The following is a 56,254-nucleotide window of genomic DNA, read 5'->3' as shown; positions in this document are numbered from 1 at the left end:
CAGTGCGTCAAGCTCGACCATTGAGCGCCCTGATATCAATGCCAATGCACCATCACTTGCGGTTGCCAGTAGCTGAAGTCCTTGCAGAATATTGTCAGGCACGACGACCTGATCGGGATGCGGTTTAATTTCCGCCAGCGTTCCATCGAGATCAAAAAACCAGGCATATTTCGCGGATAGTTCAGGGGGTTCGGTTAACGGTTCTGTCACCCGGTACTCCTCCTTATCTTTTTATAGTTCGCGCAGAACGCGCTTTACAGACATGTAAGTATAGACAGTGTGACGTAGCTCGCCATTTGCAAAAAAGAACAGCCAGCCGTTGTGGCGGCTGGCTGTGATGGAAAAAAGAGCTAAATTGTTGCGAAAAAAAGCATCAGACAGTGCGTTTCGCTTTTTGCTTGTAACGGTCGAAGATCACCGCCGCCAGCAGGATTAAGCCACGAACCACGTACTGCGCGAAAGGAGAAATATTGAGCAGGTTCATAGCATTTTCTACAGTCCCTAAAATTAAGATACCCGCCACCACATATGAGATTTTTCCGATGCCACCTTTCAGAGAAACGCCACCTAAAACGCAGGCTGAGATAACAATCAACTCATAGCCAATCGAGGTCATCGGCTGACCGCTGGTCATGCGCGAAGCCAGAACAATCCCGGCAATCGCCGATACCAGACCAGAGAGAACGAAGATAATGATTTTGGTGCGGACAACAGGTACACCCGCCAGACGCGCGGCCTCTTCGTTACCGCCAATCGCCAGCGTATTACGACCAAAGGTAGTTTTGTTCAGCAGCAAGCCAAAGATTATCAGGCAAGCGACAGTGAGCCAGATTGGCGCAGGCAGGCCGAACCAGTTGGCATAACCGAGAGCAAAGAAACTTTCATCTTCGATACCGACCGCTTTACCGTCAGAGATGATATACGCCAGACCACGGACAATCTGCATCGTCGCCAGCGTGGTAATCAAGGCGTTAATTTTAAGTTTAGCGATAACAAAGCCATTCACCAGACCGCAGAGGACGCCCAGCAGCAAACCTGCCGCCACGCCTATCCACAGGCTTTCGGTCAGATTGATAACCACCGCCGTAGTGACGCCTGCACAGGCAATGACCGAAGCAACAGAAAGGTCAAAGTCACCCGACGCGAGACAGAACAACATACCGCACGCCACCATCCCCGACATGGAGATTGCCAGCCCCAGCCCTTTCATATTAATGAAGGTGGCAAAGTTCGGGACAAAAATGGCACAGGCAATAAACAGCACCGCAAACACCACCAGCATACCGTACTGATCCCAGATACGGCCGAAGCTGAATGACGACTTAGGTGCGCCAGAACCCGATGTAGAAACAGAAGACATCATACTCTCCTTACTCAGGCAACTGCCTGACTGACTTTAGGCATAGCAAGGCTTAGTGCCTGACGCTCATCTGCCTGCTCGTGTAGCAATTCACCAGCGATTTCACCTTCACGCATGACGACAATACGGTCGGCGACGCCGAGGACTTCGGGCAGATCGCTGGAGGCAAACAGCACCGCCACCCCCTGCGCCGCCAGCGCATAAATCACGTTATATATTTCGTGCTTGGCTCCCACATCAATACCGCGCGTAGGTTCATCCAGCAAAATGACTTTCATATCTTCCGATAACCAGCGTCCCAGAATGGCTTTTTGCTGATTACCACCGGAGAGATTCATGATTAATTGCTCTGCTCCTGGCGTTTTGATATTGAGCGAACGAATATGGTGATCAGCATTATTTGCTTCCCAGCCGTTATTGATCACGCAACCGCCGAGAACATGCTTGCGACGGGCGCTGATGTTGATATTGTCACGGACGGAATGCACCGGAATAATGCCTTCCGCTTTACGATCTTCTGGACAGAGCATCATGCCAGCAGCAATGGCGTGGCCTGGTTTACGGATATCGATCGGCTTTTGGTCGATATAAACCTGACCGGCGGTGATTTGCGTCCCACCAAACATGCCTTTCATTAATTCGCTGCGTCCTGCCCCCACCAGACCAAACAGACCAACGATTTCACCACTGCGAACGGTCAGGCTTATTGGCGTACGCACACCAGGCGCCTTCACGGCATCCAGACGCAATCGCTCCTCACCATAGCTACGCGGTTGCCAGCCGTAGATATCGCCGATATCGCGACCAACCATCGCCTGTACCAGTGCGTCGTGGTCAACCTGCTGCATATCGGTAAAGGTTTTGACATAACGCCCATCTTTAAAGACGGTGATGGCATCGCTGAGGGCAAATATTTCTTCCATACGGTGAGAAACGTATAAGATCACCCGCCCCTCTTTTCGCAGTTCACGAATAACGCGGAAAAGATTGTCGATTTCACGGGCAGACAGGGAGCTGGTTGGCTCATCAAAGGCGATAATTTTGGCGTTACGCGCCAGAGCTTTGGCAATTTCAACCATCTGCCACTGACCAATGGAGAGATATTTCAGCGGCGTAGCCGGGTCAATATCCATACCCAGATGTTTGAGTTGTAAACCTGCTTCATAATTCAGCAGTGAACGATTCACAATGCCGCCTTTATGGGGAAGCTGGCCGAGATAAATATTTTCCGCGACGGTCATTTCCGGCACGAGATGCAGTTCCTGGTAAATAATCGCCACACCCGCGTTAAGCGCAGCGGTCGTGTCGGAAAAGGACATTTCTTGTCCATTAATTACTACAGAACCCGTGGTTGGCGCATAGTTTCCACTAAGGATTTTTAAGAGTGTTGATTTTCCTGCGCCATTTTCACCCATCAACGCATGAACCTGACCGGCATAGCAGTCAAAACTGATATCCGTCAACGCCTTAACGCCGGGGAAAGTTTTACCAATGCCGCGAAATGAGAGATACGGGGTAGACTGTTGCATAACGTCTCCGTGAATCACTGGTCTTTCACACCCCCTCTGCACAATAAAGGCAGAGGGGAATTTTTACGGCAGATTACTTACCGCCTAAACCTTTTTTCTCCAGTTCTTCTTTAAAGTTGTCGCGCGTAATCAGAACTACATCGGTAACTTCAGTGAATTTTGGTGGTTCTACGTCTTTCGCTACCCAGTTGTAGAGCATTTCGCTGGATTTATAGCCATGTACGTCTGGACTTGGCAGGAGTGAACCGTAGAAACCGGTAGCCTGCGCTTTTGACAGCTCGCTCACCGCATCCACCCCATTGATACCAATACCAATGATGTCCGCCGCTTTAAAGCCCTGACCTTCCGTTGCACGTACACCGCCCAGCACGGTGCTGTCATTCATCCCGACAATCAACCAGTGTTTAACTTCAGGATGCTGAACCAGCATGGAGTTGGCGGCGTCAAATGCCCCTGGGATGTCGTTAGATTTGGTGGGAACCTGATAAATTTGTTTTTCCGGGAATCCGGCGGCTTTCAGCGCGTCCATAGACCCCGTGGTACGGCGACGAGCGGTATCCAGTTCGTTGGCAGTAATCGCCATTACGGCACTTTCTTTTACGTCCCAACCACGTTTCTGCATCTCTTTATACAGTTCCTGGCCCTGACGCTCACCAATTTTGGTCGCCGCCATCATCACCAGCGGCACGGTATCCATCGGCTTACCTTTGGCATTTACAAACTGGTCATCCACGGCAATCACTTTCATACCATAGCCACGTGCTTTCGCCACAATTGCGGAACCCAGTTTCGGGTCTGGCGTACAAATGACAAACCCTTTCGCACCGCTGGCAGCCAGACTGTCGATGGCGTTCAGCGTCTTTTCGCCATCCGGCACGGCAATCTTAATAACGTCAAACCCTAAATCTTTCCCGGCTTTATCGGCAAACTTCCATTCGGTCTGGAACCACGGCTCTTCTGGTTGCTTTACCAGGAAACCGAGTTTCAGGTTTTCCGCCATAGCGGATTGTGACATAACGGCAGCCAGACCAATGGCTGCAAGAGCTTTAGTAAATTTGTGCATGGTTATCTCCAGCTTTAGCGTCATTTTGTGTAGGGCAAAAACTAAGAACTTTTGTTAATTCAATCGGAAAACAAAGCATTACCTTTATCGAAAAGATAATTGACTGTGTTGGCATAGTTTTAGCGAGAAATTAATTCTCCATAGGAGAGCAATATCACATAGCAGAATTACAGTGAGAACGTGCATAAATTCAGCGAGAAATGACATACTGGAATCGTTAATTGTCTGACAAATCAAAAAAGCATTAGCAGAATAATCCATGACATTAGCCTGGAAATCCTTGTGGTCTGCTTTGAGAGGCAGGGAGTATCTTTTTTAATCTAATTATTACCGGGCAAGAGGTTGTTCATTTGCGCTGAATAGTGAAAGGAGGAAGAAGTCTCTAAACCTTGCACCAATCAATTTCTACATTAATTATCACCTCATTTATTAATTAAGGATAACGCTATAATGAGAGCATCATCGCATAACTGAAAAAACTTCTTAAAATATCAAAGCATCATCATGCTATTAATGATTTATTTTAATATCAATGAAATACATCAATATGACGCATTAGGAATTATTGCAAACTAATTGCTCTCATCAATGAAATGTAAAAAAATATAAATCTGGTGATTTAAGGATTTTCTTATATTCGTTCAGACGTTATGCTTATTTCAGATCATCGTCAGAATTGACTCCACGATCACATTTTGGATATGCAGAAAGGAATTATTCTGCAAGCAGTAATTACGGTGTTTTGATTCATCTTGCACCTCACGTCTTCTGGATATAAGGATATTAGGTATGGCAACCACTGGAATGCTTCTCAAACTCAACACCCAAATGAACCGCGAGTTTTACGCATCCAATCTCTACCTTCACCTGAGCAAATGGTGTTCTGAACAAAGTCTGAATGGCACCGCTACTTTCCTTCGCGCCCAGGCTCAAAGTAACGTGACGCAAATGATGCGCATGTTTAACTTTATGAAAAGTATCGGAGCAACTCCCATCGTTAAAGCTATCGATGTACCAAGAGAAAAGCTTAACTCTCTGGAAGAACTCTTCCAAAAAACGATGGAAGAATATGAGCAGCGTTCAAGCAAGCTGTCACAATTAGCCGATGAAGCTAAAGAATTGAATGATGATTCTACCGTCGATTTCCTGCGCGATCTGGAAAAAGAACAGCAGCACGATGGCCTGTTGTTGCAAACCATTCTTGATGAAGTGCGCAGCGCGAAACTTGCCGGTATGTGCCCTGTCCAGACCGACCAGCATGTTCTTAATGTCGTGTCGCATCAGATACATTAATCATGTTCGGCGCTTTAAAACATGCGCCGGATACAAATAATTTTGAGAAAACCGCTGCTTCATACTTTGAAGCAGCGGTTTTTTTAATGGGATTCACCTTGCGGAGTAAATTTCAGTTCAATCAGCGCGATGGCTTTTTGGATAGCGCGCATCGTTACCGGATCGGCTGCGGCGGGATGGTTAGTAAAATCGATATTCTTCAACTGGCTGGACATTTTTTCACGCAACTCAACAGGAGCGATCACATCGAGTACGTCGAGAATTTGTTTGATTACCAACTGGCAAGCGACAACATCAGAGACCAGTTCCTGATCGGCATTCAGCGGCTGGGACATTGTAAACTCCTGATAGCATTTTGAAAGCCGCTATAGTAGCGGCTTCCCCTCCACAGCGATAGTCACATCCGACATCACCAGGGCACAAAAAAACCTGCCGAAGCAGGTTTTTTGTTATCTGAACATATTGCCTGGCGGTACGTCTTTGAACGTCTTGCAATAGTTATCGAACATGCTTTTCAGGATTTTGCGCAGTTTCATTGAGGTACTCCGACTATTTGTTATGCAGGTGTTATCGTCTTTGCGCTTATAATATGACATCCATCACAAAAATCAATCTTTATGTGATTTATATCACACAAATATCCCTTTAATGTTATGAAATTGATAACCCACAAAGTCGCCATAAAGCATCTGACTTCTGGGAAAAGCAAGGAATAGCGCCGATCCGTCGTCTTTTCTGTCCATAACCTGATCCTGCACGCAGGTACAATACCTGTTTCTTCTCCCTTTTCAGGCCGTGACATGAAACATTTGATAATTGTTTTTTCGCTTTTAACATTAGCGGGCTGCACCGTAACTCGTCAGGCTCAATTGAGCGAGGTTAATGTCACGAGCGGTATTGTACGCCTCGTTTATGACCAGGCGTTTTTACAACACGCCCGTACTGACAGCTATCTTAATCAAAGAATAGCGGAACGCGCATGTCAGCACGCAGGGTTTACCCGCGCCATTGCGTTTGGGCAACCTGTAAGTAACTGTAGTCTGTTTGCGGGGGCGTTATGTCTGAATACGGAATTTACGTTGTCGTATCAGTGCCAAAATTTAATGCCCTCGACTTATCAATAAAGCCTTAATCAGCGAGGGATGCTTCGCTGGTTAATTAATCCCACGAATAGCGTTAATGCGTTTTATTCCCATTCGTATTTTTAATAATTGAATTTAATATTTTACCTTTTGCAAATAATAAAATAACAAATTATAGTGGCGCCACAGCAACAAAAATAACCTTTGTGGAGCACTATCATGCTGAAACCAGAAATGATTGAAAAACTCAATGAGCAGATGAACCTGGAACTGTACTCTTCACTGCTTTATCAGCAAATGAGCGCCTGGTGCAGCTATCATACCTTTGAAGGTGCGGCTGCGTTTCTGCGCCGCCACGCCCAGGAAGAGATGACGCATATGCAGCGTCTGTTTGATTATCTGACCGATACCGGAAACTTACCGCGTATTAATACCGTTGAATCCCCGTTTGCTGAATATTCTTCACTTGATGAATTATTCCAGGAAACCTATAAGCATGAACAATTAATCACGCAGAAAATTAATGAACTGGCTCACGCCGCCATGACCAACCAGGATTACCCAACGTTTAATTTCCTGCAATGGTATGTTTCTGAGCAGCATGAAGAAGAGAAATTGTTCAAATCGATTATTGATAAATTAAGTCTGGCCGGTAAAAGCGGCGAAGGTCTTTATTTCATCGATAAAGAACTTTCTACCCTCGACGCGCAAAACTAATCTATTCTGGCGGCAGATTTACTGCCGCCGTTTCATATCAGTGGCGACAAATTTTACTTGTATCGGTTGAGAACCCTTCTTCGCCGGGAATAAATTTACCTTTCGCCGCCAGAAACGCCACCAGCTCTCCCGCTGTCATCCCTTCCGCCGAGCAGGTATGAAAACGCGCCTGTTCACCAAAACGCGCTTTGATCGCCGCTTCCAGACTGGCGTGCGTATATTGCTCGCCTGATTCAATCATCATATTTAACACTTCATGACCGTGAATAGAGTCCATCGTTCCTCCTCAAAAAGGGCATAGCGTAGCGATATCCGCTCATCAAGGCTTTGCGCCAGCGCAGTTCCGAATGCATTTTATTGTACATTTTTGTTTACAGTAAATGTAACGTCGATTTGACGAGAAATGTAGAATGCCTTAACCTGCGCCGCAGATATCTCTCATAAAGATCGTCAGGACAGAAGAAAGCGTGAAAAACAGAACTCTGGGAAGTGTTTTTATCGTGGCAGGAACCACAATTGGCGCGGGTATGTTGGCAATGCCACTGGCGGCAGCAGGCGTCGGTTTTAGTGTCACATTGACATTGTTAGTTGGTCTGTGGGCATTGATGTGTTACACCGCACTGCTATTGCTGGAGGTGTACCAGCATGTCCCCGCAGATACCGGTCTGGGCACGCTGGCAAAACGCTATCTGGGGCGTTATGGGCAGTGGCTCACTGGCTTCAGTATGATGTTTTTAATGTACGCCCTGACAGCGGCGTACATTAGCGGTGCCGGTGAATTACTTGCCTCCAGCATCAGTGACTGGACCGGTATTCCAGTGTCGGCAACCGCTGGCGTGTTGTTGTTCACTTTTGTTGCCGGTGGTGTGGTTTGTGTCGGGACGTCGCTGGTCGATTTATTTAACCGCTTTCTGTTTAGCGCCAAAATTATTTTTCTGGTGGTGATGCTGGTACTGCTGCTACCGCATATTCATAAAGTGAATCTTTTAACTCTACCGCTGCAACAAGGACTCGCGTTGTCTGCGATCCCGGTAATTTTTACGTCATTTGGCTTCCACGGTAGTGTACCTAGCATCGTCAGTTATATGGATGGCAACATTCGCAAGCTGCGCTGGGTATTTATTACAGGTAGTGCGATCCCTCTGGTGGCGTATATCTTCTGGCAACTGGCGACGCTGGGCAGCATTGATTCAACAACTTTTATGGGACTGCTGGCTAATCATGCCGGGCTCAACGGGCTGTTACAGGCATTACGCGAAGTGGTGGCCTCACCGCATGTCGAACTGGCGGTGCATTTATTTGCGGACTTAGCCCTCGCAACGTCCTTCCTCGGCGTAGCATTAGGCTTATTTGATTATCTTGCGGATCTGTTTCAGCGTTCAAATAGCGTTGGCGGGAGAATGCAAACCGGGGCAATTACTTTTCTGCCACCGCTGGCATTTGCTCTGTTTTACCCACGTGGCTTTGTGATGGCGCTGGGTTACGCCGGTGTGGCGCTTGCTGTACTGGCGTTGATTATCCCTTCCCTGCTGACCTGGCAAAGCAGAAAGCATAATCCACAAGCAGGTTATCGGGTTAAAGGCGGCCGTCCGGCGCTGGTACTGGTGTTTCTCTGTGGTATTGGCGTGATTGGAGTGCAATTTTTGATTGCAGCAGGATGGTTACCAGAAGTGGGGTGATTAAATAGCCTCACATATCCTTGTTGGGTGCCAGAATTAACTCTGGCACCCAATGTGACCTCTTAATGCAGGCAGCACTGCTTAAATTTCTTACCACTACCGCACGGACAAGGATCGTTACGACCCGGTTTTTCTTCTGCTTTGATCGGTTGCTGAACAGGCTTTTCCTGCTGATGAGCCATCCAGTAAGCGTGCAAATCAAGTGCCGCCAGTCGAATGGCATCCACACTCTCATCAAACGCTTCCGGTGACAGCTTCTCTACCCGCTCGAAGTTTTCTTCCGTACCGTGCAGCGCAATCGCCTCAAGCGCCGGTTTTAAGGATTCCGGCAATGCCGACCAGTCAGAGAGGGCAACGCCACGCATATAGCCAAAGCACCACTCCTCAACGATCGTCAGCTCACGACCATCAACCTCTCGCAGACCAAATAACGGCTCAAACTGATCAGGAAATTCGTTCAGACGCTCTGCGGTATCGGCCATATGTTGAAAAGCCAGGTTCATAAAGCGCGTCATCTCTTTTTCTGACGCCCAGCGCGGTACATAGTCCGCCCCACCCCAGACGGCCACCAACCACTGTTCTGGTTCAATTTCTTGCGGAGAACTCAACACCGCCGTCAATAAACCGTCCAGCTCAGCTACATCAAGGATGGCGTGGTCTGTGTTGTATTTGGTCAGGATATCATCCAGCCATTCCAACTCACTTTCGTTCAACGGTCCCGTTTTCATACGCTTTTCCTTGTGGATCTCGACTCGCCAGCGTCTATCTTACATGTCGCTCTGGCATAGAGATACTTTTTGAGTGGATTACCTGGTGATTAAAAATAAGAGGGGTATAACGATAAGTGGCAGACACAAAAAAACCACCCGAAGGTGGTTTCACGACACTGCTTATTGCTTTGATTTTATTCTTATCTTTCCCATGGTACCCGGAGCGGGACTTGAACCCGCACAGCGCGAACGCCGAGGGATTTTAAATCCCTTGTGTCTACCGATTCCACCATCCGGGCTCGGGAAAAAATTGGAGGCGCGTTCCGGAGTCGAACCGGACTAGACGGATTTGCAATCCGCTACATAACCGCTTTGTTAACGCGCCAAATTCTTTAGGCTTTTCAGCCAGACACCCGCTTAAGCCGATGTCTTTTAACTGGAGCGGGAAACGAGACTCGAACTCGCGACCCCGACCTTGGCAAGGTCGTGCTCTACCAACTGAGCTATTCCCGCATTCATCAAGCAATCATCTAATCACTTGATTTTATTATCGTCTGGCAATCAGTGCCGCCGTTCGATGCGTTGCATTCTACTTACCTGACGCGATGAGTCAACGATATTTTTCACCACTTTTGATCGTTTGCTGAATTTTGCGCCGAAACGATCACTGATCAAGCAAATCTGCGCGAGCTGCGCTCAAATATTGCAACATAGACCACAGAGTCAGTACCGCAGCCACAAAGAAAAGTGCAATACCAGCATACTCAACCCAAATGTTCGGACGCCATAACAGCCAGGCCAGCGCCACCATTTGGGCGGTCGTTTTTACTTTACCAATCCAGGAGACAGCCACACTGCTGCGTTTACCGAGTTCAGCCATCCACTCGCGTAGAGCAGAAATGATAATTTCACGGGCGATCATCGTTGCCGCTGGCAAAGTGACCCACCAGCTATGGTAATGCTCAGTTACCAGCACCATGGCAATGGCAACCAGCACTTTATCAGCTACTGGATCAAGGAAAGCGCCAAAACGGGTACTCTGATTCCAGCGACGCGCCAGAAAACCATCGAACCAGTCAGTCACCGCCGCAACGCAGAAAATGAGTGCGGCAGCAAACGGCGACCAGGTGACAGGCAGATAAAAGACCAATACAAAGAATGGGATAAGGATGACACGGAACAGTGTGAGCAACGTAGGGATATTAAATTGCATAATGACGGGTAACTATCTGTTGTCAGTAAGATTACCCCTATGTTGCTACAGAGACATCAATGTTTCAACGACCAGAAGATCTTTTCTGCCAGACCTTGCGAAATACCCGGCACTTTTGCAATTTCCTCAACGCTGGCGTTACGTAAACCTTGCAAACCGCCCATATATTTCAACAACATTTGCCGACGTTTTGGTCCAACGCCTTCGATGGTTTCCAGCGTGCTGGTATTTTTGACTTTTGCGCGTTTTTTGCGATGCCCACCAATCGCGTGATCGTGTGATTCATCTCGGATATGCTGAATGACATGCAGCGCCGGTGAATCTGGCGGCAAACTGAAGCCCTCACCTTCAGGTTCGAAGAACAACGTTTCCAGCCCAGCCTTACGATCGGCTCCTTTCGCCACACCAAGCAACAGCGGATGGTTTTTATCCCATGAGACATCCAGCTCGGCAAAAACATTTTTCGCCTGCGCAAGCTGGCCTTTGCCGCCATCAATCAGGATCACGTCCGGAATCTTACTGTCGTCGATGGCTTTACCGTAACGCCGACGCAGCACCTGATTCATTGCCGCATAATCATCACCAGGCGTAATGCCGGTAATGTTATAGCGCCGATACTCTGCACGCAGCGGGCCGTTAGCATCGAACACCACACACGAAGCGACCGTTTGTTCACCCATGGTATGGCTGATGTCAAAACACTCCATCCGCTTCACTTCCGGCAATTTCAACACGCTGGCAAGCGCGGTCAGACGCTGGTGAACGGTAGATTGTTGCGAAAGTTTGGTGGTTAACGCTGTCGCCGCATTGGTGCGCGCCAGCTTCAGGTAACGTGCCCGATCGCCACGCGGTTTAGTCTGAACGTTAATCTTGCGCCCTGCCAGTTCTGAAAGGGAATCGGCGAGCAGCGTTTTATCGCTAAGATTAAAGTCGAGCAGGATCTCACCCGGCAGGGTGCGCATCTGGCTGCCCTGTAAATAGAACTGACCGACAAAGGTTTCCACCACTTCGCCCAGCTCCGTACCGCCAGGTACTTTAGGGAAATAACTACGGCTACCAAGCACCTTGCCCTGACGAATAAACAAGACGTGGACACAAGCCATGCCCGCATCGAAAGCGACGCCAATAACGTCAAGGTCATCACCTGTATTGGAGACAAACTGTTTTTCGGTTACACGTCGCACCGCCTGGATTTGGTCGCGAATACGTGCCGCTTCTTCAAACTCCAGATTCTGGCTGGCTGTTTCCATGCGACTAATCAGTTGAGTAAGTACCTGATCGTCCTTGCCGGATAAAAACAGGCGCACATACTCTACCTGCTGGGCGTACTCTTCTTCACTCACCAGTCCTTCAACGCACGGCCCCAGACAGCGCCCTATCTGATATTGCAGACACGGACGTGAGCGGTTGCGATAAACGCTATTTTCACACTGGCGAATCGGGAAAATCTTTTGTAGCAGCGCCAGGGTTTCACGCACCGCATAGCCATTTGGGAACGGGCCGAAATATTCACCTTTGGCGTGTTTTGCGCCGCGATGCATAGCCAGACGCGGATGGGTATCGCCGCTAAGAAAAATAAAAGGATAAGATTTATCATCGCGTAACAGAACGTTGTAACGCGGCTGATAAAGTTTGATGTAGTTGTGTTCCAGCAACAGAGCTTCGGTTTCGGTATGGGTAACCGTCACATCAATTTGCTGGATCTGGGCAACCAACGCTTCGGTTTTGCGCGAAGCGAGGTTGCTACGGAAATAGCTGGAAAGCCGTTTTTTCAGGTCTTTCGCTTTGCCGACATAGATAACCGTACCACCAGCATCATACATGCGATAAACGCCCGGTTGGCTGGTTACGGTTTTTAAAAACGCTTTTGCGTCAAACTGAACACTCACTGACTTGTTAATGTCTCCGCATTACACAGACCATGGCGAATTGCCAGGTGAGTCAGCTCCACATCGCCATGAATGTTTAATTTACTGAACATACGGTAGCGATAGCTGTTCACCGTTTTCGGGCTGAGATTAAGCTGTTCTGAGATCTCATTGACCTTTTGGCCTTTGGTAATCATCAGCATAATCTGCAATTCACGTTCAGACAAACTGGCAAATGGGCTTTCTGTTTTTTCTGGTTCGATCTGGCTTAATGCCATTTGTTGAGCAATGTCAGAAGCAATATAACGCTGCCCTGAATAGACAGAGCGAATCGCACTCACAACTTCCTGCGGAGCCGCACCTTTGCTGAGATAGCCCGCAGCACCGGCCTGCATTACTTTCGCTGGTAAAGGGTTTTCAGTATGAACCGTAAGCATGATGATTTTGACATCTGCTGTCGAGCGAGCGATTTTACGCGTCGCCTCAAGACCGCCAATGCCAGGCATACTCATGTCCATTAGCACGACGTCAACGGTGTTTGCCCGGCACCACTTAACGGCGTCTTCACCGCAGGATGCCTCACCGACGACTTTAATACCCTTTATATCTTCCAGAATGCGTCGTATCCCTGCGCGCACCAGTTCGTGGTCATCAACAAGTAGAACGTTGATCAAAGGAATATCTCCAGAAATAGGGATAACGCTACTGATAGTTAGTCATTCGTATATTAGCGGGTTTTATTGCAACTTTGAAACGTTAAAAATGGTGGGTATTCGATTTTTCTCTCGTTTTTGTAAATTCGATTGTCCAGAGTTATCGTCACGTCCGTCATCAAAGGTTTGCCAGCTCGTTTCGCAGTAAGGCTAACGCCGAAATGTGACAAAAATTGACTTTATTCAGCATAAATGAAAAATCAGCGGCATGAATATGTAACATGAATTAACCCGAACAATACGTGCGAAAAACATTCATGATAAAAATATTTATTACGCGTTATATTCCCTGTTTTATTACTATTGCTGATATCGTGAGCAAAAAACAACCACTGCTATTTTTAGCAAAGCTTATGGTATACTCCGCCGCCTTAACATTTTTCACCGCAAATTTTCATTGCAACATGACGAGGAAAATAAATGAGTACGCCTGATTTTTCTACTGCCGAGAATAATCAAGAACTGGCAAATGAAGTCTCCTGCCTGAAAGCGATGCTGACGCTGATGCTGCAGGCGATGGGACAAGCTGACGCGGGCCGCGTGATGTTAAAGATGGAAAAACAGCTTGCGCTGATCGAAGACGAAACCCAGGCTGCGGTATTTTCCAAAACGGTTAAGCAAATTAAACAAGCCTACCGTCAGTAATATAAAACCGGCTGAAAGCTCACCTTTCAGCCGGTTTGGCATCTTGCACGCCCAATGTAATAGATATCATATTAAGCCAGTTGCGGCTGCGTAGCAGGCAACCTGCGTCTTATTCGGTGCATTGATTTTTTTCTGCATATTTTTCTGATGGAAATTGACAGTATTCTCAGAGATTGACAGGATCATCGCTATCTCTGCTGACGTTTTACCTTCTGCGGTCCATTTCAGTATTTCTTTTTCCCGCTTGCTGAAATTCATCTCTGGCGTCATCACTATTTCATCATTTAAACGTATCAACGCCATCAGACTTTCACGCACCAATAGCTGCATTTTTAATTGCAATTCATCACTAAGAATGGGTATTTCACGCGTACTGCTACGGGAAAAAGACAAAAAACCCAGCGCACGATTCGGCAGCATTAAATACTGAGTGACGCCACGGCGTAAACCATGCGCACGTGCGGCTTCCCATAGCGGCTGTGCTTCGTTGAATAAATCATCATTCCACAATAAATGCCCCTGACTGAAGTTTTCAGGGTTAAGTACCGGATCAATCGCGAGAAAGTTGTTGGTTTGATAATAACTGACCCATGACTCCGGATAATTGGTGTAGAAAGCCACTTTCGGTCGCGTGAATGGCACCGGGTGACGCACACATAATGAATAAAAATCGTACTCCAGTTGGTAAGTCTGATGCTCTATTTCATGGTAGACCTCTTCTGCGGCCTCCATCCTCTGAAAACGCAACAACATTGTGCGACGCCAGCTGAAAAAATCCGTATCCTGCATAGTTAACCGCTACGCCCCTGAGAGTGAGTATCATTTATACTGATAACTCAAACTATCACATAAATAAGATTTATATATAATTTATATTATTCAGACAATGAATTACTTTTGCAAGACATAGCATTCTCTTATGTTATTAATAAGTTATGCTGATTTATTAAGCGATTTATGCAGTCAGGAATACATTTTCGCCCCGACTAAAAAGCTGCCGGGGCTGATTTTTTCTTATTTTATTGCAACAGAAACTTCTCAAGGAACTGGCGTGTGCGGGGATGCTGAGGATCGGCAAATAAGGTTTTTGCAGGGCCCTGCTCCACTATCCGCCCTTGATCCATAAAGATCGCGCGGTCAGCAACGTCACGAGCAAAGCTCATTTCGTGCGTCACAATCACCATGGTACGCTTTTCCTGTGCCAACTGGCGTATGGTATTCAGGACTTCACCCACCAGCTCCGGGTCCAGCGCCGAAGTAGGTTCGTCAAACAGAATGACTTCAGGTCGCATCGCCAGCGCACGCGCAATCGCCACACGTTGCTGTTGACCGCCGGACAAACGACGCGGATAGCTGGTCTCTTTCCCTTCCAGTCCAACTTTTGCCAGCAGCTCGCGAGCGCGCGCCGTGGCCTCTTCCTTCGGCTCGCCTTTAACGATCACCGGCCCTTCAATAATGTTTTCCAGCACTGTGCGATGCGGAAACAGATTAAAATTCTGAAAGACAAATCCGACATGCTGGCGCAACTGGCGAATCAGCGATTTTTGCTGGCTTAACGAACGCGCAGTATCAATAGTGATATCGCCAACGGTGATGCTCCCCGCCTCCGGTTGTTCCAGCAAATTTATGCTGCGTAGCAACGTGGTTTTGCCGGAGCCACTCGGGCCGATAATCGCTACCACTTCGCCGGTTTTGACCTCCAGATCGATACCGTGCAGTACCGTCTGACCGTGGAATTTTTTCACCAGGTTTTTAACTTCTATGGCACTCATTTTGGCTCCCTCTCCTGGCGGTTAAGTTGATTCTCAAAATGGTTCTGTAGCGTCGATAACACTGTCGCCATAATCCAGTAGATGAGCGAAGCCGCCAGATACATAGTGAAAACTTCCAGCGTGCGCGAGGTAATCAACTGCGCCTGACGAAACAACTCCGGCACCTGAATCGTCGCTGCCAGCGAGGTATCTTTTACCAGGCTGATAAAGCTGTTCGACAGCGGCGGCAGCGCCACCCGCGCCGCCTGCGGCAAAATAGCGCGACGCATGGTCTGCCATGGCGTCATGCCAATACTGGCGGCTGCTTCCCACTGACCTTTATCAATAGATGAAATGGCGGCGCGCAGCGTTTCGGCAGCATAGGCAGCGGTGTTCAGTGACAGGCCAATCATCGCCGACGGAATCGGATCTAATTCAATGCCAAACTGCGGTAGGCCGTAGTAGATCATAAACAGTTGCGCGATGAGCGGCGTACCGCGAAAAATGGAAATGTAAAAACGCGCCAGCCAGCGCACGGGCCAGAGCGGCGACAGGCGCATCAGCGCGAGAATAAATCCCAGCAGTAAGCCAAAAAACATGCCGCCGATACTGAGTTGCAGCGTATACCCAGCCCCTTTAAGCAGGAACGGCAAAGAATCAATAACCAGTTGTATACTTTCTTGCATGAGCGTTTCCGGGGCTAGACGTGAGGATGATAGGCGAACAGCGCAGGCGCGCCGCCAGTATGAATAAACAGAATCGGCCCTTCGTCTTTGAAGCGTTTCTGACTGATGCCATCAATCAGCCCCGCCATCGCTTTTCCGGTATACACAGGATCAAGCAGAATGCCTTCCAGCCGCGCCAACAGTTTCACCGCTTCCATGCCTTCGTCGTTCGGCACGCCGTAGCCAGGCGCAAAATAGTCATCCCAGAGTAAAATTTCCGCTGATGCGCTCAGTTCCAGTTCTTTCGCGATTGCCTGTTGTAGGTTAACCACTTTTGGCAACTGGTCAGCAACGGAACGTGACACGGTCACGCCAATCAGTTCGCTTTCTGGCATTAGATGTTCCAGTCCTACTGCCAGTCCAGCGTGAGTTCCGGCGCTGCCCGACGCCACCACCACCGAAGAAATATTAACCGCCCCTTCACACTGTTGCGCGATTTCCAGCGCGCTCTCCACATAGCCCAGCGCGCCTAAAGCATTAGAACCTCCAACCGGAATGACGTACGGACGGAACCCTTGCGCTTCGACTCGCGTTGCCAGCTCTTCCAGTTGGGCATTGGGATCGGTCAGCGCATCGCACATTTCAATCTGGGTATTGAAGAGATCCAACAACAAGCGATTGCCGTTGGTTAAATAGTTTTCTGCGGCTGTTCCGATAGGATTCTCCAGCAGCGCCACACAATGCAGCCCAAGTTTTGCGGCGACGGCGGCCGTCTGGCGCACGTGGTTAGACTGAATCGCTCCGGCGGTAATCAGAGTGTCGGCACCTTCACGCAGGGCATCTGCCGCAAGAAACTCCAGTTTGCGTAATTTATTGCCACCCATCGCCATCGGTGTGACGTCATCCCTTTTAATGAAAATTTCCCGCCCAAGATAATCAGAAAGACGCGGCAGATATTCGAGCGGCGTTGGTGCGCCGATAAACTCCAGCCGTGGGAAACGAGTTAAATTATGCAGTGGCATAAAAGCCTCCGGTGTGTGTTGTTGTGATATTGTTATTATGCACGCAAAAAACGCTTAAATAAAAAAGGCGCTAATTAAAGCACCTTTTTTGTCATTATGCCCCGTCCAGAACAGCGTTGACACGTTTCTGGCTGTGATTTCACCCGATGGATGCAACACACTGGTTGAACCGCTCTGCGGGTGATTCATACTCTGGCGTTTTATCGGTCTTTCGTTGAGCGTCTGGCAACTGTAGTAGTCACGGATTCCGGGTGATGGCATGTAGTGCATTAATAGAATCAGGTTTGTGGTCCCGTGATACTGTTGAATGTCCGATGGATCATCAGGAACGTAACGGTGTAAAGGCTGCTTATATCCATAAAGCAGAACATCTGATGTCCCCTGGTTACGGGGATAACTTCTCCTGGCATCTTAGGTTGATCAAGCATGGTTATCCATACCCGTTCATTAATATGGTAATCATTATCTCTGCATTAATTATTATTTATACCTAAGTCTATTTTTAGGAAAAGAATATTATATTCTCCGAGAATATTTTTAGACACTTTTCCTATAAAAGAAGCAGAGAAACACTCACTATCTAAAATTACACTAATCAATAAACAAACTAACATCCAGAAAACATTACAATTTCAAATTACTCATCAAAAAAAATCAACCTGATTGCTTGAGATAGATTTTTTCTGTTTATTTGCAATAATGCTCGCATCGAGCATTTGTATGATGATTAGATAATACATATTATTCCCCAATGACATTTACACAGTCAAAAAATTTAACCCACCATTCTTAAAGAAAAAATTGGAGCTTTTGTGAAAATCAAAATTAATAAAAAAGAAAGGTTTAATGTATATATATACAACAGAAAAACATTCGGCATAACGCAAGAGGGAATGAAGACAACGTTACTATGCAGCCTTATATCTGCCACTCTGGCCATTCAGCCTGCTTTGGCAGCTAAAAAGGAAGTTACTCTTTCTGAAGGAAACCCTGCTGAAATATCTGAAAATATCATTGGTGCTGATGGCTCGCAGGACAGGCCGGATAATGATGATGGGGAGGCCGGTGAAGATGCTCTCATTGTTAATGTTGTACCCGGTTCGTTACAGAATGAAAATATCCTGACAATTAACAGCGGTACTAGCATTAGTGGCGGTGAAGGCGGATGGGCTGGTGATGATGATCATACTAAGATGGGCTCTGCAGGGGGCCAGGGCGGTACAGCCATTACTGGAAATAATTTTACTCTTGTTAATTCTGGTTATATTTCCGGTGGTAAGGGTGGTTGGGGAGGTTATGGTAATGGCGGAGGCGATGGAGGTGAAGCGGGTACCGCTATTTCCGGAGATGATCTTACCATTACAAACAACGGAAGCATTACGGGTGGCAATGGCGGAATGCCTGGAGCCAGTGGTTATGGCGATGAAAGCGGTGGTTTAACTGGGACTCCTGCTGTTGGTGGGACTGCCATATCTGGCAATAATCTTCAAATAAGCAATAACGGAAATATCACTGCCGGGCAAGGTAGTAGTGGTGCCTGGTGGGCGGTATGGGGATCTTCTGCCGGCAACGGAGGGAATGGAGGCAAGGCCATATCCGGAAATAATATGGAGATAACAAATAATAATCACATTACAGGTGGCCAGGGGGGGGATGGTGCTCGCGGTGGCGAAGGTAGTGTCGAATTTACTACCGATCAGAATATTAATGGAAGTAGCGGTGGTAATGGTGGTATTGGGGGGACTGCTATATATGGTAATAATATTAAGATAAATAATACGGGAAATATAACTGGCGGACAGGGGGGCACTGGTGGTGAAGGTGGTAGAGGTGGTACAGATGAATATGAACACGCTGGTTCAACTACCCTTGGTACTGGTGGTACTGGTGGAATTGGAGGTACCGGTGGGATTGCCATATCTGGAAATAATATTGAAATAAATAATTATGGAAATATTATTGGCGGAAATGGCGGTACTGGTGGTGATGGAGGTAATCCCGGTGAAAGTTACGATACTGGAAATACTGGTGACGGAGGTGATGGTGGCAACGGAGGTAATGGTGGCACTGCTATATCCGGGAGTAATATTACGATAAATAATCATGGCGGAATTTTTCCTGGTAATGGAGGACAGGAAGGTAACGCTAACTTCTCCGGGGCTGGAGGGATATCTGGTAACAGAGGGCAAGATTGTGACACCGCAATATCTTTGAATGGTGGAACTAACTCGTTGAATCTCTACGCCGGTTCTACCATTCAAGGTGATATTATTTTGAATAGTGCTGTAAATAATGCTGATGGTAATTCTCTGTCCATTACAAATAAAGACTCCGCCAGCTCTGAGATAAAAGGCAATCTGAGTGCGGGTACAGGTACACATGTTTCCGTTTCGGGAGCTGATGTCACTTTTAGCGGAAGTTCGGTATTTGACACAGATTCATCGCTGAATATGAGCACAGGTTCCAGTCATTTAACTGCCAACAGTATTCAGTTCAATAACGGTGCAGTGCTTAATGTTGATACTGCCATGACAATATGGAAGCAAAATGAGTACGGCTTGTTGACGACCTCCGACGGCATAACAGGGCTCTCTGAAAATAATATTTATCAGCATAATAATCTACTGAGTGATGGTGCTGAAGACTATGTTTTAACATCACTTAGTGGTAATGGGCAGACAGTAAAAGAGGTCAGTTCTTCCCTGAAGTGGAATGACCCCTCAGGAAATGGATATGGCACGTTTGATCTGAGAAATGGCGCGGTGTTAGAGCTGAAGGTACGACTTGCAGATAACAATGCTGTTCAGTTATCTCATGGCTGGGATGGAAAAACGCTGACCAAAGCCGGCGAAGGAACACTGATTCTGTCCTCCCAAAACACTTACACGGGTGTAACAGACATCCGTGGCGGCAATGTCCGCATGAACAGCAACAGTGCTCTGGGACAGACCAGCGAGATTCGCCTGGCAGCTGACACCATGCTGGATATGAACGGTCACAGCCAGACCGCAGGTAAACTGAACAGCGCAGCAGGTTCCATACTGAACATTAATGGCGGTAATCTGACCCTCGCAGGTGGAGGCCTGTCTGCAGGTACCCTCATCGGCTCTGGCTCCCTGAACATCAGTGGTGGCGTGTTCGATATTACTGGTGCCACCCGCGCCCTGAATGCCACCACCACTATCGCAGAAAAGGCAATGGTGAAGGTGCTTAATACTGACGGACTGGGAGCAGGCTCGGTTAACACTGCCGGCACACTGATTCTGGGCAAGGCTGATGCACCTGTCATGCTTGCCAACAGCCAGGTCACCATCTCTCAGCAGGGGACACTCTCCGGCTCTGGTGGTGTCGCCGGGAACGTAACCAACAGCGGTACTCTTGACCTGAGAGCCGATGCTCCGGGTAATGTACTGACGATCGGGGGTAACTATACCGGTAATAATGGCATACTGCTCATGAACACCGCTCTGGGAAATGACAGCTCTGCAACAGACAAACTTGTAATCAGAGGCGATGCCTCCAGTCAGACACGTGTGATTATTATAAATGCAGGTGGTACCGGAGCACAGACACTAAACGGTATTGAGTTGATTCATGTCGACGGAAATGCTGACAGTGCTGAATTTATTCAGGCCGGGCGTATCGCTGCCGGGGCTTATGACTACACGCTGGGACGTGGTCAGGGAAGCAACCGTGATAACTGGTATCTGACCAGTGGTAAAAACACTCCGTTCCTGCTGCGCGCTCTGAAAGCAATGCAACCCCCTGCCCCTGAACCTGCTCCGGGTGGTCATGACAACGACCTGCGTCCGGAAGCTGGCTCCTACACAGCGAACATTGCTGCAGCAAACACCATGTTCGTATCCCGTCTTTATGAACGCCAGGGGCCGATGCATTACACTGATGTGATTACCGGTGAGCAGAAAGAAACCAGCATGTGGATGCACCATGAAGGGGGACACAACCGCTGGCGTGACGGTACAGGCCAACTGAAAACACAGGGTAACCGTTACGTCCTGCAGATGGGCGGTGACCTGGCTCAGTGGAGCCGGAACAGCTCTGACCGCTGGCATCTGGGGGTTATGGCTGGTTACGGTAATGACCATAACAATACAGATTCTGTACGTACCGGATACAGTTCAAAAGGCAGTGTGAAAGGATACAATACAGGTCTGTATGCCACCTGGTATGCTAATGATGAGACACATAGCGGGGCTTATCTGGATAGCTGGGCACAGTACAGTTGGTTCGATAACGATATGAAAGGTGACGGCCTGCCGGGGGAATCCTGGAAATCAAAAGGTCTGACAGCCTCACTGGAAACCGGTTATGCCTGGAAAGCCGGTGAGTTTACCGGTAGCCATGGCAGTCTGAACGAATGGTATGTCCAGCCTCAGGCTCAGGTTATCTGGATGGGCGTAAAAGCTGATGAGCACCGCGAACGCAATGGTACCCATGTTGAAAGCACCGGTGATGGCAACGTCCGTACCCGTCTGGGTGTGAAAACCTGGATTAAGGGGCACAACAGAATGAACGGCGGCAAATCCCATGAGTTCCGTCCGTTCGTTGAGGTGAACTGGCTGCACAACACCCGTGATTTTGGCATCCGCATGAACGGTGTGACGGTACATCAGGACGGCGCCAGCAATATCGGAGAAGTAAAAACCGGTGTTGAGGGACAGATAAATGACCATCTGAACCTGTGGGGCAATGTGGGTGTACAGATCGGTGACGAGGGATACAGCGACGCCTCTGCCATGCTGGGTGTGAAGTATACATTCTGAACCGGGTAGTTTAGTGGCCAGTTCTTTATCAGTCAGTGCATGAGAGAAACGGGATAACCTGTTCAATGACCGTTGGTTATGACTGCGACCAGAATGCACTGGCTGAACGAATAAATGAGATCCTGAAAAATGAGTTTTACTCTCGAGTCCTACAAACCTGACGTAGCCCCAGGAAATGGTAAAAAAATCCGTGGCAATTTATAACCATGAGCGACCACACCTGGCACTGAAATACAAAACGCCCGATGGAGTTCATCAGGCGTTTTACAGACAGAAAACTGTCAACTTAAAGCAGGTGATTATTTGGTCACATCAGCACCAAACCATTTTTCGGAAAGGGCTTGTAGGGTGCCGTCTTTTTGCATTTCTGCAATGGCATCGTTAACCGCTTTCAGCAGGTCTTCGTTACCTTTGCGCAGCGCCACACCTGACTCCTGGCGGGAGAAGGCTTCGCCGGTTACTGCCAGCGTATCATTGGTTTTTTTCACCAGATCCAGCGCAGCCAGACGATCAACCAGGATGGCATCAATACGACCTACACGCAGATCCTGATATTTGGTCGGATCATCATCATAGGTACGCACATCAACACCCTGAACATTCTGCCGCAGCCACTCTTCGTAGTTAGTCCCCAGACCAACGCCAACTTTTTTACCTTTCAAATCGTCGGCGGTTTTAATGGTGCCTTCATTGCCTTTTTTCACCAGCGCCTGAATACCGGAAATGGTGTACGGGGTAGAGAAATCGTATTTTTTCTTACGTTCATCAGAGATGGTGACCTGATTAATCACCACATCAATGCGCTTAGAATCCAGTGACGCCAGCATACCGTCCCACTTTGTCGGTTTTAATGCGGCTTCCACGCCCAGATGTTTTGCCAGTTGTTGCGCAAATTCCACTTCAAAACCGGTCAATTTACCGTCATCGCCCTGAAAGCTAAACGGCGGGTAAGTCCCTTCCAGTCCCACCAGCAAAGTGCCCCGCTCTTTCACTTTATTGAGCAGACCTTCATCGGCAAAACTTTTCACGCTCATACCCGCAACCAGCGCCACAGCCATAACCCCCATCAGCGCCTGACGTCCCAGATGTACTAATTTCATATTCACCCCGAATGTTGTTATGTTGGTTTGCAGTGTAGAGCCATTGTTCGAAGACACAAAAACAACTCTGCTACATCTTATTCTTATTTAATATATATCAGAAGCTGACAGGCTGGGGGATTTCTGCGTAAGGTCACCACGGGTTTGCATCTGGTAGCACTGGTACTTACGTAATGCGATGCGATAATTATTGGTGCTGGTGGTGGGCAGCCAGGGAGCCAGGTTTTCATCAAGAAAACCATCCTGAAGCAGGTCGGAGGAAATATCGTGTTCGCTTAAATAATTTCCCAAACGACGTAGGCGTACCACATATTCGCGCACGGTGCCGGGGCTCATTTCAGTATGATCAAAGAGAAACTGTTTAAAGCCGATAATATCAAAAAAATCACTCTGGGTTTTGCAATGTAAATCGCCGCAGAAACGGCATAATGCCGCCCATGATTTTTGTTCTTCATACCAGCCATTTTCATCAAGCAGTGTATCAAGGCGAGATATCGCGATTTTATTCACTATCTTGCCATCGCGAACGAGAGTAATGCGATCGAGTAATTTACGGCAATATGCGCAATGAGTCTGGCTATGTTTAAAGTCTTTAAGATAGCGACTCAATGGCCGCCTTTTCTGGTGCTGCACCATTATTAAGAACTCCTGGTATTCAAAATTAATGTGCGGCATTTACCTAAGTTATAACTTACCCAGTTTGGTGCGTAACCGTTTAATAGCCTGGCTATGTAACTGACTGACCCGAGATTCACCGACTTCCAGCACTGCGCCAATCTCTTTGAGATTAAGCTCTTCCTGGTAATAGAGCGTTAATACCAACTGTTCGCGCTCCGGTAACATTTCGATGGCTTCCATCACCCGCTGACGCAAATTACCGTCCAGTAATTGCTGTAATGGGTTATCCCGCTGATGATCGTCAGTAACCAGTTCAATGCTATCACCGTGCTCTTCGCGCCACTCATCATAAGAGAAAAGTTGGCTGTTATTCGTATCAAGCAACATTTGTCGATAGTCGGCGATTTCAATCCCTAAACGTTCTGCCACTTCAGTTTCTGTGGCATTGCGGCCAAGTTCCTGCTCCAGTTGCCCTATTGCCTGTGCCACTTCACGTGCATTGCGTCGCACGCTGCGCGGCACCCAGTCACGGCTGCGAAGTTCATCCAGCATAGCACCACGGATACGCTGCACTGCGTAAGTTGTAAATGCCGTTCCTTGCAGGGCATCATAACGTTCAACAGCATTAAGTAATCCAATGCCGCCTGCCTGTAGCAGATCGTCAAGTTCTACACTCGCGGGCAGTCGAACCTGCAGGCGCAATGCTTCGTGACGCACCAGCGGGATATAACGCTGCCACAGCGAATGTTTATCCATTACACCTTCAGCGGTATAGAGTGATTTCACGATAAACAGCCCTGCGTTATATAAATAATCGGCATAATTATCCGTTTCTGCAGGTTTTTTAATCGGACGATTAATGGGTGAAATAAGGGGTTATTTGGGGTAATCGGTAAATAACGAGCAGAATAACCCCGCCGGAGCGGGGTTAAGATAGCTGACAAGGTCCGCCTCATCTTGCCGGATGCGGCGTGAACGCCTTATTCGGCCTACGCGAATATGCAAATTTATTAATTGCGATTCACCTTGTAGGCAGATAAGCGCAGCGCATCAGGCAATTTGGCGTTTGCTGTCATTATATTACGACGATTAGCCCTGCAGCAGAGACAGAACTTGTTGCGGCACCTGGTTAGCTTTAGACAACACGGAGTTACCCGCCTGTTGGATGATCTGCGCTTTCGACATGTTAGACACTTCGGTCGCATAGTCGGCGTCCTGAATACGGGACTGCGCTTCAGACAGGTTGGTTGTGGTGTTGTTCAGGTTAGTGACCGCAGAATCCAGACGGTTTTGAACGGCACCGAGGGAGGAGCGGAATTTGTCGACAGAAGCAATCGCTTTGTCCAGCAGCGCCAGCGGATCAGCAGAAGAAGCCCCTGAGAACTGTGCGGTCGGAGTTGCTGTAGATAATTCAACAACAACCTTGTTCCCTGTGGCTGTTGCTGCAGTGTCGTCATCAAGCGCCGTTGCAACCGTTGTAGCGTAGTTTTTACCCTGGAATGTTACATATCCCGCAGCCGCGCCTTCAGAGTCAGCGGCAACTTTAATCAGTTGATCTTTCTGAGTAGCAGCAGTCGTTAGTCCATTATCGGTGTCTTTGTATTCGACATCGGCTTTATTCAACGTGACTTTACCGTTTGCATGGTTAATCGACGCGGAGTAGAAATCACTGCCGGATTGAACGACGAACTGTGCAGTGGCAGCCCCTTTCGCATCCAGTGTATTGTGTAACGTCAGGCTAGAAACATCGACTGTTTTACCTGTCGCAGTAGTCAGATCTTTCGCAACAGCAGTGAAATCAACACCAACGGGTTCCGTTCCTGCATCACCCGTAATTTGAGTAATAGAACTGCTAACATTCAGCGACTGACCCGAAACGGAGAAACCATTCAACCCTAATGTTGAAGAATCAATTTTCTGCAAATCGATAGAGATGGTCTGCCCATCATTCGCGCCAACCTGAATCTTCATCGAACCGTCTTTCGCCAGCACGTTCACGCCGTTGAACTGGGTCTGACCGGAAACGCGGTCAATCTCATCCAGACGGGATTTGATTTCGTCCTGAATAGAAGACAGGTCAGAATCAGAGTTAGTGCCGGTCGTCGCCTGAACGGTCAACTCACGCACACGTTGCAGGTTGTTGTTGATTTCAGACAGTGCGCCTTCTGCGGTCTGCGCCAGAGAAATACCATCGTTGGCGTTACGCGCGGCCTGAGTCAGACCTTTAATGTTAGAGGTGAAGCGGTTAGCAATCGCCTGACCTGCGGCGTCATCTTTCGCGCTGTTAATACGCAGACCAGAAGAGAGGCGCTCGATAGAAGTCGACAACGCAGACTGATTTTTGTTGATGTTGTTCTGAGTGATCAGCGAGAGGCTGTTGGTGTTAATGACTTGTGCCATAATTTTTATTCCTGTTTTTTAGCTCTACGGTTTAAGTATCGGGCTTCCACCCTTCGGCTTCGTCGCCGTCAACCCTGTTATCGTCTGGTCTCTCACAACCTTTAGAATTTTTTTCTAGCGGTCGAAATACTCCCCTTCCTCGTTGCTGTTCGTGTCATTAAGCCAAAAAATAAATCGTAAACTTTGCCCCGCTTACGCCGATAACCCCGGTATTCGTTCTACATGTCGCATGATTAAGGAATCAATATGGCTAGTATTTCAACGCTTGGGGTTGGGTCGGGGCTGGACTTAAGCAACATCCTCGACAGTCTGGAGGCGGCAGAAAAATCTACCCTGACGCCGATATCAAAACAGCAAAGCTCTTACACCGCGAAACTGAGCGCCTACGGGACGCTGAAAAGCGCACTGGAGAGTTTCCAGACCGCCAACACAGCACTGAATAAAGCCGATTTATTTACCGCCACCTCAACCACCAGCAGTTCATCGGCTTTCAGCGCCACTACCACGGGTAGCGCGATTGCCGGGAAATACACCATTAGCGTCAGCCAACTGGCGCAGGCTCAGACGCTGACCACCAAAAATAGTCAAAAAGACAGTAAAGCCGCCATCGCCACCAGCGATAGCGTACTGACCATCCAGCAAGGCGGCGGTAAAGATCCGGTCACGATTGATATCAGCGCGGCCAACTCGTCACTTTCCGGTATTCGCGATGCCATTAACAACGCCAAAGCTGGCGTCAGCGCCAGTATCATCAATGTGGGTAACGGCGAGTATCGTCTGTCCATCACCGCTAACGATACGGGCAGCGATAACGCGATGAAACTTAGCGTCAGCGGCGACAGCGCCCTGGAAAGTTTTATGGGTTACAACGGAACTTCAGGTGATAGCAGCAATGGCATGATTGAAAGCGTCACCGCGCAAAACGCCAAACTGACGGTCAATAACGTTGAGATTGAAAACAGCAGTAACACTATCAGTGACGCGCTGGAAGATATCACCCTCAACCTGAATGACGTCACCACCGGTAATCAGACACTGACCATCAGTAAAGACACATCCAAAGCTGAAAATGCGATTAAAGCGTGGGTGGATGCCTATAACACATTGCAGGATACGTTCAGCAGCTTAACCAAATACACCGCAGTCGATGCCGGCGCAGAAAGTCAGGACTCCAGCAATGGCGCATTACTCGGCGACTCCACACTGCGTACCATCCAGACGCAGCTTAAAACCTTGCTCGCCAATACCCACAGCAGTTCAAACTATAAAACGCTGGCACAGATTGGCATTACCAGCGATGCCAGTACCGGCAAGCTGGAAATCGCGACCGACAAGCTGCAAACGGCGCTGAAGAAAGATGCCGCTGGCGTCGGTGAAATGTTTATTGGTGACGGTAAAAGTACTGGAGTAACCACCGGCATTAGCAGCAACCTGACCAGTTGGCTCTCCTCCTCCGGGATAATCCAGGCCGCAAAAGATGGCGTCAGCAAAACGCTGAACAATTTGACTGATCAGTACAACGCAGCCAGTGAACGTATCGATACCTTAATGGCGCGCTATAAAGCCCAGTTCACCCAATTAGATGTGTTAATGAACTCGCTGAACTCCACCAGTAGCTATCTGACACAGCAGTTCGACACCTCAAATAGCAGCTCGAAATAATCTTCAGGAGAAACTATGTACAGCGCAAAAGGCACCCAGGCCTATGCCCAAATTGGCGTCGAAAGCGCCGTAATGAGCGCCAGCCAACAACAACTGGTCACCATGCTGTTTGACGGCGTGTTGAGCGCACTGGTAAGAGCGCGCCTGTTTATGCAGGACAACAATCAGGAAGGAAAAGGCGTCTCTTTGTCGAAAGCGATCAGCATTATTGATAACGGGCTGAGGATCGGTCTTGACGAAGAAAGCCAGGACGAATTAACCCAGAATTTGATAGCCCTGTATAGCTATATGATCAGGCGTTTGCTGCAAGCCAATTTACGCAACGATGTCTCCGCAGTTGAAGAAGTGGAAACGTTGATGCGTAACCTTGCCGATGCCTGGAAAGAGTCTTTACTCTCCCCTTCTTTGATTCAGGATCCTGTCTGATGAACCACGCACCGCACTTGTATTTTGCCTGGCAACAACTCGTCGAAAAAAGCCAACTCATGTTACGCCTGGCGACAGAAGGACGATGGGATGAACTCATCGCCAGCGAAATGGAATATGTCAATGCGGTGCAAAAGATCGCACACCTAACGGAAGAAACGGAACCCTCTGCCATGATACAGGAGCAACTCAGACCGCTGCTGCGCCTCGTTCTGGAAAACGAAAACAAAGTAAAACAGTTATTGCAGATTCGGATGGATGAACTGGCGAAACTGGTCGGTCAGTCATCAATGCAAAAATCTGTGTTAAGCGCCTACGGTGATCAGGGGGGCTACGTGCTGGCACCGCAGGAAAACCTCTTTTGAGTTCAGGCAACGCTTAAAGAGATGGTGGCTCGCGAATAATCCGATTACGGCTACGCTTCTAATGTTCCCCTTGAGTGGAGTCGAAGAATGCGTAATCCCACGCTGTTGCAATGTTTTCACTGGTATTACCCGGAAGGCGGCAAGCTCTGGCCTGAACTGGCCGAGCGCGCCGACGGTTTTAATGATATTGGTATCAATATGATCTGGCTGCCACCAGCCTATAAAGGCGCATCGGGCGGGTATTCGGTCGGCTACGACTCTTACGATTTATTTGATTTAGGCGAGTTTGATCAAAAAGGCAGCATCCCCACCAAATATGGCGATAAAGCACAACTGCTGGCCGCCATTGACGCACTCAAACGCAATGACATTGCGGTACTGCTGGACGTGGTTGTCAACCACAAAATGGGCGCAGATGAAAAAGAAGCCATTCGCGTACAGCGCGTCAATGCTGACGATCGCACGCAAATTGATGATGAAATCATTGAGTGCGAAGGCTGGACGCGTTACACCTTTCCTGCTCGCGCCGGGCAATACTCGCAGTTTATCTGGGATTTCAAATGTTTTAGCGGTATCGACCATATCGAAAACCCAAACGAAGACGGTATATTTAAAATCGTCAACGACTACACCGGCGAAGGCTGGAACGACCAGGTTGATGATGAGCTTGGTAATTTTGACTATCTGATGGGCGAAAATATCGACTTTCGTAACCATGCCGTTACGGAAGAGCTCAAATACTGGGCGCGCTGGGTGATGGAGCAAACGCAATGCGATGGTTTTCGTCTCGACGCAGTAAAACATATTCCGGCCTGGTTTTATAAAGAGTGGATCGAACACGTGCAGGAAGTCGCACCAAAGCCGCTATTTATTGTGGCGGAATACTGGTCGCGCGAAGTTGATAAGCTGCAAACGTATATTGATCAAGTTGAAGGCAAAACCATGCTGTTTGATGCGCCGCTACAGATGAAATTCCACGAAGCATCACGCATGGGGCGCGACTACGACATGACGCAGATATTCACCGGTACGCTGGTGGAAGCCGATCCTTTCCATGCTGTTACGCTGGTCGCCAATCACGACACCCAACCGTTACAAGCCCTCGAAGCGCCGGTTGAACCGTGGTTTAAACCGCTGGCTTATGCCCTTATTTTGCTGCGGGAAAATGGCGTCCCTTCCGTGTTCTACCCTGATTTGTACGGTGCCCATTACGAAGATGTCGGCGGTGACGGGCAAACTTATCCCATAGATATGCCGATAATCGAACAGCTTGATGAGTTGATTCTCGCCCGCCAGCGTTTCGCCCACGGTGTACAGACGTTATTTTTCGACCATCCGAACTGTATTGCGTTTAGTCGCAGCGGTACTGACGAATATCCTGGCTGCGTGGTGGTCATGTCAAACGGCGACGATGGCGAAAAAACCATTAATCTGGGAGAGAATTACGGCAATAAAACCTGGCGCGACTTTCTGGGTAATCGACAAGAGAGCGTAGTAACCGATGAAAATGGCGAAGCGACCTTCTTTTGCAACGGCGGTAGCGTCAGTGTGTGGGTTATCGAAGAGGTGATTTAAATTCATCCCCGGTGGCAAGCCGGGGAGATTTCATTACGGCAGTGGCGTCGGCAACGGCGCTTTTTCCAGTACGGCAGCACATTCAGCCGTCGGACGATTCACGCGTTCCATCGTCATGCCGTCATATTCGATAGTGTTACCATCACGTTCAATTTCATATAGCTCACGTTTGACAGTAACGTTAGTGAGATCATCCGATATCAGCGTCAACTTACCCGGTAAAGCAATCACCCGCTGCCACTGACGACAATCCAGCGTATCCCCCTCTTTAGTAACAATCAGGCTACCTATCGCTTCAGGGCTGACCAGAGCACGCTGCGGCCCTTTGGTCTGCCAGTAACCCGCCAGCCAGTCTGGCGCGGGCGCTTTCACAACATTGTTATAATTTTCAACTTCGGCACAGCCAGCCAGCAGCATAAGTGCGCCTGCAATTGCGAGTTTTTTCATCATTCATCCTGCATGAGAAGAAAAGAGGATTGTGGCATTAATGCCTTGATGCTGCCAGCCTTTCCAGGCCCAAGGTGAAATTTGATCTAACCATTATTTTTGTGAATTATTACCACGCAAATAAATTCTCCTGGTGTATGATTCGCGACTCTTGTTTAAACCTTCTGAGTTCAGAGGCTACATACATGTCATGGCAGCAATTCAAGCAAGCCTGGTTGATTAAATTCTGGGCCCCCATCCCCGCAGTCATCGCGGCGGGTATTCTCTCCACTTATTATTTTGGCATCACCGGCACCTTTTGGGCAGTGACGGGTGAATTTACCCGCTGGGGCGGTCAGCTCCTGCAACTGTTTGGCGTCCATGCTGAGGAGTGGGGTTATTTTAAAATAATCCATCTGGAAGGATCGCCATTAACCCGCATCGACGGGATGATGATTTTGGGTATGTTTGGCGGCTGTTTTGCCGCTGCTCTGTGGGCCAACAACGTTAAATTACGTATGCCGCGCAGCCGTATCCGCATTATGCAGGCCATTATTGGCGGCATTATCGCCGGTTTCGGCGCGCGTCTGGCGATGGGCTGTAACCTGGCCGCGTTCTTCACCGGTATTCCGCAATTCTCGCTGCACGCCTGGTTCTTTGCCATCGCCACCGCCATCGGTTCATGGTTTGGTGCGCGCTTTACCCTACTGCCGATGTTCCGCATCCCGGTAAAAATGCAGAAAGTCTCTGCCGCATCACCGCTAACACAAAAACCGGATCAGGCACGGCGTCGCTTCCGCCTCGGTATGCTGGTATTTTTCGGAATGCTGGGCTGGGCGCTGCTGACAGCAATGAACCAACCGAAGCTGGGGCTGGCGATGCTGTTTGGCGTCGGCTTTGGCTTACTGATTGAACGCGCGCAAATCTGTTTTACCTCGGCGTTCCGCGATATGTGGATCACCGGACGAACCCATATGGCGAAAGCGATCATTATCGGTATGGCGGTGAGTGCCATCGGTATTTTCAGTTATGTACAGTTAGGCGTAGAACCGAAAATCATGTGGGCGGGTCCGAACGCTGTCATTGGTGGGTTACTGTTTGGTTTTGGTATTGTTCTGGCAGGCGGCTGTGAAACTGGCTGGATGTACCGCGCGGTGGAAGGCCAGGTGCACTACTGGTGGGTTGGACTGGGCAACATTATCGGCTCGACGATTCTGGCTTATTACTGGGATGATTTCGCCCCGGCGCTGGCAACCGACTGGGACAAAATCAACCTGCTGAAAACCTTTGGCCCAATGGGCGGCCTGCTGGTGACATATTTACTGCTGTTCGCTGCGTTAATGTTGGTTATCGGCTGGGAGAAACGCTTCTTCCGCCGTGCGGCGCCGCAAACTGCTAAGGAGATCGCATGAAAAATATCGTTCCTGATTACCGTCTTGATATGGTGGGCGAACCCTGCCCTTATCCGGCGGTCGCTACTCTTGAGGCGATGCCGCAGTTAAAGAAAGGTGAGATCCTCGAAGTGGTCAGCGATTGCCCGCAGTCAATTAACAATATTCCGCTGGATGCACGTAATCACGGCTATACCGTACTGGATATCCAGCAAGATGGGCCGACCATTCGTTATTTGATTCAAAAGTAATCTTTTCTCCCGCTGTTTCAGGCAGCGGGAGTGTCTATAGTACGCGATATATCAGACAAATATTCTCAAGGATTTATGGCAATCCTGAAATGAATTAGTGATGAAGCATCTCATCCACAATTTCTTTCGTCTGTAACTGATAAGGATAATAAGTTGGCCAGTTGTCCATCTCTTCAAGTAATTGCTGTTGTGACGTATTCCCCATAAATATATGGAAATGAGAGGATTTTCGGGGGGCAATTATATGATCGCTAAACTGCACAAACTTAGGTGCTTTACTGGCTGGTTCCTGGCACTCAAACAGATAACGAACCCCTTTCTTTCCTGATTTATATGTCAATATCTTAAATCCACTATAATTATATTTACAGGAAGTCACCTCCTCTCCTCTGTGGAACTCCATAACACCATTTTCGATACCGATTGTGTCAATATCCGTCGCATATCCTTGCTGATAGTAGGACTTAATATCCGCAAATGATTTACCCGGATCTTTTTCTGCTTTCATTTTAAAAACAGGATCAAGGTCACCACTTTGAAGCAAGGGATATATCGATTGCCAAACACCATCCCAGTCAGTAAGTTTTCTATCTTTCACGTTATTATCATCAAAAATACCCTCTGCTGCTTTTTGTTCTATTTCTGTCAGTGGTGCCCCATGTGAATGATGCCCATGAGCAAGTGCATAGTTGCCAGTCAATAGTAACCCCAGCGCAAAAGCCAATTTATTAACAACCATCATCCAGCTTATCCTCCCGCTTCAACATTCGCCAAATGTTATAACATAACATTTGGCGAATGCAATACTGAAGAACGAATAGCAAAACCTAACCAGACACACGCATCATAACCCTATATTTAGTACGTCTTTATCACCAGCATTAAGTCATCGGATCTGATTGAAGGAATAACACCAATCATGCAAACTACAAACTCTCACAACTAACAAGAGATTATTCCCCCTGATGGATCAGGTTGCTATTTTCCAAAAGATGTTTGAGCAAGTGAGAACGGAGCTAAACTTTTCCTGGTTTTACACAGAGTTAAAACGTCATCATATTGCGCATTACATTTACTATCTTGCTACAGATAACATTAGGATCGTCACACACGATGACAAGGTGTTGTTAATAAGAGGAAGCAGAAACCTATTAAAAGTCAGTGCCACTAAGAACCCTGAGCAAGTAATAAAAGCAGCCCGGACTCACATTTCCAGAAAGTCTACTTTTCGGGAATATTGTATAACGCTCGCGAATGCGGGTGTCTTCCGGTGGGTTACTGACGTTAATGATAATAAACGTCGTTACTATTCTATCGATAATACACTCTTATATATTGAAGATGTTGAGAACAATAAACCCTTAATTTAGATGTATTAGCTCATCGCAGATCTGACAGTTATCCGTTATTTGTACAGGTATCTGTCAGATTATCTCTTCCCTGACACCACTCACGCTCCATAGCAACGTTCAGGCGGGAGGCTCATGGAAAACACCTGGCAAAAATTGTTATATTATAACAACAATAGTTTTACCATGACTGAGGAGAACACACATGAAAATCAATGGTGTAAGTAAAGCCATTTTTCTTTTTGCACTGCTAACCTCAACGGCCTCTGCCGCTGGCAAGGACGTTAATGTTGAGTTCAGGAAGGGTCATAGTAGTGCGCAGTACTCAGGAGAGATAAAGGGATACGATTACGACACATATAACTTCTATGCCAAAAAAGGCCAGAAGGTGCACGTCAGTATCTCCAATGAGGGTGCTGATATTGTCCTCTTTGGGCCCGGAATCAGCGATTCGGTTGATCTCTCCAGATACTCTCCCGAACTTGATGACAATGGTCAGTACATCCTTCCCGCTTCCGGTAAATATGAGCTAAGAGTGCTTCAAACCCGCAATGACGCTCGTAAAAACAAGGCTAAAAAATACAGCGTCAACATACAGATTAAGTAAACAGAGACCGACGGGGCTATCCCCGTCATTACTTTCCTGTACCTGAAAATGACTGTCAGTAACAGACAGGAGCTGGCTGTGACACGGTTTCCCCACATCACACCTACTGGCGCGAGCGACAAACCCACGCCCTGTTTACGCGTTAAATACTTGCTGCTTTAACCGTCTGAATGGCGTGGGGATATATCGGTAAGTGTTACCTAAAAATACGATTAATTTTATGGTTTAAACCTTTTTTAGTTATTAGTAAGATACATGCGCTTCCAAAAAAGCTGGGAAATTCAACAACTCTTGGAAAATTTTTGGCCTTGTCCCGCGGCTCCAATCCGACAGCCGCGTTTCTTTTCACTGTTTAATCCATCGCTAACTTACAAACTTTACCTTCAGGCTTTCAAACGCGGAATACAAAAGATCGGCTGCACGGGAGAAAAGAGTCTGGATTGTATCCAGTGCAAAGCGTTGTGGATGGCAGAAAACAATCAGGAGCAGGTATCTATTTTAAATAAGAAATTGAGTGAGTTTGCCCCATCCATGCCCCACGCTGTGGGATCGGATGTCATTAAACATGCATAGTCAACAGGTTATAAAACCTACACCTGCATGGACATCACTTCCTGGTACGCTGCCACCAGCTTATTACGCACCTGAATCCCCATTTGCATCGAAACCGACGCTTTTTGCATATCGGCCATCACATCGTTTAGCGCCACGCCGGGTTCGCCGAGGGTGAATTTTTCTGCCTGCGTGCGGGCGGCGGTTTGCGTATCGCTTATGCGATCGAGAGCGGCATGAAGCTGTCCGGCAAAACTGATAGTGGATTGCGACAGCGGCTCCTGGGCACGCGCACTCATTGCCGTGGCCTGTAACTGGCTGATAACCCCTTCGATCCCTTGTATAGCTGACATACTCATCTCCCAAATAGTTTCTGGTAGCAGAGCCTATCAGCAAGTCAATAAGATAAAGGCGTTAAATAACGATAAAAAAACGGGTTAATTGGCGCATAGAAAAAAATAAAACCACAAATAATGAGGCCGTTAATTTTTCGAGTGTGCTGACCCGGGAGTGCGTCTTGTTCCACTTTGCCAATACCGCCGTCTATCATCTGCCGCGAGGTGCGCGATGAATACGACCGCAGCCCAGACAAAATCTCTTGAGTGGCTCAATCGCCTACGCGCGAATCCGAGAATCCCCCTGATTGTTGCTGGTTCCGCTGCGGTGGCAGTGATAGTCGCGTTAATTCTGTGGGCAAAAGCCCCTGATTACCGCACGTTATTCAGCAATCTTTCCGATCAGGATGGCGGCGCAATCGTCACCCAACTGACGCAAATGAACATTCCTTACCGCTTCAGCGAAGCCAGCGGCGCGATTGAAGTTCCGGCCGATAAAGTTCACGAGTTGCGTCTGCGTCTGGCGCAGCAAGGCTTGCCTAAAGGCGGTGCTGTTGGGTTTGAGCTGCTCGATCAGGAAAAATTTGGCATCAGCCAGTTCAGCGAACAGGTGAATTATCAGCGGGCGCTGGAAGGCGAGCTTTCCCGTACCATCGAAACTATCGGCCCGGTAAAAGGAGCGCGCGTGCATCTGGCGATGCCAAAGCCCTCTTTATTTGTTCGTGAACAAAAATCTCCTTCGGCATCAGTGACGGTAAATTTGTTGCCAGGCCGCGCGCTGGATGAAGGGCAAATTAGCGCCATTGTACATCTGGTTTCCAGCGCGGTTGCTGGTCTGCCTCCGGGAAATGTCACGTTGGTGGATCAGAGTGGACATCTGTTAACCCAGTCCAACACCAGCGGACGCGATCTTAATGACGTCCAGTTGAAATATGCCAGCGATGTCGAAGGACGCATTCAGCGGCGTATTGAAGCGATTCTGTCGCCTGTTGTCGGCAACGGCAATATTCACGCCCAGGTAACGGCACAGCTGGACTTCGCCAGTAAAGAGCAAACAGAAGAACAGTATCGCCCTAACGGCAACCAATCACAGGCGGCGCTCCGCTCACGCCAGCTTAATGAGAGCGAGCAAAGCGGTTCCGGTTATCCGGGCGGCGTACCGGGTGCGTTGTCGAATCAACCAGCGCCTGCGAATAACGCACCAATCAGTACGCCTCCGGCAAATCAAAATAATCGCCAGCAGCAGGCGAGCACCACCAGCAATAGTGGGCCGCGTAGCACGCAGCGTAATGAAACCAGTAACTACGAAGTCGATCGCACCATTCGTCATACCAAGATGAACGTGGGCGATGTGCAGCGTCTGTCTGTCGCGGTAGTGGTGAATTACAAAACGTTGCCAGATGGCAAACCGTTGCCTCTCAGCACCGAACAGATGAAGCAGATTGAAGATCTGACCCGCGAAGCGATGGGCTTTTCGGAAAAACGCGGCGACTCGCTCAATGTCGTCAACTCGCCATTCAATAGCACTGACGAAAGCGGTGGAGAACTGCCGTTCTGGCAACAGCAAGCGTTTATCGATCAGTTGCTGGCTGCCGGGCGCTGGTTGCTGGTGCTGCTGGTGGCGTGGCTGCTGTGGCGTAAAGTGGTACGCCCGCAGCTAACACGTCGCGCCGAGGCGGTGAAAGCTGTGCAGCAACAGGCACAGACCCGCGAGGACGTGGAAGATGCGGTGGAAGTTCGCCTGAGCAAAGATGAACAACTGCAGCAACGCCGGGCTAACCAACGTCTGGGGGCAGAGGTAATGAGCCAGCGTATCCGTGACATGTCTGATAACGATCCGCGCGTGGTGGCGCTGGTCATTCGCCAGTGGATAAATAACGACCATGAGTAACCTGACAGGCACCGAAAAGAGCGTCATCCTGCTAATGACCATTGGCGAAGACCGGGCGGCTGAGGTATTCAAACACCTCTCCCAGCGCGAAGTGCAAACCCTGAGTGCGGCGATGGCGAACATCACGCAGATCTCCAACAAGCAGTTAACTGAAGTGCTGGCAGAGTTTGAGCAAGAAGCTGAACAGTTTGCGGCACTGAATATCAACGCCAACGATTATCTGCGTTCGGTGCTGGTCAAAGCCCTTGGTGAAGAGCGTGCCGCCAGCCTGCTGGAAGATATTCTCGAAACCCGCGATACCGCCAGCGGCATCGAAACGCTCAACTTTATGGAACCGCAGAGCGCCGCCGATCTGATTCGTGATGAGCATCCGCAGATTATCGCCACCATTCTGGTGCATCTGAAGCGCGCGCAGGCCGCCGATATTCTGGCGTTGTTCGATGAACGCCTGCGCCACGACGTGATGTTGCGTATCGCCACCTTTGGCGGCGTACAGCCTGCCGCGCTGGCGGAACTGACCGAAGTACTCAATGGCCTTCTCGACGGTCAGAATCTCAAACGCAGCAAAATGGGCGGCGTGAGAACGGCGGCCGAAATTATCAACCTGATGAAAACCCAGCAGGAAGAAGCCGTTATTACCGCCGTGCGTGAATTTGACGGCGAGCTGGCGCAGAAAATCATCGACGAGATGTTCCTGTTCGAAAATCTGGTGGATGTCGACGATCGCAGCATCCAGCGCCTGTTGCAGGAAGTGGATTCCGAATCGCTGCTGATCGCCCTGAAAGGTGCCGAGCAGCCACTGCGCGAGAAATTCCTGCGCAATATGTCGCAGCGTGCCGCCGATATTCTGCGCGACGATCTCGCCAACCGTGGTCCGGTGCGTCTGTCGCAGGTCGAGAACGAGCAGAAGGCGATTCTGCTGATTGTGCGCCGTCTTGCCGAAACCGGCGAGATGGTGATTGGCAGCGGCGAGGATACCTATGTCTGATAATCTGCCGTGGAAAACCTGGACACCGGACGATCTCGCGCCGCCGCAGGCGGAGTTTGTGCCCATGGTCGAGCCAGAAGAGATCACCCCTGAAGAGGCCGAACCCAGCCTTGAGCAGCAACTGGCGCAACTGCAAATGCAGGCCCACGAGCAAGGTTATCAGGCGGGGATTGCCGAAGGTCGCCAGCAAGGTCACGAACAAGGCTATCAGGAAGGTCTGGCCCAGGGGCTGGAACAAGGTCTGGCAGAGGCGAAGTCTCAACAAGCGCCAATTCATGCCCGGATGCAGCAACTGGTCAGCGAATTTCAAACTACCCTTGATGCGCTTGATAGTGTGATTGCTTCGCGCCTGATGCAGATGGCGCTGGAGGCAGCACGTCAGGTGATCGGTCAGACGCCAACGGTGGACAATGCGGCGTTGATTAAGCAGATCCAGCAGTTGTTACAGCAAGAACCGTTATTCAGCGGCAAACCGCAGCTGCGCGTGCACCCTGACGATCTGCAACGTATTGATGAAATGCTCGGCGCAACCTTAAGTTTGCATGGCTGGCGGTTGCGGGGCGATCCGACACTCCATCCCGGCGGCTGTAAAGTCTCCGCCGATGAAGGCGATCTCGACGCCAGTGTCGCCACTCGCTGGCAAGAACTCTGCCGTCTGGCAGCGCCGGGAGTAGTGTAATGACCACGCGCCTGACACGCTGGCTAACCACACTGGACAACTTTGAAGCCAAAATGGCGCAGTTACCTGCGGTGCGTCGCTACGGGCGATTAACCCGCGCCACCGGGCTGGTACTGGAAGCTACCGGATTGCAATTGCCGCTCGGCGCAACCTGTGTGATTGAACGCCAGAACGGCACTGAAACTCACGAAGTAGAAAGCGAAGTGGTTGGCTTTAACGGTCAACGGCTGTTTTTAATGCCTCTGGAGGAAGTGGAAGGCGTACTACCTGGCGCGCGCGTTTATGCCAAAAATATCTCCGGCGACGGCCTGCAAAGCGGCAAGCAGTTACCGCTAGGTCCGGCGTTGTTAGGTCGGGTTCTGGACGGCAGCGGTAAACCGCTCGATGGCCTGCCCTCCCCCGATACGACCGAAACCGGTGCGCTGATTACCCCGCCATTTAACCCATTGCAACGCACGCCAATTGAACATGTGCTGGACACGGGCGTGCGTCCAATCAATGCCTTGCTTACCGTCGGGCGCGGGCAGCGCATGGGACTTTTTGCCGGTTCCGGCGTCGGTAAAAGTGTGCTGCTGGGAATGATGGCGCGTTACACCCGCGCCGATGTGATTGTCGTGGGTTTGATTGGCGAGCGTGGGCGCGAAGTAAAAGATTTTATTGAGAACATCCTCGGTGCTGACGGACGTGCTCGTTCGGTGGTGATCGCCGCACCGGCAGATGTTTCTCCGCTCCTGCGAATGCAGGGTGCCGCCTATGCCACGCGTATTGCCGAGGATTTTCGCGATCGTGGTCAGCATGTGTTGCTGATTATGGATTCCCTCACCCGCTACGCGATGGCCCAGCGTGAGATTGCGCTGGCGATTGGCGAACCGCCAGCCACCAAAGGTTATCCACCGTCGGTGTTTGCCAAATTGCCGGCACTGGTCGAGCGTGCCGGAAACGGCATTAGCGGCGGCGGTTCGATTACCGCGTTTTATACCGTGCTCACCGAAGGCGATGACCAGCAGGACCCGATTGCTGACTCCGCGCGGGCAATCCTCGACGGTCACATTGTGCTGTCTCGCCGTCTTGCGGAAGCCGGGCACTATCCGGCTATCGATATTGAAGCGTCGATCAGCCGTGCAATGACGGCGTTGATCAGCGAGCAACATTATGCGCGAGTGCGCACATTCAAACAGCTGTTGTCGAGTTTTCAGCGTAATCGCGATCTGGTCAGCGTCGGCGCTTACGCCAAAGGCAGCGATCCAATGCTCGATAAAGCCATCGCCCTGTGGCCGCAGCTGGAGGGCTATTTGCAACAAGGCATTTTTGAACGCGCGGACTGGGAAGACTCTCTCCAGGGGCTGGAACGTATTTTTCCGACAGTGTGACTAAGCAGGAGATAACAGCAGATGGCAGAACATGGCGCACTGGCGACCCTGAAAGATCTGGCAGAAAAAGAGGTGGATAACGCCGCACGTCTGTTGGGTGAAATGCGTCGCGGATGTCAGCAGGCAGAAGAACAACTCAAAATGCTGATCGATTATCAGAATGAATATCGAAATAACCTCAATAGCGATATGAGTGCCGGGATGACCAGCAACCGCTGGATCAACTATCAGCAGTTTATTCAGACGCTGGAAAAAGCCATTACCCAGCATCATCAGCAACTTACGCAGTGGACACAAAAAGTTGATGTTGCCCTGAATAACTGGCGGGAGAAAAAACAACGTTTGCAGGCCTGGCAGACACTGCAGGAACGACAATCCACGGCGGCGCTGCTGGCAGAAAACCGCCTCGATCAGAAAAAGATGGATGAGTTCGCCCAGCGCGCCGCCATGAGGAAACCAGAATGATTCGCTTAGCGCCCTTGATTACCGCTGACGTTGACACCTCCGCACTGCCCGGCGGCAAAGCCAGTGATGCCGCACAAGATTTTCTCGCGTTGTTGAGCGGGGCGTTAGCAGACGCTACAACAACCGACAAAGCTGCGATCCGGTTGCAGGTGGCGACAGATAAGTCCGCGACAAAAGGCGAGTCGCTGGTCAGCGATATTCTGACCGACGCGCAACAACCGGATTTACTGATCCCTGCGAATGAAACACTGCCAGTCATCAACGACGAACAATCCACATCAACACCGTTAACCACCGCTCAGGCCATTACGCTGGCAGCGGGGTCAGACAAAAACGCAGTAAAAGACGAAAAAGCGGATGATCTGAATGAAGATGTTACCGCCAGCCTGAGTGCCCTTTTTGCGATGTTGCCAGGTTTTGACAATACGCCCAAAGTGACTGATACGCCGTCAACAGTGTTATCGACAGAGAAGCCAACGCCCTTCACAAAACTGACTCCTGCGCAACTCACCACAGCGCAGCCTGACGACGCCCCTGGCGCCCCAGCTCAGCCATTAACACCGCTGATTGCTGAAGCCCAGAGTAAAGCGGAAGTCATCAGCACGCCTTCGCCGGTGACCGCTGCCGTCAGTCCGCTAATCACTTCGCACCAGACGCAGCCACAGCCCACCGTCGCAGCGCCTGTTTTGAGTGCACCGCTGGGTTCTCACGAATGGCAACAATCCTTAAGTCAGCATATTTCGCTGTTTACCCGCCAGGGGCAACAAAGTGCCGAGCTGCGTTTGCATCCGCAGGATTTAGGCGAAGTGCAAATCTCCCTTAAGGTGGATGACAACCACGCGCAAATCCAGATGGTTTCACCGCATCAGCACGTTCGCGCCGCACTGGAAGCTGCTCTGCCAGTACTGCGAACACAACTGGCTGAAAGCGGTATTCAGTTGGGGCAGAGCAATATCAGCGGCGAGAGTTTTAACGGTCAGCAGCAGGCCGCCTCCCAGCAACAGCAAAACCCGCGCACAGCAAACCATGAACACCTGGCTGTCGAAGATGACGATGTCCTGCCGGTTCCCGCCTCTTTACAAGGGCGTGCAACAGGCAATAGCGGCGTTGATATTTTCGCCTAACGTCAGAGGTGGCACCGTAATCCACGTCTTTTCCCCGCTTTGCCGCGCTTAAGACACGGGATAATTAGCCGATAAGCAGTAGCGACACAGGAAGACCGCAACACATGACTGATTACGCGATAAGCAAGAAAAGCAAGCGATCGCTTTGGCTCCCGATCCTGGTATTCATTACTCTCGCGGCCTGTGCCAGCGCGGGTTACAGCTACTGGCATTCACGTCAGGCTGCTACTGACGACAAAGCACAGCAACGCGTCGTGCTCTCACCTGTCTTCTATGCGCTGGACACTTTTACGGTCAATCTTGGCGATGCGGATCGCGTGCTTTATATCGGCATAACGCTGCGGCTGAAAGATGAAGCCACCCGTTCGCGCCTGAGCGAGTATTTGCCGGAAGTCCGCAGTCGCTTGCTGTTACTGTTTTCGCGCCAGGATGCCGCCGTGCTGGCAACTGAAGAAGGCAAGCAAAATTTGATTGCCGCAATTAAAGCCACACTCTCCACCCCGCTTGTTGCCGGGCAACCGAAACAGGATGTCACCGACGTGCTGTATACCGCTTTTATTCTGCGATAACGACATGGGCGATAGTATTCTTTCTCAAGCTGAAATTGATGCGCTGTTGAATGGTGACAGCGAGGTCAAAGACGAACCGACAACCAGTGCTGGCGGCGAAAGTGACATTCGTCCGTACGACCCCAATACCCAACGTCGGGTTGTGCGCGAACGTTTGCAGGCGCTGGAAATCATTAATGAACGTTTTGCCCGCCATTTCCGCATGGGGCTGTTCAACCTGCTGCGCCGTAGCCCGGACATTACCGTCGGGGCGATCCGCATACAGCCGTATCATGAATTTGCCCGCAATCTGCCGGTGCCAACCAACCTGAACCTTATCCACCTGAAACCGCTGCGCGGCACCGGGCTGGTGGTGTTCTCGCCAAGTCTGGTGTTTATCGCCGTGGATAACCTGTTTGGCGGTGATGGTCGCTTCCCGACCAAAGTAGAAGGTCGTGAGTTTACGCATACCGAACAGCGCGTCATCAATCGCATGTTGAAGCTGGCGCTTGAAGGCTATAGCGACGCCTGGAAGGCGATTAATCCGCTGGAAGTGGAGTACGTGCGTTCGGAAATGCAGGTGAAATTTACCAATATCACCACCTCACCGAACGACATTGTGGTTAACACGCCTTTTCATGTCGAGATTGGCAACCTGACCGGCGAATTTAATATCTGCCTGCCATTCAGCATGATCGAGCCGCTACGGGAATTGTTGGTTAACCCGCCGCTGGAAAACTCGCGTAATGAAGATCAGAACTGGCGCGATAACCTGGTGCGTCAGGTGCAGCACTCACAGCTGGAACTGGTCGCCAACTTTGCCGATATATCGCTGCGCCTGTCGCAGATTTTGAAACTGAAACCCGGCGATGTCCTGCCGATAGAAAAACCCGATCGCATCATTGCCCATGTTGACGGCGTTCCGGTACTGACCAGCCAGTACGGCACCATCAACAGTCAGTATGCGTTACGGATAGAACATTTGATTAACCCGATTTTGAATTCTCTGAACGAGGAACAGCCCAAATGAGTGACTTAAATAATCCGGCCGATGACAACAACGGCGCAATGGACGATCTGTGGGCTGAAGCGTTGAGCGAACAAAAATCAACAAGCGGCAAAAGCGCGGCTGAAGCCGTGTTCCAGCAGCTTGGCGGCGGCGACGTCAGTGGAACATTGCAGGATATCGACCTGATTATGGATATTCCGGTTAAGCTGACCGTCGAGCTGGGTCGCACACGTATGACCATCAAAGAGCTGTTGCGTCTGACGCAAGGGTCAGTCGTGGCGCTGGACGGTCTGGCGGGCGAACCGTTGGATATTCTGATCAACGGCTATTTAATCGCCCAGGGCGAAGTGGTGGTGGTTGCCGATAAATATGGCGTGCGGATCACCGATATCATTACCCCGTCTGAGCGAATGCGCCGCCTGAGCCGTTAGTGATGAATAACCACGCCACTGTGCAATCTTCCGCGCCGGTTTCCACCGCACCGCTACTTCAGGTGAGCGGCGCACTAATCGCCATTATTGTCCTGATCCTCGCCGCTGCCTGGCTGGTAAAACGGCTGGGATTTGCCCCTAAACGCACAGGCGTTAACGGTCTGAAAATTAGCGCCAGCGCCTCGCTGGGCGCGCGTGAACGGGTCGTGGTGGTCGATGTGGACGATGCACGGCTGGTACTCGGCGTTACCGCAGGGCAAATCAATTTGCTGCATAAACTTCCCCCTTCTGCGCCAACGGAAGAGATACCACAGGCCGATTTTCAGTCGGTCATGAAAAACTTGCTCAAGCGTAGCGGGAGATCCTGATGCGTCATTTGTTGTCTGTCGCACCGGTCCTTCTCTGGCTGGTTACGCCCCTCACGTTCGCGCAACTGCCTGGTATCACCAGCCAGCCGCTACCTGGCGGAGGACAAAGCTGGTCGCTCCCGGTGCAGACACTGGTGTTCATCACCTCGTTGACGTTTATTCCGGCGATTTTACTGATGATGACCAGCTTCACCCGCATCATCATTGTTTTTGGTTTATTACGTAACGCGCTGGGAACCCCCTCCGCGCCGCCCAACCAGGTATTGCTGGGGCTGGCGCTGTTTTTGACCTTTTTTATTATGTCTCCGGTGATCGACAAAATTTATGTCGATGCATACCAGCCATTCAGCGAAGAAAAAATCTCCATGCAGGAGACGCTGGAAAAAGGAGCGCAGCCGCTGCGTGAATTTATGCTGCGTCAGACCCGCGAGGCGGATTTAGGGTTGTTTGCCAGACTGGCGAATACTGGCCCGTTGCAGGGACCGGAGGCTGTGCCGATGCGCATTTTGCTCCCGGCCTACGTGACCAGCGAGCTGAAAACCGCATTCCAGATAGGCTTCACGATTTTCATTCCTTTTTTGATTATCGACCTGGTGATTGCCAGCGTTTTGATGGCGTTGGGGATGATGATGGTGCCTCCAGCCACCATTGCGCTGCCCTTTAAACTTATGCTGTTTGTGCTGGTGGATGGCTGGCAATTACTTGTCGGTTCGCTGGCGCAAAGCTTTTACAGCTAGAGAGGCAAAATGACACCCGAATCGGTCATGATGATGGGGACAGAAGCGATGAAAGTCGCGCTGGCGCTGGCTGCCCCGCTGCTGCTGGTGGCGCTGGTCACTGGCCTTATCATCAGCATTTTGCAGGCTGCCACGCAGATTAACGAAATGACGTTGTCGTTTATTCCGAAAATCATCGCCGTATTTATCGCCATTATTATTGCCGGACCGTGGATGCTCAATCTGTTGCTGGATTACGTCCGCACCTTGTTCACTAACCTGCCGTATATCATCGGGTAGCCGTGCTATGTTGCAGGTGACGAGCGATCAATGGCTTTCCTGGCTAAGTCTGTACTTCTGGCCGTTACTGCGCGTGCTGGCGCTCATTTCTACCGCGCCCATTTTGAGTGAACGCAGCGTGCCGAAACGGGTGAAACTGGGTCTCGCAATGATGATCACGTTCGCCATAGCTCCGGCATTACCTGCCAACGATGTTCCCATTTTTTCGTTTTATGCCCTCTGGCTGGCAATGCAGCAGATCCTGATTGGCATTGCGCTTGGCTTTACCATGCAATTTGCTTTCGCCGCTGTACGAACCGCAGGCGAAATTATCGGTCTGCAAATGGGGCTGTCATTTGCGACGTTTGTGGATCCTGGTAGCCATCTCAATATGCCCGTCTTAGCACGCATCATGGATATGCTGGCGCTACTGCTGTTCCTGACATTTAACGGTCATTTATGGTTGATTTCGCTGCTGGTCGATACCTTTCACACCCTGCCGATTGGCGGTGAACCGCTTAACAGCAATGTGTTTCTGGCACTCACCAAAGCGGGAAGTTTGATTTTCCTCAACGGATTTATGCTCGCATTACCGCTTATTACCCTGCTGCTGACGCTGAATCTGGCGCTGGGATTACTTAATCGTATGGCTCCGCAATTATCAATATTCGTTATCGGTTTTCCATTAACTCTGACAGTCGGCATTTCATTAATGGCAGCATTAATGCCGCTAATTGCTCCATTTTGCGAACATTTATTTAGTGAAATTTTTAATTTACTGGCAGATATTATTAGCGAATTTCCAGCAATATGATTCCGTAATGTTTATCGTGTTATCCTAAGGATTATCTGAAAAATAAAATCAGACAACATCTTCCAGGATACTCCTGTAGCGAAATATTTGTTTTAAGCTCACTCACATATCGCAACATTTACTTTACTTTAAGACAATTCCAGGCAAATTATACAACACTTTACGGGATAGTAAGTCCGCCTGAAAAATCGCGAGAGTGGCGCATTAGGTGACCCATGTTGTTCCGTTTAGTCATGATGAAATATTCAGGTAAGGGGAATTATCGTTACGCATTGAGTGAGGGTATGCCATGTCAACGATTATTATGGATTTATGTAGTTACACCCGACTAGGTTTAACCGGGTATCTGTTGAGTAGAGGGGTTAAAAAAAGAGAAATCAACGACATCGAAACCGTTGATGACCTTGCCATCGCTTGTGATTCACAGCGCCCTTCAGTGGTGTTTATTAATGAGGACTGTTTTATCCACGATACTTCTAACAGTCAGCGCATCAAGCACATCATTAATCAACATCCCAATACGTTATTTATCGTTTTTATGGCGATTGCCAACGTTCATTTTGATGAATATCTGTTGGTCAGAAAAAATTTATTGATCAGTTCCAAATCGATTAAACCGGAATCTCTCGATGATATCCTTGGCGATATTCTGAAAAAAGAGACAACGATGGCCACTGTTTTAAATATGCCGACGTTATCATTGAGCCGAACCGAATCGAGTATGTTGCGAATGTGGATGGCAGGTCAGGGAACCATTCAAATCTCCGACCAAATGAATATCAAAGCCAAGACTGTTTCATCTCATAAAGGCAATATTAAACGTAAGATCAAAACGCATAATAAACAGGTTATCTATCATGTCGTCCGACTGACGGATAATGTGACTAATGGTATTTTTGTCAACATGCGCTAACACATTCTGACTGGTGGTTTCCCACCAGTCAGGCTGAATGAAATTACTCTGCTTTCTCCACAAAGATACCGTCCTGATGCCCTGCCTCATTAAAGAACCAGATGCCGAGCGGGTAGTCTTCCAGCGAAACCAGGTACATTGTGCCTTCACTAAACTCCTCAACTGCCAGTACCACGCCAGGACGACGCGGACCGCCATCCGTTTTGACTGTTACCCGATCATTCACCTTCATCATTTTCCTCCTGTGGCTTTGTGCCAGTGTAGAACAATTTCGTTTTTCTGGCAGCGTCGGGCGCGCACGAGTGCTGATTTTCTCGACGGTCTATACTTAAGAGATGCCTGGCTAACATAACGGTCGGCAGCAACAAATGAGTAACGGTTGCGAGGAAAGATGATGAAGACCGCAAAAGAGTACAGCGATACCGCAAAACGAGAGGTCAGCGTCGATGTCGATGCCCTGCTGGCGGCGATCAATGAAATTAGCGAAAGCGAAGTTCATCGCAGCCAGAGCGATTCAGAACACGTCAGCGTTGATGGGCGTGAATATCATACATGGCGTGAATTAGCAGATGCCTTTGAGCTGGATATCCATGACTTTAGCGTCTCGGAAGTGAACCGCTAAATGTAACATAAAAAAATCCCGACCCTTGTGGGGGTCGGGATGAAACTTGCTTAAGCAAGAAGCACTTAAAAAATTCGTTACACCAGGAAATCTGATGTGTTCATCACCTTATCTGCAATTTTTTTCGCTGACAAGGAAATATTCTTTGTGTGAATGATTAATGTCATTAATGAATGGATCTGTGACCTTCGTCACCCCTTACGGGCTCTGCTACGAGCGGGATCGCTCCCGAAAAATGATTAAAGACAAATCGTGCTATTTTGAGAAACATCCTGGTAAAGGGAGTATGCGCTACCATGCTTTCAATTCAACAACCACTGCTAATTTTCACCGACCTCGATGGCACCCTGTTAGATAGTCACAGTTATGACTGGCAGCCTGCCGCTCCCTGGCTAAACCGTTTACGGGAAGCAGGTGTGCCTGTGATTCTCTGTAGCAGTAAAACGTCGGCGGAAATGCTGTACCTGCAAAAAAACGTAGGGCTACAAGGTTTGCCGCTGATTGCCGAAAACGGCGCGGTGATCCAACTGGATCATCAATGGCAAGATATCGACGGTTTTCCCCGGATCATCTCGGGCATTGCCCATAGTGAAATCAGTCTGGTGTTGAATACGCTGCGCGAGAAAGAACATTTCAAATTCACCACCTTTGATGATGTCGATGATACAACCATTGCGGAATGGACGGGATTAAGCCGCAGCCAGGCGGCGCTGACGCAGTTGCATGAAGCCTCAGTCACGCTCATCTGGCGCGACAGTGACGAGCGGATGGCTCAATTTACCGCTCGTCTGAACGAGCTAGGATTACAGTTTGTACAAGGTGCGCGCTTCTGGCATGTGCTGGATGCCTCTGCCGGAAAAGATCAGGCGGCTAACTGGATCATCGCGATATATCAACAATCAGGTGGAAAACGTCCGACGACGCTCGGCTTAGGCGATGGTCCAAATGATGCCCCCTTACTGGAGGTGATGGATTACGCAGTCATTGTGAAAGGGCTAAACCGGGAAGGTGTTCATCTGCAAAATGAGAACCCTGCCCGGGTCTGGCGAACGCAGCGAGAAGGACCGGAAGGCTGGCGCGAAGGACTGGATCACTTTTTCACCGCTCGTTAAGCGTTATCGCTCGCAAAGACCCGATTACGCCCTGCCTGTTTAGCGAGATAAAGCCGACGATCGGCAAGCGACTGTAATTGTTCAAAATCATAATCACCGGTTTCCTCGCTGCTGCTCACCCCCAACGAAGCACTAATGCGGATGGTTTTGCTCTTGGCAATCAACATCTCTTTTTCATTCAGCTTCAGACGAATGCGTTCGGCAACTTCTTTTGCCTGCTCCAGGTTAGCGCCCGGCAGAATCACACAAAACTCCTCGCCGCCAACTCGTCCGGCAACATCCTGGGCTCGCAATGAACGGCTAATTAATCCGGCGGCATGTGACAACACACGATCGCCCGCCTGGTGACCAAAGCGGTCATTAATCGCTTTAAAATGGTCAAGGTCGACCTGAATAACAGAAAAAGGATGCTTATGTGTCTGGCACAATTTAGCAAGCGGGCGCGCTTTTTCGAACAGTGCTCCACGGTTATACATGCGGGTTAAGGTGTCGTGCCACGCCTGCCATTGCAGCGAACTTTGCAGGACAAACATATTGCTTACCATCTGGCGGATCACATACCAGGAGATAAGTAGCATGGTGGTGAAGAGCGCCCACAGCAAGGTTAATGCAATGCTTATGCTGCCGAAATCTCCACGTACGCCTTCACTAAGCGTATGGATACGCACTAATACGCCATCGAAATGATCCAGCCGTTCCCAGCTAACATAGCGGCTGTTCATCCGAATCCCACCGCGCGTATCGTGTTCAATGTCCTGCGCAAGTGATGCCAGTTCACGAGGGTCAAAGAGATCTTCGCCAGGATGGTCCGGGTTGGACGAGGTCAATAATTTCAGTTTGCTGTCATAGAGTTGATATTCGCCATCGAGATTTTTATCGATAGCATTCTGTAAAAATTGCTGCATTGAACGCACGGGAATACTCATCCCCAATACGCCATACCAGTAATTATTGTTGTCGACCGGCACGCTTACAGTGACCTGTGGCTCTGTAGCATTGTTATGCTCATGCTGAGAGGTAAACCAACGCACCGCGCGTTGACGGTTTTCTCGTTGTGAATGACCGATAAACCAGGGTTGGGTGACAAATTCGTAGTAACGCCCAGGCACATTGCGAATAAATAGCGTCGGCTGCGTTGAAACGTAAAATCCGGCGCGCGAGACATACATCGCCTGTTCAACCATTGATGAGGAGTTGTGCGCCAGGCGTAGTAAGTAACCGACTTCCAGCGCGGCGGTAATTTCATTATCCAGGGATTCATTTTCGCGGGAAAGCAGACTCCCCTCGCTGACTAAGGCATCCGAAACGCCGTTTACTGGCAAGGTGCGCCGTCTGTTGAGTTCTATCTGCCAGGCATGTTCATCGCGACGTTGTTCAAACTCGGTAACGGCATTGCGCAGAGAGGTGAAATCGAGCGGCGCAACGAGAGCTTCACGCATCCCGTTACGTAAAAACAATAATTTATCAACGTTATATTGCAGTTGTTTATCAAGCGCGTTGGCAACATTTTCCAGATGGTTACGCTGGCTTGAAATATAGGCATCTTCCAGAACCACCACTTCACGCCAGGTGAGTAACGTTGAGAAGATCAACACCACAATAAAGCAGAGATTAACGACATGACCAGGCCCCAGGCGGCGCGCGAGTTTTTTCAGCCAGCTCTGGTTTTCCATTTCTGTCTCGTGCTGCACCCTGACGACTCCCAACCTGCTTTCTTATGATTCTGGCATAACCTGGCGATAACGTACCGCCAAACAGCAATAATTTTATAATGTTGCCATGATAAGACGCATCAGGCATTCAATGCAGACGCTGGCACAACAGCCGGATGCGGCATGAATGCCTTATCCGGCCTACTTTTGATTCTACCGCCAGACATCGATTATTTTTATAACCCAGGCATGATAAGACTAGCCAGCGTCGCATCAGACATTCAATGCAGACGCTGCACAACAGCCGGATGCGGCATGAAAGCCTTATCCGGACTGGTGTTAATTATACGCTTTCAGGCTTCTTCCGGCGAACGACGCATCTCCCCCGGAACAAGCTCAGTTTCATGAAAGGCTTCCCGTTTGACACCGTAACCGTCATACCAGCGACACTCAACCATGCCGCTGGAATACCCAGTAACAATCATCTTCGGGCCGCCCTCTTTGACCGTCACTTCCTCACTAACCACAAAGCTCATACTCGCCTCCTTTTTTCGAGTGAAACTTGTTCACCTTAGTCGAGAATGGCGAATTTTGCATAATAGCTAATGAGAATATTAATGTGCCTGACTGCGCAATTTTGCTATCGTTTTCACTCCCAACACGACGATACCACCGATGATAAAACCAAGAATCAGATTTAAAACAGTCGGTAATATCATTGCGACCAGTGCACTCTGCTGCCCGGCGAAATGTTCAATCGCATGATGCAGCGGCGCGATGCCATGTATCACAATGCCGCCACCAACCAGGAACATCGCCAGTGTGCCGACGATCGATAACGCTTTCATCAGCCAGGGGGCGATAATCAATAGCCCCTTACCCAATGCTTGCATAACCGTACTGGATTTTTCCGCCAGCCAGTAGCCCAGATCATCAATCTTAACGATGATACCCACCAGACCATAAACCCCCACGGTAACCACCAGTGCGATCCCTGAAAGTACCAGCACCTGATTAAGCAGCGGCGCTTCCGCCACAATCCCCAGCGTGATGGCGACGATTTCCGCAGACAAAATAAAATCGGTACGAATCGCCCCTTTTATTTTGTCCTTTTCAAACTTCAGCGGATCTTGCGCCGCCAGCGCCTCCAGACGCTGCTGACTCTGCGCCGGATCATCTTTGTGCTTACGCGCCTCCAGCATATGCAGCACCTTCTCTACCCCTTCAAAGCAGAGAAATGCGCCGCCAATCATCAACAGTGGCGTAATCGCCCATGGGATAAAAGCACTGATGATCAGCGCCAGCGGCACCAGAATCACTTTGTTGATAAGCGATCCCTTCGCCACGCCCCAGACCACGGGCAACTCCCGATTGGCACGCACACCTGAAACTTGCTGCGCATTGAGCGACAAGTCATCCCCTAATACACCGGCGGTTTTCTTCGCCGCCAGCTTGCCCATCACGGAGATATCGTCCAGCAAAGTGGCGATATCATCGAGCAATGTCAGTAAACTACTCCCGGCCAAAAGCATTCCCTCTCATTTTTATCGTTGACGCGCTAAGTATGAAGCAAAATCAGCCCGGCTGATACTTGCTTCACAGGTCAACATTTTTTTAACAATCAAACGCAATTATATCTCTCGCCAGCGAAATGATTTTCACGTTTACTATGAACCGGCTTTTTATTTCCATCGTGAGGGATTATGCGTTTCCGCCAGTTGTTACCGCTTTTTGGCGCGCTGTTTGCGTTGTATATCATTTGGGGCTCAACCTATTTTGTCATTCGGATTGGGGTTGAAAGCTGGCCACCGTTAATGATGGCGGGCGTGCGGTTTCTGGCTGCCGGTATTTTATTAATGGCCTTTTTACTGCTGCGTGGGCACAAACTGCCGCCACTGCGTCCTCTGCTTAATGCCGCGTTGATTGGTTTATTACTGCTTGCTGTCGGTAACGGTATGGTAACGGTGGCTGAGCATCAAAATGTTCCCTCCGGCATTGCCGCCGTAGTGGTGGCAACAGTACCTCTCTTTACTCTCTGTTTCAGCCGCCTGTTTGGCATTAAAACGCGCAAGCTGGAATGGGTGGGTATCGCCATTGGGCTTGCCGGAATCATCATGCTCAATAGCGGCGGTAATTTAAGCGGCAATCCGTGGGGCGCGATTCTGATTTTGATCGGTTCTGTGAGTTGGGCGTTTGGTTCGGTTTATGGCTCGCGCATTACCCTACCAGTAGGCATGATGGCGGGCGCCATTGAGATGCTGGCGGCAGGCGTGGTGTTAATGATCGCGTCGATGATTGCAGGTGAAAAACTGACGGCGCTCCCTTCTCTTTCGGGCTTCCTTGCGGTCGGATATCTGGCGCTGTTCGGCTCGATCATCGCCATCAATGCTTATATGTATTTAATCCGCAATGTCAGCCCGGCTCTGGCTACCAGCTACGCATACGTTAATCCGGTTGTAGCGGTATTGCTGGGTACAGGGCTGGGTGGCGAAACGCTATCGCGGATTGAATGGCTGGCGCTGGGCGTAATTGTCTTCGCTGTGGTGCTGGTCACGTTGGGAAAATATCTCTTCCCTGCAAAACCCGTTGTCGCGCCAGTCATTCAGGACGCATCACGCGAGTAGATGAATCCCCAGAGTGTCGATCTGCGCGCTGGCGCCCTCGCCGCAGATCCACTCTTCCAGACGCTCGGCAAGCGCCGCATCCGTCAACTTCTCCCGTCCGCGTAACGCACACTCCCAGATAATCAATACACGCCAACCCGATTCCTGTAAGCGGCTAATGTCCCGCTTGTCACGCGTTACATTCTTGCCAATCTTCTCCAGCCAGAACTCAGTGCGTGTAGCAGGCACTTTAAACAGATAGCAGTGATGATGATGCCAGAAACAGCCATGCGTAAATATCACACAGCGATACTCATCGAGGACAAAATCCGGGCGTCCTGGCAGACTGGCATCCTGAACACGAAACGCCAGCCCCTGCTCGGTTAATAAGCTGGCGAGACGTTTCTCGATTGCCGTATCGCGCGTGGCAATCGCGCGCATATTTTTGCTACGCGTGGCCTTATCGTGAACGTCGGTCATGTTGTGCCTCTTGCTGACGCAACGCCACCGCCTGTTTGATTTTTGGCTCAAGCAATTTTGCCACTGCAGCAAATACCGGAACTACCACCGAGTTGCCGAACTGGCGATAGGCCTGAGTGTCAGAAACCGGAATGCGAAATTTTGCTTCATGGGGTGCTTCAAAGCCCATCAAACGTGCGCATTCTCGAGGCGTTAACCGACGTGGACGATGTTGCTGATTCTGCGGATCGTCAAAGTCTTTCTCACCTGTCGCCATATCCCAGCCGCGATCGATTAAAATTTCCGCACCATCTTTGTAATAACGGGCAGAAAGCGTACGTGTAACACTCTGTGGGTTGTTCGGATAAACCATTCCGTAACCGAAGCCGTTTCCGCGCGCCTGATGCTTTTTCGCATAACGATAGAGGTACTTCCACAGTACCGGCGTCAGGATATATTTCGCTTCAACAACCGGATCCAGTAACTGCGCCAGCGTAATACGTTGTGCCGGATAACAGTCACTAATATCCCGCAAGGTGAAATCAGCTTTCAAATTCAGATCGCGACGAAAGCCCACCAGCACGATGCGTTCACGGTGCTGCGGCAGAAAATGTTTGCCGTCGATGATTTTCGGATCGTCCGGGCCATTATCTTCGGCATCGGCTACGTCATAGCCCAGTTCATCCAGCGTCTGCATGATGATACGGAATGTTTTGCCCTGGTCGTGGCTTTTCAGGTTTTTGACGTTTTCAAGCACAAATATCGCCGGACGACGGGCATTGATGATACGCACTACATCAAAGAACAGCGTACCCTGGGTATCGCAAGCAAAACCGTGCGCACGACCAAGTGAGTTCTTTTTCGATACGCCAGCCAGTGAAAACGGCTGGCAAGGAAAACCGGCCAATAAAACATCATGTTCAGGAATGTGCTGACGAATATGTTCTGCCGCTGCTTTATCGCTGACGCCCTCTTTATGGCTCAGAGTGATGTCGCGGATATCTTCATTAAAGTGATGCGTCGCCGGGTCGCAATAATGGTTAGCTTTGTAGGTGCGCACCGCATGTTTATTCCACTCGCTGGTAAACACGCACTGACCGCCTATCGATTCAAAACCGCGACGGATGCCACCAATACCGGCAAAGAGATCGATAAAGCGAAACGCATAATGCGGATGATGTGCTGGCGGTTTGGGTAACAACGTTTGCAAATGGGCGAACTCTTTTTCACTCAAACGATGCCACACCGAGTCGTTAGCCAGCGCACGTTTTAAAATCGCCGGACTCCAGTGGTTTTCTCCCACGCCATTAAGTTGCGCTACCAGCGTTTTTACATCATAAATTTGCAGCAGTTTCTCCAGCATTGCCTGTGCGGCATTCCCGGTGCTGTATGAATCGGTTACTGATATATTTTCCTGCATAGATTTAACCGGCCATCTGAGATGGTCGACAGGTTAACATAATTACTTCTGTTTAGGGCTACGCGGTCAGTCAGCCGGCGAAAACGCATCAATCACCGCATGATCCACACCTTCATTCTCGCCCGCCAGTTCGGCACTGAGCTTAGCCATAAACTCCACCAGAAAACGGGCATTATGTTGTGCCAGCAGTTTACCTTTTGCCGTTTGCATAGTTTGCGGTAGTTTCAGCAACTTCGTCTGGAAATGATCCAGCGCGTAGCGTTTATCATCGAGCGGGCGACGTTGCGCGAACGGATCTTCACCGTCAAACAGCGCCACCCCCAATGAGCCTGAAACTGCAAACACGCGCGCCAGACCTATCGCACCTAATGCTTCCAGCCGGTCTGCATCCTGCACGATTTTGGCTTCCACCGTTAAAGGCGTAATTTGCGCGCTGAAACTGTGTGCCGCGATGGCATGGCAAATGGCGTCTATTTTCTCTGGCGGAAAATCAGCAAATTCCGCACTTAAAATGCGACGCGTCTCTTCTGCTGCCAGTAATGAGGAACGCTGCCGTTGCGGATGATTTTTCGCCAGACTCACGACATCATGAAAATAACAGGCGGTTAAAATGACCAGCATATCGACGTCTTCATCTGCCGCCAGTTTCTGCGCTGTCGCCCAGACGCGACGAAAATGACACAGGTCATGAGCCGCGTCCTGGTGTGTATGATGGTTTTTCAACCAACGTTCAAATTGTGCCTGCCAGTGTTGTAAGTTCATACGCGCTCCGCTGCCAAAGGGTCGCAACCTTAGCAGTTTTTACTCATAGCGTCTGCTTCGCGCAGGCCGTGGTCGGGTGTACCAGGCAATACCACCTAACAATGCCCCGACCATGGCCATAAATAAAAATCCCACTAACGCACCTAACCACTTTCCCGCAGTTGAACCTAAATCACTTTCAAATCCTGACACGGGGGCATCGGGGATCCGACTCATTACCCAGATGTAACGCGCCATCGCCCAGACAAAATAGCCACACCATGTATAGAAAGCCCATAAAGCCAGTTTGCCGCCAGGGCTGCGAGAGAGTCTTTCTTCCATTGTTGTCGAACCATGCTCCATATTAAGTTAAACCGGAAAATTCAGACTTCATGTTGTTATGTGATAAAGGTCACATTTTTCCACATTAGATGAGCCAGTCAAGACTCACTCATTTTTTGAACAAATAGATGATTTTTGTTCAATGGCAATAATTACTGGAAAAACAGTCATAAAAAATTTTATTTAACTTTGATCGTGGTTTTATTAATTCACTAATTCAATATATTAGCGAGGAATACAATTATACCTTTTTTGTTTTCTGTGTCATGATAACTCCGTTATTAGCCTTTTATCGTCTTGTTTATATTTTTGAGCCGGCATGAAGCCGGCTTTTTTTTATGCCATTTTATAATGTGCGCAAGATCACACTCGAGTTTTAGCGAAACAATCATTGACTCAATCCATTCTTATAAAAAACCAATAACTATTTGATATAAACCCATAAATCCTATGAATGCTTGTATTTACAATTCATAATCTTGAATTATATTAAATAGATTAGAAACATTTTGAAATATTTTAAATACATTTGTTACATGTAATCTTTAAAATAAAAT

The 56,254-nt window shown here is 49.4% G+C and carries 62 protein-coding genes, 3 tRNA genes and 2 pseudogenes (1 of these 67 cut by a window edge); 34 read left to right on the top strand and 33 right to left on the bottom strand.

Annotated elements, in window-relative coordinates; translation table 11 throughout:
• The 4 genes from otsB to araF all read right to left on the bottom strand — a co-directional run.
• A protein-coding gene (otsB, locus tag HEN21_RS18155; protein ID WP_176252122.1) for a trehalose-phosphatase crosses the window boundary here: on the bottom strand, positions 1-210 show its start. 594 nt of this gene lie to the left of the window's left edge; the window shows 210 of its 804 coding nt (coding positions 1-210); its start codon is at positions 208-210; its stop codon lies off the left edge, out of view.
• 163 nt (positions 211-373) lie between these two features.
• A complete protein-coding gene (araH, locus tag HEN21_RS18150) occupies positions 374-1,360 on the bottom strand; it encodes an arabinose ABC transporter permease AraH (RefSeq protein WP_010356944.1) in 987 nt (328 codons plus the stop codon).
• A 14-nt stretch (positions 1,361-1,374) separates the two neighbouring features.
• The gene (gene araG / locus HEN21_RS18145) at positions 1,375-2,889 is read right to left on the bottom strand and encodes an arabinose ABC transporter ATP-binding protein AraG (protein ID WP_001187791.1); all 1,515 of its coding nucleotides are present in this window, start codon (positions 2,887-2,889) and stop codon (positions 1,375-1,377) included.
• Between the two features lie 73 nt (positions 2,890-2,962).
• Entirely contained in the window at positions 2,963-3,952 is a 990-nt protein-coding gene (gene araF / locus HEN21_RS18140; RefSeq protein ID WP_000548667.1) for an arabinose ABC transporter substrate-binding protein AraF, read from the bottom strand.
• 789 nt (positions 3,953-4,741) lie between these two features.
• On the opposite strand from araF, the gene HEN21_RS18135 reads away from it, so the two are divergent.
• Positions 4,742-5,245, top strand: a complete 504-nt coding sequence (locus HEN21_RS18135; protein ID WP_176252123.1) for a non-heme ferritin-like protein — start codon at positions 4,742-4,744, stop codon at positions 5,243-5,245.
• An 83-nt stretch (positions 5,246-5,328) separates the two neighbouring features.
• Here HEN21_RS18135 and yecJ read toward each other — a convergent pair whose 3' ends face one another.
• Positions 5,329-5,580: a DUF2766 family protein YecJ gene (gene yecJ / locus HEN21_RS18130; RefSeq protein WP_000082114.1), complete on the bottom strand. Its 252-nt coding sequence runs from the start codon at positions 5,578-5,580 to the stop codon at positions 5,329-5,331.
• A 114-nt stretch (positions 5,581-5,694) separates the two neighbouring features.
• On the bottom strand, positions 5,695-5,781 hold the full coding sequence (azuC, locus tag HEN21_RS18125; protein WP_077629254.1) for a stress response protein AzuC: 87 nt from the start codon (positions 5,779-5,781) through the stop codon (positions 5,695-5,697).
• 264 nt (positions 5,782-6,045) lie between these two features.
• On the opposite strand from azuC, the gene yecR reads away from it, so the two are divergent.
• Together yecR and ftnA are read left to right on the top strand one after the other, a co-directional pair.
• On the top strand, positions 6,046-6,369 hold the full coding sequence (gene yecR / locus HEN21_RS18120; RefSeq protein WP_000681530.1) for a YecR family lipoprotein: 324 nt from the start codon (positions 6,046-6,048) through the stop codon (positions 6,367-6,369).
• Positions 6,370-6,546: 177 nt separating this feature from the next.
• On the top strand, positions 6,547-7,044 hold the full coding sequence (gene ftnA, locus HEN21_RS18115; RefSeq protein ID WP_000917207.1) for a non-heme ferritin: 498 nt from the start codon (positions 6,547-6,549) through the stop codon (positions 7,042-7,044).
• A 37-nt stretch (positions 7,045-7,081) separates the two neighbouring features.
• Here the strand turns inward: ftnA and HEN21_RS18110 are convergent, their stop codons facing one another.
• Positions 7,082-7,321: a YecH family metal-binding protein gene (locus tag HEN21_RS18110; RefSeq protein ID WP_000377222.1), complete on the bottom strand. Its 240-nt coding sequence runs from the start codon at positions 7,319-7,321 to the stop codon at positions 7,082-7,084.
• Between the two features lie 190 nt (positions 7,322-7,511).
• Between HEN21_RS18110 and tyrP the strand changes: the two genes are divergently transcribed.
• On the top strand, positions 7,512-8,723 hold the full coding sequence (tyrP, locus tag HEN21_RS18105; protein ID WP_000797589.1) for a tyrosine transporter TyrP: 1,212 nt from the start codon (positions 7,512-7,514) through the stop codon (positions 8,721-8,723).
• A gap of 62 nt (positions 8,724-8,785) precedes the next feature.
• On the opposite strand, the gene yecA is transcribed toward tyrP, so the two are convergent.
• The 7 genes from yecA to uvrY form a co-directional block, all read right to left on the bottom strand.
• A complete protein-coding gene (yecA, locus tag HEN21_RS18100; RefSeq protein WP_105285540.1) occupies positions 8,786-9,451 on the bottom strand; it encodes a UPF0149 family protein YecA in 666 nt (221 codons plus the stop codon).
• A gap of 194 nt (positions 9,452-9,645) precedes the next feature.
• A tRNA-Leu gene (locus HEN21_RS18095) sits at positions 9,646-9,732 on the bottom strand.
• 12 nt (positions 9,733-9,744) lie between these two features.
• Positions 9,745-9,818: transfer RNA gene (locus HEN21_RS18090), tRNA-Cys, on the bottom strand.
• A 52-nt stretch (positions 9,819-9,870) separates the two neighbouring features.
• Positions 9,871-9,946: transfer RNA gene (locus HEN21_RS18085), tRNA-Gly, on the bottom strand.
• A gap of 151 nt (positions 9,947-10,097) precedes the next feature.
• Positions 10,098-10,646 carry a CDP-diacylglycerol--glycerol-3-phosphate 3-phosphatidyltransferase gene (gene pgsA, locus HEN21_RS18080; RefSeq protein WP_001160187.1) on the bottom strand — a complete coding sequence of 183 codons (549 nt, stop codon included), beginning with the start codon at positions 10,644-10,646 and terminating at the stop codon, positions 10,098-10,100.
• A 56-nt stretch (positions 10,647-10,702) separates the two neighbouring features.
• Positions 10,703-12,535 carry an excinuclease ABC subunit UvrC gene (uvrC, locus tag HEN21_RS18075; RefSeq protein ID WP_000116021.1) on the bottom strand — a complete coding sequence of 611 codons (1,833 nt, stop codon included), beginning with the start codon at positions 12,533-12,535 and terminating at the stop codon, positions 10,703-10,705.
• A complete protein-coding gene (gene uvrY, locus HEN21_RS18070; protein ID WP_000611331.1) occupies positions 12,532-13,188 on the bottom strand; it encodes a UvrY/SirA/GacA family response regulator transcription factor in 657 nt (218 codons plus the stop codon). Before uvrY ends, uvrC begins: the two co-directional genes overlap by 4 nt.
• 296 nt (positions 13,189-13,484) lie before the next feature.
• On the opposite strand from uvrY, the gene HEN21_RS18065 reads away from it, so the two are divergent.
• Both HEN21_RS18065 and yecF read left to right on the top strand, forming a co-directional pair.
• Positions 13,485-13,661 carry a hypothetical protein gene (locus tag HEN21_RS18065; RefSeq protein ID WP_032147866.1) on the top strand — a complete coding sequence of 59 codons (177 nt, stop codon included), beginning with the start codon at positions 13,485-13,487 and terminating at the stop codon, positions 13,659-13,661.
• Positions 13,648-13,872, top strand: a complete 225-nt coding sequence (gene yecF / locus HEN21_RS18060) for a DUF2594 family protein YecF (RefSeq protein WP_000106474.1) — start codon at positions 13,648-13,650, stop codon at positions 13,870-13,872. The genes HEN21_RS18065 and yecF overlap by 14 nt, the downstream gene beginning before the upstream one ends.
• A gap of 66 nt (positions 13,873-13,938) precedes the next feature.
• Here the strand turns inward: yecF and sdiA are convergent, their stop codons facing one another.
• The 4 genes from sdiA to dcyD all read right to left on the bottom strand — a co-directional run bounded on the left by sdiA (position 13,939) and on the right by dcyD (position 17,310).
• Complete coding sequence (gene sdiA / locus HEN21_RS18055) at positions 13,939-14,661, bottom strand: transcriptional regulator SdiA (RefSeq protein WP_001154263.1); 723 nt, start codon at positions 14,659-14,661, stop codon at positions 13,939-13,941.
• Positions 14,662-14,891: 230 nt separating this feature from the next.
• Complete coding sequence (tcyN, locus tag HEN21_RS18050; protein WP_001273017.1) at positions 14,892-15,644, bottom strand: L-cystine ABC transporter ATP-binding protein TcyN; 753 nt, start codon at positions 15,642-15,644, stop codon at positions 14,892-14,894.
• The gene (gene tcyL / locus HEN21_RS18045; protein ID WP_001158229.1) at positions 15,641-16,309 is read right to left on the bottom strand and encodes a cystine ABC transporter permease; all 669 of its coding nucleotides are present in this window, start codon (positions 16,307-16,309) and stop codon (positions 15,641-15,643) included. Before tcyL ends, tcyN begins: the two co-directional genes overlap by 4 nt.
• A gap of 14 nt (positions 16,310-16,323) precedes the next feature.
• Positions 16,324-17,310 carry a D-cysteine desulfhydrase gene (gene dcyD, locus HEN21_RS18040; protein WP_001128249.1) on the bottom strand — a complete coding sequence of 329 codons (987 nt, stop codon included), beginning with the start codon at positions 17,308-17,310 and terminating at the stop codon, positions 16,324-16,326.
• 239 nt (positions 17,311-17,549) lie between these two features.
• Between dcyD and HEN21_RS18035 the strand changes: the two are divergent.
• From HEN21_RS18035 to HEN21_RS18025, 3 genes and pseudogenes are all read left to right on the top strand, one after another.
• Positions 17,550-17,804: pseudogene (locus tag HEN21_RS18035) on the top strand (hypothetical protein); the annotation flags it as partial.
• A 318-nt stretch (positions 17,805-18,122) separates the two neighbouring features.
• Positions 18,123-22,094 (top strand): autotransporter outer membrane beta-barrel domain-containing protein, encoded by a 3,972-nt coding sequence (locus HEN21_RS18030; protein WP_176252124.1) that lies wholly within the window; start codon positions 18,123-18,125, stop codon positions 22,092-22,094.
• Between the two features lie 23 nt (positions 22,095-22,117).
• A pseudogene (locus HEN21_RS18025) lies at positions 22,118-22,359 on the top strand (integrase core domain-containing protein); the annotation flags it as partial.
• Between the two features lie 34 nt (positions 22,360-22,393).
• Here the strand turns inward: HEN21_RS18025 and tcyJ are convergent.
• The 4 genes from tcyJ to HEN21_RS18005 all read right to left on the bottom strand — a co-directional run bounded on the left by tcyJ (position 22,394) and on the right by HEN21_RS18005 (position 26,212).
• Positions 22,394-23,194, bottom strand: a complete 801-nt coding sequence (tcyJ, locus tag HEN21_RS18020; RefSeq protein ID WP_000779810.1) for a cystine ABC transporter substrate-binding protein — start codon at positions 23,192-23,194, stop codon at positions 22,394-22,396.
• An 87-nt stretch (positions 23,195-23,281) separates the two neighbouring features.
• Entirely contained in the window at positions 23,282-23,833 is a 552-nt protein-coding gene (gene fliZ / locus HEN21_RS18015) for a flagella biosynthesis regulatory protein FliZ (protein ID WP_024192242.1), read from the bottom strand.
• Between the two features lie 45 nt (positions 23,834-23,878).
• Positions 23,879-24,598: an RNA polymerase sigma factor FliA gene (gene fliA, locus HEN21_RS18010; RefSeq protein ID WP_000839543.1), complete on the bottom strand. Its 720-nt coding sequence runs from the start codon at positions 24,596-24,598 to the stop codon at positions 23,879-23,881.
• A gap of 303 nt (positions 24,599-24,901) precedes the next feature.
• The gene (locus HEN21_RS18005; RefSeq protein ID WP_000079762.1) at positions 24,902-26,212 is read right to left on the bottom strand and encodes a FliC/FljB family flagellin; all 1,311 of its coding nucleotides are present in this window, start codon (positions 26,210-26,212) and stop codon (positions 24,902-24,904) included.
• A 246-nt stretch (positions 26,213-26,458) separates the two neighbouring features.
• Between HEN21_RS18005 and fliD the strand changes: the two genes are divergently transcribed.
• The 4 genes from fliD (at position 26,459) to amyA (ending at position 30,240) form a co-directional block, all read left to right on the top strand.
• On the top strand, positions 26,459-27,874 hold the full coding sequence (gene fliD / locus HEN21_RS18000; protein ID WP_176252125.1) for a flagellar filament capping protein FliD: 1,416 nt from the start codon (positions 26,459-26,461) through the stop codon (positions 27,872-27,874).
• 15 nt (positions 27,875-27,889) lie between these two features.
• Entirely contained in the window at positions 27,890-28,300 is a 411-nt protein-coding gene (gene fliS, locus HEN21_RS17995) for a flagellar export chaperone FliS (RefSeq protein ID WP_000286600.1), read from the top strand.
• A complete protein-coding gene (gene fliT, locus HEN21_RS17990; protein WP_001015043.1) occupies positions 28,300-28,665 on the top strand; it encodes a flagella biosynthesis regulatory protein FliT in 366 nt (121 codons plus the stop codon). Before fliS ends, fliT begins: the two co-directional genes overlap by 1 nt.
• A gap of 87 nt (positions 28,666-28,752) precedes the next feature.
• Entirely contained in the window at positions 28,753-30,240 is a 1,488-nt protein-coding gene (gene amyA, locus HEN21_RS17985) for an alpha-amylase (RefSeq protein WP_176252126.1), read from the top strand.
• Between the two features lie 33 nt (positions 30,241-30,273).
• On the opposite strand, the gene yedD is transcribed toward amyA, so the two are convergent.
• On the bottom strand, positions 30,274-30,687 hold the full coding sequence (gene yedD, locus HEN21_RS17980) for a lipoprotein YedD (protein WP_105286037.1): 414 nt from the start codon (positions 30,685-30,687) through the stop codon (positions 30,274-30,276).
• Between the two features lie 185 nt (positions 30,688-30,872).
• On the opposite strand from yedD, the gene yedE reads away from it, so the two are divergent.
• Entirely contained in the window at positions 30,873-32,078 is a 1,206-nt protein-coding gene (gene yedE / locus HEN21_RS17975) for a selenium metabolism membrane protein YedE/FdhT (protein ID WP_176252127.1), read from the top strand.
• Positions 32,075-32,308, top strand: coding sequence for a sulfurtransferase-like selenium metabolism protein YedF (gene yedF / locus HEN21_RS17970; protein WP_000790504.1), 234 nt, complete (start codon positions 32,075-32,077; stop codon positions 32,306-32,308). The genes yedE and yedF overlap by 4 nt, the downstream gene beginning before the upstream one ends.
• 94 nt (positions 32,309-32,402) lie before the next feature.
• Here the strand turns inward: yedF and zinT are convergent, their stop codons facing one another.
• On the bottom strand, positions 32,403-33,050 hold the full coding sequence (gene zinT / locus HEN21_RS17965; protein ID WP_016158454.1) for a metal-binding protein ZinT: 648 nt from the start codon (positions 33,048-33,050) through the stop codon (positions 32,403-32,405).
• A 223-nt stretch (positions 33,051-33,273) separates the two neighbouring features.
• Here zinT and HEN21_RS17960 point away from each other — a divergent pair, with 223 nt between their 5' ends.
• Together HEN21_RS17960 and pliG are read left to right on the top strand one after the other, a co-directional pair.
• A complete protein-coding gene (locus HEN21_RS17960; RefSeq protein ID WP_000373062.1) occupies positions 33,274-33,678 on the top strand; it encodes a DUF1398 family protein in 405 nt (134 codons plus the stop codon).
• 184 nt (positions 33,679-33,862) lie between these two features.
• Positions 33,863-34,264 (top strand): g-type lysoyme inhibitor PliG, encoded by a 402-nt coding sequence (gene pliG, locus HEN21_RS17955; RefSeq protein ID WP_000700155.1) that lies wholly within the window; start codon positions 33,863-33,865, stop codon positions 34,262-34,264.
• A gap of 590 nt (positions 34,265-34,854) precedes the next feature.
• On the opposite strand, the gene fliE is transcribed toward pliG, so the two are convergent.
• The gene (gene fliE, locus HEN21_RS17950) at positions 34,855-35,169 is read right to left on the bottom strand and encodes a flagellar hook-basal body complex protein FliE (protein ID WP_024257392.1); all 315 of its coding nucleotides are present in this window, start codon (positions 35,167-35,169) and stop codon (positions 34,855-34,857) included.
• Positions 35,170-35,383: 214 nt separating this feature from the next.
• Between fliE and fliF the strand changes: the two genes are divergently transcribed.
• From fliF to rcsA, 14 genes are all read left to right on the top strand, one after another.
• Positions 35,384-37,042, top strand: a complete 1,659-nt coding sequence (gene fliF / locus HEN21_RS17945; protein ID WP_176252128.1) for a flagellar basal-body MS-ring/collar protein FliF — start codon at positions 35,384-35,386, stop codon at positions 37,040-37,042.
• Complete coding sequence (gene fliG / locus HEN21_RS17940; protein ID WP_000067965.1) at positions 37,035-38,030, top strand: flagellar motor switch protein FliG; 996 nt, start codon at positions 37,035-37,037, stop codon at positions 38,028-38,030. Before fliF ends, fliG begins: the two co-directional genes overlap by 8 nt.
• Entirely contained in the window at positions 38,023-38,709 is a 687-nt protein-coding gene (gene fliH / locus HEN21_RS17935; protein ID WP_176252129.1) for a flagellar assembly protein FliH, read from the top strand. The genes fliG and fliH overlap by 8 nt, the downstream gene beginning before the upstream one ends.
• Complete coding sequence (gene fliI, locus HEN21_RS17930; protein ID WP_000213312.1) at positions 38,709-40,079, top strand: flagellar protein export ATPase FliI; 1,371 nt, start codon at positions 38,709-38,711, stop codon at positions 40,077-40,079. Before fliH ends, fliI begins: the two co-directional genes overlap by 1 nt.
• Before the next feature lie 21 nt (positions 40,080-40,100).
• A complete protein-coding gene (gene fliJ, locus HEN21_RS17925) occupies positions 40,101-40,544 on the top strand; it encodes a flagellar export protein FliJ (protein WP_000807573.1) in 444 nt (147 codons plus the stop codon).
• Complete coding sequence (locus tag HEN21_RS17920; RefSeq protein WP_176252130.1) at positions 40,541-41,668, top strand: flagellar hook-length control protein FliK; 1,128 nt, start codon at positions 40,541-40,543, stop codon at positions 41,666-41,668. Before fliJ ends, HEN21_RS17920 begins: the two co-directional genes overlap by 4 nt.
• A 104-nt stretch (positions 41,669-41,772) precedes the next feature.
• Positions 41,773-42,237 carry a flagellar basal body-associated protein FliL gene (gene fliL / locus HEN21_RS17915; RefSeq protein ID WP_176252131.1) on the top strand — a complete coding sequence of 155 codons (465 nt, stop codon included), beginning with the start codon at positions 41,773-41,775 and terminating at the stop codon, positions 42,235-42,237.
• Positions 42,238-42,241: 4 nt separating this feature from the next.
• On the top strand, positions 42,242-43,246 hold the full coding sequence (fliM, locus tag HEN21_RS17910) for a flagellar motor switch protein FliM (RefSeq protein ID WP_010351026.1): 1,005 nt from the start codon (positions 42,242-42,244) through the stop codon (positions 43,244-43,246).
• The gene (fliN, locus tag HEN21_RS17905) at positions 43,243-43,656 is read left to right on the top strand and encodes a flagellar motor switch protein FliN (protein WP_001281689.1); all 414 of its coding nucleotides are present in this window, start codon (positions 43,243-43,245) and stop codon (positions 43,654-43,656) included. Before fliM ends, fliN begins: the two co-directional genes overlap by 4 nt.
• A gap of 2 nt (positions 43,657-43,658) precedes the next feature.
• Positions 43,659-44,024, top strand: a complete 366-nt coding sequence (fliO, locus tag HEN21_RS17900; protein ID WP_010351023.1) for a flagellar biosynthetic protein FliO — start codon at positions 43,659-43,661, stop codon at positions 44,022-44,024.
• The gene (gene fliP / locus HEN21_RS17895; RefSeq protein WP_176252132.1) at positions 44,024-44,761 is read left to right on the top strand and encodes a flagellar type III secretion system pore protein FliP; all 738 of its coding nucleotides are present in this window, start codon (positions 44,024-44,026) and stop codon (positions 44,759-44,761) included. Before fliO ends, fliP begins: the two co-directional genes overlap by 1 nt.
• 9 nt (positions 44,762-44,770) lie before the next feature.
• Positions 44,771-45,040: a flagellar biosynthesis protein FliQ gene (gene fliQ, locus HEN21_RS17890; protein WP_000187358.1), complete on the top strand. Its 270-nt coding sequence runs from the start codon at positions 44,771-44,773 to the stop codon at positions 45,038-45,040.
• A gap of 7 nt (positions 45,041-45,047) precedes the next feature.
• Complete coding sequence (gene fliR, locus HEN21_RS17885; RefSeq protein WP_021550944.1) at positions 45,048-45,833, top strand: flagellar biosynthetic protein FliR; 786 nt, start codon at positions 45,048-45,050, stop codon at positions 45,831-45,833.
• Positions 45,834-46,122: 289 nt separating this feature from the next.
• Positions 46,123-46,746, top strand: a complete 624-nt coding sequence (rcsA, locus tag HEN21_RS17880; RefSeq protein WP_000104005.1) for a transcriptional regulator RcsA — start codon at positions 46,123-46,125, stop codon at positions 46,744-46,746.
• Positions 46,747-46,789: 43 nt separating this feature from the next.
• Here rcsA and dsrB read toward each other — a convergent pair whose 3' ends face one another.
• Complete coding sequence (gene dsrB / locus HEN21_RS17875; RefSeq protein WP_000867217.1) at positions 46,790-46,978, bottom strand: protein DsrB; 189 nt, start codon at positions 46,976-46,978, stop codon at positions 46,790-46,792.
• Positions 46,979-47,140: 162 nt separating this feature from the next.
• Here dsrB and yodD point away from each other — a divergent pair, with 162 nt between their 5' ends.
• On the top strand, positions 47,141-47,368 hold the full coding sequence (gene yodD, locus HEN21_RS17870; protein WP_010346997.1) for a peroxide/acid resistance protein YodD: 228 nt from the start codon (positions 47,141-47,143) through the stop codon (positions 47,366-47,368).
• A gap of 296 nt (positions 47,369-47,664) precedes the next feature.
• Entirely contained in the window at positions 47,665-48,480 is an 816-nt protein-coding gene (locus tag HEN21_RS17865; RefSeq protein WP_016158465.1) for a mannosyl-3-phosphoglycerate phosphatase-related protein, read from the top strand.
• On the opposite strand, the gene dgcQ is transcribed toward HEN21_RS17865, so the two are convergent.
• The 3 genes from dgcQ to HEN21_RS17850 form a co-directional block, all read right to left on the bottom strand.
• Positions 48,477-50,171, bottom strand: coding sequence for a cellulose biosynthesis regulator diguanylate cyclase DgcQ (dgcQ, locus tag HEN21_RS17860; protein WP_010356097.1), 1,695 nt, complete (start codon positions 50,169-50,171; stop codon positions 48,477-48,479). The two genes, HEN21_RS17865 and dgcQ, sit on opposite strands and share 4 nt — an antisense overlap.
• A 314-nt stretch (positions 50,172-50,485) precedes the next feature.
• Positions 50,486-50,668, bottom strand: coding sequence for a YodC family protein (locus tag HEN21_RS17855; protein WP_000011631.1), 183 nt, complete (start codon positions 50,666-50,668; stop codon positions 50,486-50,488).
• Between the two features lie 78 nt (positions 50,669-50,746).
• The gene (locus HEN21_RS17850) at positions 50,747-51,664 is read right to left on the bottom strand and encodes a DUF808 domain-containing protein (protein ID WP_000922670.1); all 918 of its coding nucleotides are present in this window, start codon (positions 51,662-51,664) and stop codon (positions 50,747-50,749) included.
• Between the two features lie 171 nt (positions 51,665-51,835).
• Between HEN21_RS17850 and yedA the strand changes: the two genes are divergently transcribed.
• On the top strand, positions 51,836-52,756 hold the full coding sequence (yedA, locus tag HEN21_RS17845; RefSeq protein WP_001212254.1) for a drug/metabolite exporter YedA: 921 nt from the start codon (positions 51,836-51,838) through the stop codon (positions 52,754-52,756).
• On the opposite strand, the gene HEN21_RS17840 is transcribed toward yedA, so the two are convergent.
• From HEN21_RS17840 to drpB, 4 genes are all read right to left on the bottom strand, one after another.
• Positions 52,745-53,215 (bottom strand): very short patch repair endonuclease, encoded by a 471-nt coding sequence (locus HEN21_RS17840; protein WP_000132886.1) that lies wholly within the window; start codon positions 53,213-53,215, stop codon positions 52,745-52,747. The genes yedA and HEN21_RS17840 overlap by 12 nt on opposite strands.
• Positions 53,196-54,614: a DNA-cytosine methyltransferase gene (gene dcm, locus HEN21_RS17835; RefSeq protein ID WP_001157278.1), complete on the bottom strand. Its 1,419-nt coding sequence runs from the start codon at positions 54,612-54,614 to the stop codon at positions 53,196-53,198. Before dcm ends, HEN21_RS17840 begins: the two co-directional genes overlap by 20 nt.
• A gap of 66 nt (positions 54,615-54,680) precedes the next feature.
• Positions 54,681-55,376 carry a phosphohydrolase gene (locus HEN21_RS17830; RefSeq protein WP_176252133.1) on the bottom strand — a complete coding sequence of 232 codons (696 nt, stop codon included), beginning with the start codon at positions 55,374-55,376 and terminating at the stop codon, positions 54,681-54,683.
• Positions 55,377-55,415: 39 nt separating this feature from the next.
• Positions 55,416-55,697 (bottom strand): cell division protein DrpB, encoded by a 282-nt coding sequence (drpB, locus tag HEN21_RS17825; RefSeq protein ID WP_016231791.1) that lies wholly within the window; start codon positions 55,695-55,697, stop codon positions 55,416-55,418.
• Positions 55,698-56,254 lie beyond the last annotated feature (557 nt).

This window comes from Escherichia sp. 93.1518, assembly GCF_013368915.2.
Lineage (GTDB): Bacteria > Pseudomonadota > Gammaproteobacteria > Enterobacterales > Enterobacteriaceae > Escherichia > Escherichia ruysiae.
The sequence above is the reverse complement of the archived record's forward strand: the minus strand, read 5'-3'. Positions and strand labels throughout refer to the sequence as shown.

Bases quoted from the DNA above. Each gene is read 5' to 3' on its own strand.
- araH (WP_010356944.1), bottom strand. From the start codon at position 1,360: ATGTCTTCTGTTTCTACATCGGGTTCTGGCGCACCTAAGTCGTCATTC.
- araG (WP_001187791.1), bottom strand. From the start codon at position 2,889: ATGCAACAGTCTACCCCGTATCTCTCATTTCGCGGCATTGGTAAAACT.
- araF (WP_000548667.1), bottom strand. From the start codon at position 3,952: ATGCACAAATTTACTAAAGCTCTTGCAGCCATTGGTCTGGCTGCCGTT.
- HEN21_RS18135 (WP_176252123.1), top strand. From the start codon at position 4,742: ATGGCAACCACTGGAATGCTTCTCAAACTCAACACCCAAATGAACCGC.
- yecJ (WP_000082114.1), bottom strand. From the start codon at position 5,580: ATGTCCCAGCCGCTGAATGCCGATCAGGAACTGGTCTCTGATGTTGTC.
- azuC (WP_077629254.1), bottom strand. From the start codon at position 5,781: ATGAAACTGCGCAAAATCCTGAAAAGCATGTTCGATAACTATTGCAAG.
- yecR (WP_000681530.1), top strand. From the start codon at position 6,046: ATGAAACATTTGATAATTGTTTTTTCGCTTTTAACATTAGCGGGCTGC.
- ftnA (WP_000917207.1), top strand. From the start codon at position 6,547: ATGCTGAAACCAGAAATGATTGAAAAACTCAATGAGCAGATGAACCTG.
- HEN21_RS18110 (WP_000377222.1), bottom strand. From the start codon at position 7,321: ATGGACTCTATTCACGGTCATGAAGTGTTAAATATGATGATTGAATCA.
- yecA (WP_105285540.1), bottom strand. From the start codon at position 9,451: ATGAAAACGGGACCGTTGAACGAAAGTGAGTTGGAATGGCTGGATGAT.
- pgsA (WP_001160187.1), bottom strand. From the start codon at position 10,646: ATGCAATTTAATATCCCTACGTTGCTCACACTGTTCCGTGTCATCCTT.
- HEN21_RS18065 (WP_032147866.1), top strand. From the start codon at position 13,485: ATGATAAAAATATTTATTACGCGTTATATTCCCTGTTTTATTACTATT.
- yecF (WP_000106474.1), top strand. From the start codon at position 13,648: ATGAGTACGCCTGATTTTTCTACTGCCGAGAATAATCAAGAACTGGCA.
- sdiA (WP_001154263.1), bottom strand. From the start codon at position 14,661: ATGCAGGATACGGATTTTTTCAGCTGGCGTCGCACAATGTTGTTGCGT.
- tcyN (WP_001273017.1), bottom strand. From the start codon at position 15,644: ATGAGTGCCATAGAAGTTAAAAACCTGGTGAAAAAATTCCACGGTCAG.
- tcyL (WP_001158229.1), bottom strand. From the start codon at position 16,309: ATGCAAGAAAGTATACAACTGGTTATTGATTCTTTGCCGTTCCTGCTT.
- dcyD (WP_001128249.1), bottom strand. From the start codon at position 17,310: ATGCCACTGCATAATTTAACTCGTTTCCCACGGCTGGAGTTTATCGGC.
- tcyJ (WP_000779810.1), bottom strand. From the start codon at position 23,194: ATGAAATTAGTACATCTGGGACGTCAGGCGCTGATGGGGGTTATGGCT.
- HEN21_RS18005 (WP_000079762.1), bottom strand. From the start codon at position 26,212: ATGGCACAAGTCATTAACACCAACAGCCTCTCGCTGATCACTCAGAAC.
- fliD (WP_176252125.1), top strand. From the start codon at position 26,459: ATGGCTAGTATTTCAACGCTTGGGGTTGGGTCGGGGCTGGACTTAAGC.
- fliS (WP_000286600.1), top strand. From the start codon at position 27,890: ATGTACAGCGCAAAAGGCACCCAGGCCTATGCCCAAATTGGCGTCGAA.
- fliT (WP_001015043.1), top strand. From the start codon at position 28,300: ATGAACCACGCACCGCACTTGTATTTTGCCTGGCAACAACTCGTCGAA.
- amyA (WP_176252126.1), top strand. From the start codon at position 28,753: ATGCGTAATCCCACGCTGTTGCAATGTTTTCACTGGTATTACCCGGAA.
- yedD (WP_105286037.1), bottom strand. From the start codon at position 30,687: ATGAAAAAACTCGCAATTGCAGGCGCACTTATGCTGCTGGCTGGCTGT.
- yedE (WP_176252127.1), top strand. From the start codon at position 30,873: ATGTCATGGCAGCAATTCAAGCAAGCCTGGTTGATTAAATTCTGGGCC.
- yedF (WP_000790504.1), top strand. From the start codon at position 32,075: ATGAAAAATATCGTTCCTGATTACCGTCTTGATATGGTGGGCGAACCC.
- zinT (WP_016158454.1), bottom strand. From the start codon at position 33,050: ATGATGGTTGTTAATAAATTGGCTTTTGCGCTGGGGTTACTATTGACT.
- HEN21_RS17960 (WP_000373062.1), top strand. From the start codon at position 33,274: ATGGATCAGGTTGCTATTTTCCAAAAGATGTTTGAGCAAGTGAGAACG.
- pliG (WP_000700155.1), top strand. From the start codon at position 33,863: ATGAAAATCAATGGTGTAAGTAAAGCCATTTTTCTTTTTGCACTGCTA.
- fliE (WP_024257392.1), bottom strand. From the start codon at position 35,169: ATGTCAGCTATACAAGGGATCGAAGGGGTTATCAGCCAGTTACAGGCC.
- fliF (WP_176252128.1), top strand. From the start codon at position 35,384: ATGAATACGACCGCAGCCCAGACAAAATCTCTTGAGTGGCTCAATCGC.
- fliG (WP_000067965.1), top strand. From the start codon at position 37,035: ATGAGTAACCTGACAGGCACCGAAAAGAGCGTCATCCTGCTAATGACC.
- fliH (WP_176252129.1), top strand. From the start codon at position 38,023: ATGTCTGATAATCTGCCGTGGAAAACCTGGACACCGGACGATCTCGCG.
- fliI (WP_000213312.1), top strand. From the start codon at position 38,709: ATGACCACGCGCCTGACACGCTGGCTAACCACACTGGACAACTTTGAA.
- fliJ (WP_000807573.1), top strand. From the start codon at position 40,101: ATGGCAGAACATGGCGCACTGGCGACCCTGAAAGATCTGGCAGAAAAA.
- HEN21_RS17920 (WP_176252130.1), top strand. From the start codon at position 40,541: ATGATTCGCTTAGCGCCCTTGATTACCGCTGACGTTGACACCTCCGCA.
- fliL (WP_176252131.1), top strand. From the start codon at position 41,773: ATGACTGATTACGCGATAAGCAAGAAAAGCAAGCGATCGCTTTGGCTC.
- fliM (WP_010351026.1), top strand. From the start codon at position 42,242: ATGGGCGATAGTATTCTTTCTCAAGCTGAAATTGATGCGCTGTTGAAT.
- fliN (WP_001281689.1), top strand. From the start codon at position 43,243: ATGAGTGACTTAAATAATCCGGCCGATGACAACAACGGCGCAATGGAC.
- fliO (WP_010351023.1), top strand. From the start codon at position 43,659: ATGAATAACCACGCCACTGTGCAATCTTCCGCGCCGGTTTCCACCGCA.
- fliP (WP_176252132.1), top strand. From the start codon at position 44,024: ATGCGTCATTTGTTGTCTGTCGCACCGGTCCTTCTCTGGCTGGTTACG.
- fliQ (WP_000187358.1), top strand. From the start codon at position 44,771: ATGACACCCGAATCGGTCATGATGATGGGGACAGAAGCGATGAAAGTC.
- fliR (WP_021550944.1), top strand. From the start codon at position 45,048: ATGTTGCAGGTGACGAGCGATCAATGGCTTTCCTGGCTAAGTCTGTAC.
- rcsA (WP_000104005.1), top strand. From the start codon at position 46,123: ATGTCAACGATTATTATGGATTTATGTAGTTACACCCGACTAGGTTTA.
- dsrB (WP_000867217.1), bottom strand. From the start codon at position 46,978: ATGAAGGTGAATGATCGGGTAACAGTCAAAACGGATGGCGGTCCGCGT.
- yodD (WP_010346997.1), top strand. From the start codon at position 47,141: ATGAAGACCGCAAAAGAGTACAGCGATACCGCAAAACGAGAGGTCAGC.
- HEN21_RS17865 (WP_016158465.1), top strand. From the start codon at position 47,665: ATGCTTTCAATTCAACAACCACTGCTAATTTTCACCGACCTCGATGGC.
- HEN21_RS17855 (WP_000011631.1), bottom strand. From the start codon at position 50,668: ATGAGCTTTGTGGTTAGTGAGGAAGTGACGGTCAAAGAGGGCGGCCCG.
- HEN21_RS17850 (WP_000922670.1), bottom strand. From the start codon at position 51,664: ATGCTTTTGGCCGGGAGTAGTTTACTGACATTGCTCGATGATATCGCC.
- yedA (WP_001212254.1), top strand. From the start codon at position 51,836: ATGCGTTTCCGCCAGTTGTTACCGCTTTTTGGCGCGCTGTTTGCGTTG.
- HEN21_RS17840 (WP_000132886.1), bottom strand. From the start codon at position 53,215: ATGACCGACGTTCACGATAAGGCCACGCGTAGCAAAAATATGCGCGCG.
- dcm (WP_001157278.1), bottom strand. From the start codon at position 54,614: ATGCAGGAAAATATATCAGTAACCGATTCATACAGCACCGGGAATGCC.
- HEN21_RS17830 (WP_176252133.1), bottom strand. From the start codon at position 55,376: ATGAACTTACAACACTGGCAGGCACAATTTGAACGTTGGTTGAAAAAC.
- drpB (WP_016231791.1), bottom strand. From the start codon at position 55,697: ATGGAAGAAAGACTCTCTCGCAGCCCTGGCGGCAAACTGGCTTTATGG.